Consider the following 57,671-nt stretch of genomic DNA (forward strand, 5'->3'; position numbering starts at 1 on the left):
GGGTCGCATTATAGGGAGAACAGATTTTTACGCAAGTACTTTTTCAAAGAAAAACTAAAATAAAACACTGTTCGGTCAGTATATGAGCGAAAGCCCTTAAAACTGATAGTTTTATAAACAATATAGGCTTTACTGGCACTGAAATAAGCACTACTGCTACACTAATTCACTTAATATGTTTAATTTAAAGGTGCATATATGGCAATACGTTCTTATAAAGGAATTACCCCTGCGTTTAATAAGTCTGTTTATATAGACGAGTCGTCTGTATTAGTCGGTGATATTACTATAGGCGATGATAGCAGTGTATGGCCTTTAGTTGCTGCTCGAGGCGATGTTAACCATATTCGTATTGGTGAGCGCTCTAATATTCAAGATGGCAGTGTATTACATTTATCGCGTGCAACTAAAAGCAATCCAGATGGTTACCCTCTTATAATAGGCGATGATGTAACGGTTGGTCACAAAGTGATGCTACATGGGTGCGTACTTGGTAACCGTATACTCGTGGGTATGGGTGCGATTGTCATGGATAATGTAATTGTAGAAGATGATGTTATTATTGGTGGGGGCTCGTTGGTACCACCAAATAAGCGCCTGGAATCAGGCTATTTGTATGTAGGAAGTCCAGCAAAGCAAGCCCGTCCATTGACTGAGCAGGAGCTCGCTTTCTTAAAGATATCGGCAGATAACTATGTCCAATTAAAAGATGAATATCTAGCTGAAGCTAACTAATTCCACTTCAATTTGACCTGCCGAGTTATAACTTTCTTCTTCTATTAGTTGCTCGGCACGTTCTTCGTATTCAAAACGGTATTTTTCAAAATAATCTGTAGCGTGACTTTCATCCGTGAGTTTAAGTTTACTTATCGCAATAACACACTCCACCAGCATGCCACTCACTTGAGCAAAAAACACTAATTGGTGGGAAGGCTCTCTAAACTCGAGTCTATCTATAAATTGTACAGCTTGGTTCATTTTAGTGAGCCTTGTTTAAGTGCTTTAACCACGGGGAGAATTTCTGGCATTTTGTTATGCCAAACATAATAAGCTTGTGCTGCCTGCCCTACCAACATGCCACTACCATCTAAAAGCTTAGTATTGTTATTATGCTCTGCAACCCAGTTCATAAAAATAGTGTTTGTCAGTGAATAAAACATATCGTATGCAACATCACAGCATGTTAAGTGCTTTTTACCTAAGGCTGGTAATTCGTTATTCATACTGCTAGATGTTGAGTTTACAATTAGTGAGTAATCGCTTACTGGTAAATCATCGAACCCATAGCCTGAAACTTTTCCGTATTCAGTAAATAGCTGAGCTAAGTCTTTTGCTTTTTGAGCGGTACGATTAACAATAATAATTTCTGCGGGTTTTTCTTCAAGCAATGGTAATATTACCCCCCTTGCAGCACCACCAGCACCAATTATTAAAATACGCTTATTTGTAATCACAACTTTATTAGCAAGGAGGTCATTTACAAAACCAACACCGTCGGTGTTATCTCCTAATAATGTTCCATCGTTTCTTTTTTTAAGTGTATTAACTGCACCAACTATTTTAGCGAGCGGTGTAAGTTCATCAGCCATTGCAAACGCCTGTTCTTTAAATGGCATGGTAACGTTCGCACCTTTTCCACCTTGCTCAAAAAATGTCGATACTGTTTTTTCAAAGCGGTCGATAGGTGCTAATATTGCCCGATAGTCGATTTGCTCACCTAGCGAGATAGCAAATTGTTTATGTATCGCGGGGGATTTTGAATGTTTAATTGGATTTCCAAAAACCGCATATTTGTCCATTTTAAAACAACCTCTTTGCAGCTAAGTGCTGCCTATAATCGATGATAAATAATATGATTAAACGACTTTTCTCTAAATCTAAGCCTAAGAAAGTAGATCAAACACCTACACCTGAAAAAACGCCTTACGAAATCATTGGCGGAGAGAAAGGTGCACGCGCTATTTCCGAACGATTCTACGACATTATGGCCTCAGATGAATACGCTAAACCGTTATATGATATGCATCCTCAACCATTAGATAGAATTCGCCAAGTCTTTTTCGAGTTTTTATCTGGTTGGTTAGGTGGGCCTTCACTATTTGAGCAAAATCATGGGCAGCCCATGTTACGTAAACGCCATATGCCATTTTTAATTGACCAGAACTTACGGGATCAATGGATGTATTGTATGAACAAAACCCTTGATATTGAAATTGACAACCCACTACTTCGAGAAGGGCTTAAAAATTCATTTGCTCAGCTAGCAAGCCACATGATTAACCAACATTAATCATAAACAATAAAAAAGACGCTTTCGCGTCTTTTTATTGTTTATATTTGCCACTCTCGGGCTATCAACTCTTCTGGTTTACTTGAAAGCCATGCTTGTGGTCTCAAGTAATACTGATATAAGTTTGCTTCAAGGCTGTTTTCAGCTGGTGTAAAGTTATACTCCCAGCGAGCCAGTGGTGGCATGGACATTAAAATAGATTCTGTTCGCCCGCCACTTTGCAATCCAAATAATGTGCCTCTATCCCACACTAAGTTAAACTCAACGTAACGACCACGGCGGTAGAGCTGAAAATCACGTTGCTGTTCAGAGTACTTATCGTTTTTGCGACGTTCAATAATTGGAATATAGGCATCTAAAAAGCCATTGCCGACTGACTGCATAAACGCAAAGCTTTGCTCAAAGCCTAGTTCATTTAAATCATCGAAAAATAACCCCCCCACCCCACGTGTTTCATCACGATGTTTAAGGTAAAAGTACTCATCGCACCATGTTTTGTATTTTGAATAAACATCACTACCAAACGGCACACATATATCGTGTGCCACTTGGTGCCAATGCTGGACATCTTCAAATACCGGGTAAAAAGGGGTTAAATCAAATCCGCCGCCAAACCACCAAATAGGCTCTTCGCCCTCTTTTTCGGCAATAAAAAAGCGTACGTTGGCATGACTTGTTGGTACGTGTGGGTTTTTGGGATGAATAACAAGTGAAACCCCACAAGCATGAAAACTACGCCCTGCAAGCTCTGGCCTATGGGCGGTTGCAGAACCTGGCATGGATGCGCCAAATACATGAGAGTAATTTACGCCCCCCTGCTCAATTACGTTACCATCAGTAGTTACTCGAGTACGGCCACCACCGCCTTCAGCTCTTTGCCAGCTATCTTCGACAAATTTAGCACTGCCATCTGCAGCTTCTAGCCCTTGGCAAATGGTATCTTGCAAAGCCATAAAGTAGGCTTTTACTTGTTCTAATAATTCGCTTTGCATATTACCCTCTAAATACTTTACCGGTCATGGCATCTTTTATTGTGCTGGGTTGTGTGTTTCCACCTAACGGCTCGTCAACATAGAAGCCAACTTGATCAGCAAATTGCTCCTTTGCTTGCTCAATGCTTATTACTGTTTCTTGGCCTGTTAAATTTGCGCTGGTTGATACCAGTGGCTTTCCAAATTCTTGGCATAAGCGCTTAACTGTTGGGTGATTTGTTACCCTAACCGCAATAGTATCAAACTGCCCTGTTAACCATTTTGGTGTGCTTTTTGCCGCTGGCATAACCCACGTAATAGCAGCTGGCCAACTAGAAAATATATCTGCACGTTTGTCCATAGGTACTTTTGCATCATCAACATACTTTAATAATTGCCCATAATTATCAGCAATTAAAATAAGGCCCTTTTCAACTGGTCGCTGCTTAATTGCCAATAACTTTTCAACAGCATGCTGATTATCGGGGTCACATCCTAAGCCGAACACAGCCTCTGTTGGATAAACAATAACTTCGCCTTCATTTAAGCATGTAAGTGCTGAAGGCGTATTTGAACGTTCTGACAAGGTGGTCTCCAAAAATATTAAACGTTATTGAGTAAGCTTATGCATGCAACTTTTTTGCGGGCATTGCAGTAGTGTACCATTTGCCATGTGTCTTTCTATGACGATGGGCCAATCACATTTAGGGCATGGCTGCTCTACAGGTTTATTATTAAGCGTGTATTTACAGCTTGGGTAGCTGTCGCATGAGTAAAATACTTTACCAAACTTATTACTGCGAGCAACTAAGTGGCCTTTTTTGCATTTTGGACATGCAGGTAACGTAGCCTCTTGTTCCTTTTGCTCGTTGTCGTTTGCAATATAATGGCAATTAGGGTACCCCGTACAACCAATAAACATACCATAACGGCCATTTTTAACCACCAGCGGTTTGCTGCATTGAGGGCAAGAGGAATCTTCAAGTACTTTTATTTCGTTACTTTCGTGGTGTACTAATGGCCTAATAAAGTCACATTGAGGGTAACTTGCACACCCCAAAAAAGGGCCTGACTTGCTGTTGCGGATCACTAACTCTGAACCACACTGTGGGCATACTTCGTATTCTTTTTCTAAGGCGTGCTTATTTGCCGAGAAAAGCGAATGGTCGATTTTACTCATGGTGTTCCTAAGAGGTAAGTGAATTTTCGCCTAATATACCCAAACCAATTAAAGATACAAGCTATGCTATGCGCTTCATCTCTAGTAATTTGGGTGATATAAATAAATTCATAAGGTATTAATGCAATAACTCGGTGGGCTCATCAAAAATTAAGTCTTCCATTTGCTCGTATGCCTCTTCAGAGCCGGGGACATTAAATAACACCATAAGCACTATCCACTTTAAATCATCTAAGCTAATCGCTGGCTTATCGAGTGCTGTAAGCTTATCCATAACCATTTCACGGGTAATAATGTTGATAACCCCAATTTGCTCAACAAACATTAAAAATCCACGACACTCAACGTTTAGCATATCGCATTCGCTTTCTGTAAATATTCGAATAGCGCGCCCTGGGTTAGCGATTAAATAAGGAGATTCATCGCTGTGTTGTAAATCGGCTAACTGTTCTAGCCAATTTAAGGCTTTAAATATTTCTGGTTTATTAAAGCCTGCGCGAACTAACTCGTCGGTTAATTCATTTTGCTCAGCAAAAATGTCAGCTTCGCTATGAATGTAATTTTCAAATAGATACATAAGAATATCGAACATGCTACCTTCCAACGCTAAGCCTAATATAACCATCTAAAATGCGTTCAATTTGATCGTCTAACTCTAAATCAAGCAACCTTGCCAGTACTTTATCTATTGGCCATTGAACACGGCGTACAATATCGTCAACAGTTGTTACCTCAAACCCAATACTGTTTAAAACTTCGCAATCACTACTTTGCTGAAGCGTCTCTTCTTTACTATATAGACCGCTTTGATAAGAAAAGCTCACTTCATCTAAAATATCTGTCACATTTTCAACAAGTTTAGCGCCCTGCTTAATTAAAAAGTGGCTGGCTTGTGCAAGCGGGTTTTTAATAGAGCCTGGTACTGCAAACACCTCTTTATTTTGTTCAAGCGCATAACGCACAGTAATTAATGAGCCGCTTTTAATTTCAGCTTCAACAATTAATACACCTAAAGATAAGCCCGAAATAATCCTATTTCGACGAGGAAAATTATGTGCGTTAGCGGCGGTTCCGGGTAAAAACTCACTAATTAATAAACCACTATTGAGTACTTGTTCTGTTAATAGTTTATGGCGTTTAGGGTAGTAAATATCAACACCCGTGCCTAAAACCGCGATAGTTTTACCATTCCCTGCTAAAGCACCTTTATGTGCTGCGCCATCTATTCCTCTAGCCATGCCCGATGTCACAGTAATACCAGCATTTGTTAATTCGTAGGCAAACTCGGAGGCTATTTCAAGCCCTGTTGGGGTGGCGTTACGGCTACCAACAATGGCTATTTGTGAGCTAGAAAGTAAAGACACATCACCCTTACAAAATAGTAATAAAGGTGCGCTAGCTATGTGTTTTAGTGAATCTGGGTAACGTGTATCAAAAAAACAAATAACTTCAATATTATGCTCTGCAACAAGCCGCTCATAATGCTGTACTTTTTGCCAATCTGTATTGAGTAAATTACTGGCCTGATTAGCCGTTAACCCTAACTCGTGTAATTTAGCGTGGGGTAAGTCAAACAATGACTCAAGTGGGTGGTGTTTAGATAGGGCTAATAAGGTTTTTGTGCCTAATCCCTTACACATATAAAAGGCAAGCCAGTGAGCTAACTTGCCTGATGACTGATCCATGCTCTCTCCTAGAGCACCGACTCGCTACTTCTTAATGAATAACTGCAATATCTCCAACGCGAATTGGGTGCTGGTTTTTTGTTATTAATGCATAACTTACTTTGTCATACACTTTGAATACAATTAACTCGCCTACTTTTTCTTTAGGCATTTTCCATGTTGTATTATCTTCGTCAGCTTTATTACTAAACAACTGACTTGCATCAGATAACAGTTTTTCAAATTTACTTGAATCCTCTGGGTAACGAGGACCACGAGGGCCATCAATAACCGTAGGTGACTCACGCTCTAAATCTAAAACATGACCTGGTTCAATATTTTGCTCGCTGCCTAAGTTTAGCACTACAACATCCATCGTGCTGAATTCTCTTACTTGGCGAGGAGACGCTATAACTTGCCCTTCTACTGGCTCTAGTGGGCGGTGAATATCAAAATAGGCTGGCAGCAACTGCCCCTCCATTGCTGGCATTAAAAAATCACCTTGTTTAATTTCTCGTTTTACTGACTCAACACGTAATGACGACGGCACACCATTACTTTCATCGCCACTTCTAAACGCTCGCGCCATGCCAACGTACGATGCACGCGTTGCTAATACTTCGCCTGTGTTTAAATCTCTGTAGGGTTCACCCTCGTTGTAAATCGCATAAGCACCATGTACTTTTAAGTCACCTTTAACGTATAAAATATGGCCTAACGTTTGTGTTTTTGTGTTTTCGTTAGCACCTAACACATACGGCATATTTTTTATATCGTCGCTGTTAATCGCTTGCTCGTAACTTAAATAAGGTTTAATCATTTGCAAAGGTAAGGTGGTAATTGCATTCAACCCTTTTGGGGTAATACGTCCTTGAGGTGACAGCTTTCGGTACGCTTTATTAATAACTAAACGTGGATTTCCGTCAGCATCGTATATAAGTGCCAATGCATCACCCGGATAAATTAGGTGAGGGTTATCGATTTGCGGGTTCATTTGCCATAGTTCTGGCCACAACCATGGCTCATCTAAATAAATGCCAGATATATCCCACAACGTATCACCTTTTTTTACAACATACTGTTTTGGTGCATCTTTTTTTATTTTTAACACATCAGCAATCGCCCCAAAAGAGGTGCTTAGTGCCAGTATAATTGCAACTAACGGAAATTTCATTGAGCTTCCTTGTATTGTTTTTTCATTATTATTGCCCAAAACCTGTTAAAGGTGAACGTGAATGGCTAAAATAAGAGCATACAATACCCTAAATTAAGCACAAGTGAAAAAGGTAACTAATGGCTAGGTTAGAAGTTTTAAGATTTCCAGATGAGCGTTTACGTACAATAGCAAAAGATGTTGCAGACGTTGACGACCAAGTTCGCCAAATTGTAAAAGACATGCTCGAAACCATGTACGACGAAAATGGCATTGGTTTAGCCGCAACACAAGTAAATATCCACCAGCGTATTGTGGTTATTGATGTCTCTGAAGAGCGTGACGAACCACTGGTATTAATTAACCCGCAAATCATTAAAAAAGAGGGTTCAACGATTAGCGAAGAAGGCTGTTTATCAGTGCCTAACTCGTATGCAAAAGTAGACCGAGCAGAAACAGTTACTGTGGCCGCACTAAACGAAAACGGTGAAGAATTTGTGTTAGACGCAGATGAGCTATTAGCTATTTGTATTCAACACGAACTAGACCACCTTCAAGGCAAGCTATTTATTGATTACTTATCTCCATTAAAGCGCCAACGTATTCGTAAAAAGCTTGAAAAAGAAGCTAAGTTTGCAGCACAGTAATCAGTACCTTAGGAAAACTCAGTGATCCAACCATTACGCATAATATTTGCCGGTACGCCGGATTTTGCCGCACGCCATTTGCAAGCGCTAATAAATAGCGAACATGAAATTGTGGGCGTATATAGCCAACCAGATCGCCCTGCAGGTCGTGGTAAAAAATTAAAAGCGAGCGAAGTCAAAGCGCTAGCACTAGAAAATGACTTGCCTGTTTTTCAGCCTCAGTCATTAAAAAATGATGAGGCACTTGCAGAGCTCACCGCCTTAAATGCCGACATAATGATTGTGGTGGCCTATGGCTTAATTTTACCCAAAGCTATTTTAAATGCGCCACGCTTAGGCTGCTTAAACGTGCATGGTTCTATACTACCTCGCTGGCGTGGTGCTGCGCCTATTCAACGTGCAATTTGGGCAGGTGACGAGGAAACGGGCGTAACCATAATGCAAATGGATGAAGGCTTAGATACCGGCGATATGCTGCATATTAGCCGCTGCCCTATTAGTGATACAGAAACCAGTGCCAGTTTATATAACAAACTAGCAGAGTTAGGTCCTAGTGCATTAATCGACACCGTTAATAAGCTAGCTAATGGTGACATTACCCCTGAGCCTCAAAATGATGAGCTAGCTAACTACGCTAAAAAGCTCTCTAAAGAAGAAGCAAATATAGATTGGTCTATGAGCGCCGTGCAAATAGAACGTAATATTCGCTCTTTTAATCCTTGGCCAGTGTGTTTTACCCAAATGGGCGAACAAACCGTAAAAATATACCAAGCGAAAGTAGTTGATCAATCAGGTAAGCCAGGCGAAATTTTAACAAGTGATAAAAACGGTGTTGTGGTTGCCTGTGGTGAACACGCTTTAAGTATTACTCAGTTACAACCGCAAGGTAAAAAACCAATGGCAATTAGCGACTTTTTAAATGGTCGCAGTGACTGGGTTAGCCCTGGCACACTATTAGGCGAAAATAATGAATAAAGTACAAAACGTACGAGCGCTAGCCGCTGAGACTTTATATAACGTGGTTGATAAAGGCGCTTCGCTTAATCAAGAACTACCATTTGCAAGCCAAGGTTTACCACCAAAAGACAAAGCACTGTTACAGCAAATTTGTTATGGCGTATTACGCTACTTACCTAGCCTTGAAAACTACTGCCAACATTTAGTAGAAAGCCCACTAAAAGGTAAACGCAGAATTTTTCAGTTTTTACTCTACGTAGGTATTTATCAATTGCAGCACATGCGCGTTCCACCGCATGCAGCAATAAGCGAGACCGTAAATGCACTGGGTCAAATGCGCGCACTAGGATTAAAAGGGTTAATAAATGCTATTTTACGTAGCTTTCAACGCCAGCAAGCAGAGCTTGAAGAAAAAGCAAAGCTTATTCCAGTGTGTTTATACAACCACCCCAATTGGTTTATTAAACAGGTAAAAGAAGCCTACCCAGAAAACTGGGAAGCCATACTTGAAGAAAACCAGCAACAAGCGCCAATGTGGTTACGTGTAAATCAATCACAATTTAGCACGCAAGAATACAGCGATATGCTAACGGCTAACGATATAGAACATACATTAAACCCAAACTTTATAGATGGGATTAAACTAGCCAAGCCGCGTGATGTTTTTTCACTTCCTGAGTTTGATACGGGTGCTTGCTCAGTGCAAGATGCAGCAGCGCAGTTAGCTGCTCGCTTTTTAGAGCCAAAAGATGATGATGTTATTTTAGATGCCTGTGCAGCACCTGGCGGTAAAACATGCCATATATTAGAGCTTGCCGACGCCGACGTACTTGCACTTGATAGCGATGCCACTCGCCTTGAACGCGTAAAGCAAAACTTAACCCGTATAGGTTTAGGTGCCGACCTACAATGTGGTGATGCATCGCAACCGCACACATGGTGGGACGATGAACAGTTCGATCGTATTTTATTAGACGTGCCTTGTTCAGCAACCGGCGTTATTCGTCGCCACCCTGATATAAAATGGCTACGTCGTGCATCCGACATTGAAGACTTAGCCGCACTACAAGGCGATATACTCAATAGCATTTGGCCTCTACTCAAGCCTGGTGGTACATTGGTATATGCAACATGTTCGGTTCTTCCAAAAGAAAACCAACAACAAGTTGCTAAATTTTTAGCTAATAACGATGACGTAGAGCATATTCCACTGCATGATAAAGACACCCTCACCACACCAGGTTTACAGCTACTTCCGGGTGAAAGTGATGGTTTTTATTACGCTAAAATGGTTAAAAAAGCCTAGTTAAATAGGGCTTAATAACGCGTACAACAAGCCATTTTTAAATTTAAAAATGGCTTTTTATTACTACTTAATACACTGGTAAATAATGAAAATAATCATACTCGGTGCTGGACAGGTTGGCGCCACGCTAGCTGAAAACTTAGTAGGCGAACAAAACGAAATTACCGTTGTAGATATTGACGGTAACCGTATACGCGAACTGCAAGATAAATATGACCTCCAAGGTGTAATGGGGCACAGTGCCCACCCTGATGTATTGCGTCGCGCTGGTGCAGAGGATGCAGATATGATTATTGCGGTAACCAGCTCAGATGAAGTAAACATGGTGGCGTGCCAAGTGGCGTATAGTATTTTTAATACACCCACTAAAATTGCCCGAATTCGCTCTGAGCAGTATTTAAAATACCGTGAAAAACTTTTCCAAAACGATGATTTACCAATCGATCATTACATTGCCCCAGAAGCGTTAGTCACTAAGTATATTCGCCGCTTAATTGACTACCCTGGCGCATTGCAAGTATTGCAGTTTGCCGATGGTATGCTCTCGCTAGTTGCAGTAAAAGCCTATTACGGTGGTTTATTAGTAGGCTATGCCTTATCTGCATTAAAAGAGCATATACCCAATGTAGAAACTCGCGTTGCAGCTATTTACCGTCAAGGCAAAGCCATTAAACCGCTCGGTACAACCGTTATTGAAGCCGACGATGAAGTATTCTTCATCGCAGCAACCAAACATATACGCGCCGTAATGAACGAACTGCAGAAGCTTGAGCGTTCATACAAAAAAATAATGATTGCCGGTGGTGGTAACATTGGTGCAGGCCTTGCTCGCTCTCTTGAAAAAAATCACACCGTTAAGCTAATAGAGCGCAGTAAAGAACGTGCTGAACAGCTTTCAGAAATGCTCGACAATACGGTAGTATTTTGTGGCGACGCCTCCGATCAAGAACTTCTTTCTGAAGAACATATCGAACAAGTGGATGTGTTTATTGCCGTTACCAACGACGATGAAGCCAATATTATGTCGGCCATGCTTGCCAAACGCATGGGCGCGCAAAAAACCATGGTGCTTATTCAACGTGGTGCGTATGTAGACCTAGTTCAAGGTGGCGAAATAGACATTGCTATATCACCGCAACAGGCAACAATTTCTGCATTGTTAACCCATGTACGTCGAGGTGATATTGTTAACGTGTATTCATTGCGTAAAGGGGCTGCAGAGGCTATTGAAGCAGTTGCTCATGGTGATGAAAATACCTCCAAAGTAGTTGGCCGTGCAATTGCCGATATAAAACTACCAGCCGGAACAACTATTGGGGCCATTGTGCGTAACGACGATGTACTCATTGCCCACGACGACACCATTATTATGTCGGGCGATCACGTGATTATGTTTTTAATTGATAAAAAACATATCAACGTAGTAGAAAAGCTCTTCCAAGTAAGTGCTATATTTTTATAACGCATTAAACACAAAAAAGCCGCTGAATATGGCGGCTTTAGTGGAGTATGATTGGGGTATATTGATATTACTGTACTTTGGCAAACTCTTCTTTAGAAAGCTCACCATTTCCATCTGTGTCTAAATCTTTAAAAATTTTCACTAGTTGTGAGTTTACTTTTGCCTCTTCCATGCTGATAACACCGTCACTGTTGCTATCAAACGATGCAAAGTCTACCGCTGCATAAGCTGCTGAAGAAGACGCTAAAACTAAAACCGCAAGTGTTGTATTTAATGTTTTCATAGTGATGTTCCTAGTAAAATGAGAAATCCTTTTCTAAGATCCCTGTCTGTGAAAAATAGCTAAACCAATACCGGTTAACTTTAAAATTTTGCAAACTCTTCTTTAGAAAGTTCACCATTGCCATCTGTATCTAGCTCTGTAAACTCAGCCATTAAATCAGTGTCTATTGCCGCTTCACTTGGGCTAATTGCACCACTGCCGTCGGTATCTAAACTGTCAAAATCTGATGCAGCAAACGCAGCTGAAGAAGACGCTAATGCAATAAGTGCTAATGCTTTGTTTAAATGTTTCATGACTTAATCCTTCAAAATTCTATTTAAAAAATGATTTAATTAACTCGTAAAATAGCTTCACTTCCTTGTTATCCTTTTTCGAAGGCTCCCTTGCCTACTTAGGTTGTCTTTGGCAACTCAGGATGCTTGTTATTTAATTAAGCTTTTGAAAACTCTTCTTTTGATAACTCACCGTTTTGGTCAGTATCGAGCTCTGAAAACATGCTCATTAATTTTGCATCAACCGATGCCTCAGCTTGGCTAATAGCGCCATTGCCGTCTACATCGAGTGTATTAAAGTCAGAGCCTGCAAAAGCGGCTGACGAAGAAGCGAGAGCGATAAGTGCTAATGTTTTATTAATGCGTTTCATAGTATGTATCCTTCAAGTTGTATGTGAGTGATTGGTACTTACTGTTAATCACGTTTTTCGATTAGTAAAACCAGACTATTACAACTTAAATGCCAATATTTATTAGTTAATATTTTTCAGTACCTTACGTGTTAAATACTGAAAAAAGTGCAAATTTAAGCATTATTTTTGTAGCTATTTAGCAACGCAGGTTTAGTTAAAATTGGTAAGTTAATAAAAATCAGTTAGTTAGGTTTCATATAAAAAACCACAAAGCCAGGCAACTTGAATAGTTAAGGATGTGTTAGGTATTGATCAGGTAAGTTTTAAACTGAACAAGGTGTAAAAATAAAATATAAAAATTTTGAATGCTATATCTCTGTTTTTATTTAATAAAAAATAATAATTTAAAGGCTGATAATTTATTTTCGTTCATAAAGTAAAAAGTCGCTATTTTGTTGCAAAATAGCGACATTAAAACCTAATCGGCATCGAGTTCTATCATAGCGGGGTCAATAAAGTGCTCTTTCATAAAAGCTTTCATCTCTTCTTTACTGGCTAATAACTTAATACCGCAACGCACGCCTGCATTATAATCTTTCACGCTGCACACTTCGCCTTCAAAGCCTTTGCTATTACTACCTAATACCACAGTGCATTGTGAGTCTTTGATGCTTTCTAGATCAGCGTCAGTTTTTACATCAAACATAGCCCCTGTTAGCGAAATATCTTTTATAACACCATCGAGTACCTTGTCATCGCTGAGTTTAAGTTTTGCAGGTAATAGAGTTGGAATGCGTGTTTGCGAACGTAAACTAAATAGCTGAACTTGCTTGGGGTAGTTTATAAAAATCAGCCTAACGGGGTGAGATGCAATAGATTTAATTTGCTGTCTAAACGCAATTATTTGTCCATCGTCACCTTCTATTAATGCCCTTACAACCACGGTGACGCCATCTCGTAAGTAATCATTTGCGCCCGGTAAACGTTTAGCTGTAGGAAAGTTTAAAATAATAAACTTTTCATCAAGCAAGCCTACCATTTCTGTTTTCACGCGCTTACTGCTAGTGGGTGTTAATATTTCTAAGTCAACTAAACTACCAACCGGTATATTATTTAATTTGTCTGCATGCGTTGCTGGCATATCCATTCCATAAACATAGTAGTAAAACGTTGTGTTTTATCCGCGCCAAAACGTAGGCGTAAATAACACAAGCAAAGTAAAAATTTCTAGTCGGCCAAATACCATTGCAATAGTCAGCAACCATTTAGCGCCGTCGGTTATTGCACCATAATGCGAGGCAACATCACCCAACCCTGGGCCTAAGTTATTTAAACACGCCGCCGTAGCCGAAAACGCCGTTATATTATCCATTCCCGTACCCATAAGCGCCAGCATAATAATAATAAATACTAAGGCATAGGCAGAGAAGAACCCCCACACAGCCTCTACAACCTTATCAGGCAATGCTTTACGGCCAAGTTTGATTGAATAAATAGCACGAGGATGTACTAAGCGGTTTAGCTCACGTACGCCTTGCAGGTAAAGTAAAAACACGCGTACCACTTTCATACCGCCCCCGGTAGACCCTGCACAGCCACCAATAAAGCTCGAAAATATTAATAAAATAGGTAAAAACAGCGGCCATGTTGAAAAGTTATCGGTAGCAAAACCCGCCGTTGTACTCATAGACACCGCTTGAAATAGTGCTTGGTCAAGGGTTTCATCACCATTGGCGTATATCTCGTTCGACGACAACACAGTGAAACAAATAACCACCAGCGCTAATTGAATGCATAAAAATACTTTAAACTCGGGGTCGCGAATGTAGACCTGCACATTCCGGCTTGCCACCGCAGCATAGTGTAAGGAGAAGTTAATAGCGGCAATGATTAAAAAGAATACACAAATGAAGTTAATAACCGGGCTATCGAAATGGCCCATAGAAGCATCATAAGTCGAAAACCCACCAATGGCGACGGTAGAAAATGCATGACAAATGGCATCAAACCAGTCCATTCCTGCCGCCCAATACGCCAACATACAGGCAATGGTTAACGACACATAAATATACCAAAGATGCTTTGCGGTATCGGCTATGCGAGGGGTCATTTTTGAGTCTTTTACTGGGCCGGGGATTTCAGCACGATACAACTGCATTCCACCAACACCTAGCATGGGCAATATTGCAACAGCTAATACAATGATCCCCATACCGCCAAACCACTGTAATTGCTGGCGATAAAACAGCACTGACTTGGGTAAATATTCAATCCCCGTCAGCACCGTAGCTCCTGTCGTTGTTAAACCCGAAAAGGCTTCAAACACCGCATCAGCAAGGGATAAATTAGGTTCTTGTAAAAAGATAAGAGGCAAGGATGCGAATGCCCCCAGTACCAACCAAAACAAAACCACAATTAAAAAGCCTTCGCGGGCTTTCAAATCCCCGTTTTCATGTCGGTTTGGGTAATACGCTATTAAGCCAATAATAATACTGAAAATAAACGCTAAAACAAAAGGAACACCACCACCATCTTTATAAATTAAAGACACCACAGCAGGTGGCACCATGGTAATACTAAACAGCGCAACAAGTTGCCCAAGAATTTTTATGATGGTACGAAATTGCATTTAGCTAATCGCTTTTATTATTAGTAAATTCAGGCTCAACTGCATTAGCCTGGTTAAATAGAATGAATATGCATTACATGCAACTTGTGTAGGTTATTACTCTTTAATGGTTAACTCAACTGCGCCGTGACTTAAATCAAAAATATCTTTAATTGCTTGCTGTGCTTGGCGGCTATCAATGGTGATCACCCAATCAATATTAGCAGTAAATTGCTTTTCAATGTTTAGCACTTGGTAGTGCGTTTTAAGTAGCTGCTCAATTGCGCCTTGCATGCTGTATTCACTGCTGCCAAGTAGCTCAACACTTGGAACTTTAAGTACGGTGTCTAATTTGGCTAATGCATTATTTAACGATCCACCATAAGCACGCACTAACCCGCCAGTTCCAAGTTTAATCCCTCCAAAATACCGGGTCACCACGGCAGTAACTTCACCTAGCCCTGATCCCACCAGCACATTTAACATTGGTTTACCGGCCGTACCATTTGGCTCACCATCATCTGAAAAACCATAGACGTGGCTGCCACCCGGGTTACCTGCCACATGGGCCCAACAATTATGCCGAGCATCGCTGTATTTATCTTCAATACTTTTAATAAAAGCTTTAGCTGCGGCTAAATCGGGAGTGTGTGCAATATGCACAATAAACGTGCTTTTTTTAATTTCTTCTTGGTGAAACACAGCACCGGCTGGGTATTTATATTCTGACATATTTTACTTAACCAAAAAAATGGGGCCATTAGGCCCCTTCTCTCGCTAACTTCTCACTTAATCTAAGTGTAAGTCGCGCGTCATATTCTCTAAACTATCGTCGTGCACAATAATGTTATCTTCAATACGAATACCGCCATAAGGTTTAAACGCTTCAACCTTATCCCAGTTGATGTATTGCTTGTTGTCAGTTTGCGCTAAATCACCTAACAACGAATCAATAAAGTACAAACCAGGTTCAATAGTAAACACCTGATTTTTCTCTATCATACGTGTACAACGTAAAAATGGGTGACCTTCTGGAGATGCTTGGTGTGTACCTTTGTCGTCACTCATAAAGCCACCCACATCGTGTACTTGTAAACCAAGGTGATGCCCTAAACCATGCGGAAAGAAAGTAGAGGTAATTTTACGCTCAACAATATCTGCAGCCGGTAAGTTAACTATATTAAAGTCGCTAAGAATTTGCGCTATGCGGTTATGGCACTCAACATGTAAGTCGCCGTAAAGCATTCCTGGCTTTAATCCTTTGCCTAATTCGATTTGCGTAGCCGTCATTGTATTAACTAGCTCAGCAAATTCACCCTGCTTTTTGAAGTCATAAGTACGCGTTATATCTGCGGCGTAACCGTTAAAGTTTGCGCCAGCATCAATTAAAAATGAGTTATGTGTTTGCGGTGCGTTTGGCTCAAAATGAGTGTAATGCAAAATGGCGCAGTTTTCGTTAAGCGCCACTATATTACCATACGGCATTTCGTTTTCGCTTTGTCGTGTAGCCATAAGGTACGCTTGTTGAATATCAAACTCACTGCCACCATTAAAAAAAGTGTCGCGTGCAGCTTTATGGCCATCAACCGCTATACGGTTAGCATTACGTAAACACTCAAGTTCATACTGCGTTTTGTATGCTCTATTAAAATGTAAATAGTTAAGCACCGGCTCTGGGTTCATTATGCTAAAGCCAAGTGCTTGAGCTACTTCTATGTATTCGCCCATGTAAGCGTACTTTGCTTTGTCATAAGGAAGTAGCTTTTCAACCTGATCGGGTTGTAACAATAGTTCTATATCAAAATACTCAGCCCAAAAATCACGTGGTTCGTCAGGTACTTTATGCCAAAAATCAACAGGACGATAAAAAATAAGCTTAGGTTTGTCGCTACCATTAACAACAATCCAGCAATGTGGATTATCAATAACAGGTAACCAGGCTTTAAAGTGAGGATTAACTTTAAACGGGTAATACATGTCGTCTAAAAATTGGCGCTTTGCTTGGCCAGAGTGAATAACTAATCCTTCTAACCCTTCGCTTTCGCAAATTGTACGAGTACGCTGCTGCAGTGTTGCAATATGTTCGGCGTATAAAACGGCTAATTTATCCATTGTTAATCCATCTGTTAAATTTAACTTGCTTTGAGTCTACCACTTATAGCTATTACGCTCAAAAAAGGGGGATGGCCCACTGTGAGCCCCCCCCTTATTTAAACTTATGTTTACTAACCGCCTATTTTCATTTCCAGTATGGGAGCCAGTAAATTACCCTCTCGGCCCATACGAGTATGATATACCTGCCTGTAAGCAAATACATTTTTGACATAATCGCGTGTTTCTCGATACGGAATAAGCTCTATCCATAACTCTGCTGGCATTGCATCATCAGGCACCCAACGTTTTATACGATGGTAGCCTGCGTTATAAGATGCTGTAGCAAGTATTTCGTTACCATGGTTTTTCTTTTTCAAGTAACGTAAATAACTGGTACCTAGCCTAATATTTGTTTTAGGTTGATATAATCGACTATTAGACACACTGCCTTTATTTACATACTTAGCGGTACTTGGCAGCAATTGCATTAAACCTCGTGCATTAGCACTTGATCGCGCGTCAGGAGCAAATGAGCTTTCACGCCTTGCAATAGCAATACTCCAAGCTACATCTATTTTATTACGCTTGCTGTAGCGCTCAAATATGTCTTGAAAAGCAAATGGAAAACGTTGTTCAACATTATCCCAAGCTTTTATTTTTGCGAGTGTGAATATCGTGCTGTCGTGCCACCCCAAATCAGATGATAAAACAGAAGCCGCAAGCTTTTCTTCTTCATTTGAAGTGTTTGTTAAGTAATTCCATTCACGTCTCGCTGAGGTAACACGATCTAACTCATATAATGCTTTTGAACGTTTAAAACCAGGGGCATTACTCACCTTTGCGATTAATTGCTCACTAACCACTTTTGGTTGATTATTTAGATCAACCGGCAAGCCTAGACGCGCAGCGGCTAAAAAACCGTAGTAGTCTCGGTTAGTCGCAATACTTTGCCACATTTTTTTAGCTGTTTGATCGTCACCGCGTTCTGCATAACTATACGCAAGCCAATATTGCTGACCTAGACTAAGATTTTCTTTGCCTGTAAAAAACGCAGCAATACCTGCCCAATCTTGGGTTTTGAGCATGTTACCAAGCTGCCATTGCATTAATTTGTTGTCTTGGCGCTCTTTTGGCACTTTGTTTAACCAAAAACTGGCTTGCTTATGTCCGCTAGAAGCAAGTGATAAAGCAAAGGTGTAGTATAAATCTGCCTTTTCTTTATCGCTGTAGGTAAACATACGCTCTATTTTTTCCCATGCCCGAAGCGCTAGTTCTTTGTCGCGCCAAATTAGACGCTTAACACCATAAAGTGCAATTTCACCCTCTTTAGGCGATTTATTTTTATAGCGATATAACCCCGCCGCAGCGCTTGGGTCGCGGCGAACTTTTAAATATAAGTCAGCAAGGTAACGCTCATTTTTTGGTAAAAGTGTTTTTAAATAAGGTAATAGGCTTTGCGTTCCGCCTTGCGCGGCAAGTGTAATTCGTTGCCATACAGTATCGGCATTCATATAGCCTTTTTTGCGCCAGTACGAGAATAACGAATCGCACTCCTTAGGTTGTGACTTTCCCACCGTCCATAAATCAGTCACCTGGTTTAAAATGGCTTTTTCTGGGGCGCCTAAATCTAATTGATACCCCAAATATGTACAGGTGTATTCAGCATTGCTGGTGTCGCGGTAATTACGAATATACGCCGCTTTTCTATTATTTTTTTCAAGATACTCCAGCCATACTTTACGAACGGGCCATTCAAGTGGCGTATGTTGATATATATTTAAATAGCTTTCTATCTCTGCCTGATACTTTATGTTCGGGTTTCGTTCCCAATATGTTTTTTCTACATACGGTTTTAGTGGGTGATTTAGGTTATTAACTACGTTTTTAAACTCGCGGTAACTTGCGTTGCGTACTTTTTTTTCAGCATCTAAAAATGCGTCGTTATCGATGCTAGCCTCGGCAGAATAAAGAGGAAAAATAAAAGCAGCTGCCGCAAAACTAAATAATTGTTTTTTCATAATGTCCTTTAATAAAAAATTAAAGTAGTGAATAAAAGCTTTTTCACCACCTTAGCACCAAACCAGCTATATTTTAACCAGTCGTTTGTAACCGAGTTAAATTTTTCGTTGCATTTTCTACTCAAAGCAAGCACACTGATTGAAATGCAAACTCATCGTACCAGTCTTAGTTCGTCAACTAGGGAGAATAAAATGTTATATAAAAGCGATTCCTTTGAAGTTAGCTTCCTAAAGGAAAACATCGCCGAGTTTAAGTTTTGTGTTGCAGGTTCTGTAAACACACTATCTCAAAAAACTCTTTCAGAATGTGCAGCAGCATTAAAAGAATTAGCTGCTAATTCTGATATCAAAGGCATGGTTTTTACCAGTGATAAAGACCACTTTATTATTGGCGCCGACATCTTCGAATTTTTACCTACATTTACTAAACCTGAAGAAGATTTAGTAGTGTGGATCAAAAACGCAACTGACGTTTTTGATGCAATCGAAGATTTACCATTCCCAACTCTAAGCGTTGTAAACGGCTTAGCACTTGGCGGCGGATGTGAGTGGGCACTTGCTACCGATTATCGTGTTGCAAGCGAAAGCGCTAAAATGGGCCTACCAGAAGTTAAACTTGGCATAATGCCTGGTTTTGGTGGCACAGTGCGCTTACCACGTATCATTGGCGCAGATAACGCCATGATGTGGATCACTTCAGGCGCTGAAAACCGCGCAGCTGACGCCCTTAAAGTAGGTGCGTTTGACGCAGTAGTTAGTGCTGACAAACTTTTAGAGTCAAGTGTAGCAACACTTGAATTAGCGATTGCAGGCAAGCTAGATTGGCAAGCTAAACGTAACGTAAAACTACAACCACTTAAATTAAACCGTGTTGAGCAAGGCATGAGCTTTGCTATGGCAGAAGGTATGGTAATGGGTAAAACCAAAGGCCACTATCCTGCTCCGGTTATGGCAGTACGCACTATTAAAGCAGCTGCAAACTGTACTCGCGATGAAGCAATGGCAATCGAAAATGCTAACTTTGCAAAACTTGCGCGTACTAACGAAGCTGCAGCACAAACGGGCATTTTCTTAAATGACCAGTTCATTAAAGGTAAAGCACGTAAACTTGCTAAGCACAGCGATGTAGAAATTAAACAAGCTGCAGTACTAGGTGCGGGTATTATGGGCGGCGGTATTGCTTATCAGTCTGCTTATAAAGGCACACCAATCATAATGAAAGACATCCAACAGGATGCGCTTGATTTAGGTATGGGTGAAGCGTCTAAATTATTAGGTGCAAAAGTTAAGCGTGGCCACATGCCAATGGAAAAAATGTTGGCAACACTAAGCAAAATTAAGCCAACCCTTAACGATGCAGACCTACAATACGCTAACATTATTGTTGAAGCCGTTGTAGAAAACCCTAAAGTTAAGCAAGCAGTATTAGCAGACCTTGAGAAGAACATGCCAGAAGGCACTGTACTTACATCAAATACGTCGACTATCTGTATTGACCTACTTGCTGAAGCACTTGATAAACCAGAAAACTTCTGTGGTATGCACTTTTTCAACCCAGTGCCAAAAATGCCATTAGTAGAAATTATCCGTGGTGCAAAAACGTCAGACAAAACCATTAACGCAGTTGTTGATTATGCCCTTAAACTTGGCAAGTCTCCTATCGTTGTTAATGATTGCCCAGGCTTTTTTGTAAACCGTGTTTTATTCCCTTACTTTGCAGGCTTTAGCAAGCTAGTTGTTGAAGGCGCTAACTTTGCAAAAGTAGATAAAGTAATGGAAAACGTATTTGGTTGGCCTATGGGTCCGGCTTACCTATTAGATGTTGTAGGTATTGATACGGCTTATCATTGTACTGGCGTAATGGCTGACGGATTCCCTGAGCGCATGGCGCGTGCAGAAAAAGATCCGGTAACTGTTTTTGCTAACGAAAAACGTTTTGGTCAAAAGAACAAAGCAGGTTTTTACAAGTACGAAACAGACCGTCGTGGTCGTCTTAAAAAATCAAGCGATGCAACAGCAGTTGAGCTATTAGCGCCAATTACTGATGCACCGAAAGAATTCGATAAGCAAGAAATCATTGACCGTTGTATGATTCCAATGATCAACGAAGTTCTTCTTTGTTTACAAGAAGGTATTGTTGCTTCTCCACAAGAAGCTGATATGGCCCTTGTATACGGTGTTGGTTTCCCTCCATTTAGAGGCGGCGCGTTCCGTTACTTAGATCAAACAGGTTTAGCTAACTTTGTTGCAGCAGCAGACAAATACGCTCACCTAGGTGCGATTTACCAAGTATCAGAGCAAACTCGCAAATGGGCTGAAGAAGGCCGTGTTTTCTATAAGGTGGAAGGTTAATATCATGAATAATCCAGTAATTGTAGATTGTATCCGCACACCAATGGGTCGCTCAAAAGGTGGCGTATTTAAAAACAAGCGTGCGGAAGACTTAAGCGCTCATTTAATGAAGGGCTTACTAGAACGCAACCCAGCGGTTGATCCAGCATCAATCGACGACATTTATTGGGGTTGTGTACAGCAAACATTAGAGCAAGGCTTTAACGTTGCACGTAACGCATCACTACTTGCGGGTATTCCACACTCAGTACCAGCAACCACAGTTAACCGTTTATGTGGTTCGTCAATGCAAGCATTACACGACGCAGCACGCGCCATTATGACTGGCGCTGGCGACACTTACCTAATTGGTGGTGTTGAGCACATGGGCCATGTTCCTATGACTCACGGTAACGACTTTCACCCAGGCTTAGCAACGTCAATTGCACAAGCGTCTGGCTCTATGGGTTTAACAGCAGAATACCTTGCTACTATTCACGGTATTAGCCGTCAGCAGCAAGATGAATTTGCATACCGTTCGCACCAACGTGCACATGCTGCAACAGTTGAAGGCCGTTTCCGCCGCGAAATTTTAGCAATGGAAGGTCACGCAGCAGATGGTTCTTTAATTTTAGTTGAAGATGACGAAGTAATTCGCCCTGAAACGACGGTTGAAGGTTTATCTCAGCTTCGCCCAGTATTTAACCCAGCTTCGGGTTCTGTTACAGCCGGTACGTCTTCAGCACTTTCTGATGGCGCATCAGCCATGTTAGTAATGAGCGAAGAAAAAGCTAAAGAGCTTGGTTTACCAATTCGTGCACGCATTAAAGCAATGGCAGTTGCCGGTTGCGATCCATCAATCATGGGTTACGGCCCAGTACCAGCAAGTAAAAAAGCACTTGCCCAAGCGGGTATTACTATTGATGACATCGATGTTGCTGAGCTTAACGAAGCCTTCGCAGCGCAATCATTACCAGTACTTAAAGACTTAGGTTTAGCTGATGTGGTTGACGAAAAAGTTAACTTGAATGGCGGCGCTATCGCACTGGGTCACCCTCTGGGTTGTTCTGGTTCGCGTATTAGCACCTCGCTAATTCACTTAATGGAAGATAAAAATGCTAAGTACGGTTTAGCGACTATGTGTATTGGTTTAGGCCAAGGTATCGCAACTGTATTTGAGCGTGTTCAAGACTAATACTCTTAACACGTAAACCATCTTGGTGAGTAAAAAGGCGCACTGACGAAAGTTAGTTCGCCTTTTTTATTTGCCAAATTTTAAGGCGCTATACTAACGCAATTTAGATTTGTGTTGTTGTGATCGGGTTTATAATTTAATGTTTATGTATATAAACTTAAATGAAAACTGATCCAGATCTAAGTAAATTAGTTAATTTATACTTAAAATTACGCTAAACTTTGGCGCAACAAAAAATCTGACTACTCGTAAAGTCACGGATTTGAAAACTATTTACAGGCATACGCACTATGAATTTTGATAACCCCGATCACCAATTAGATGCCATTGGCCTTCGCTGCCCCGAGCCTGTAATGATGGTACGTGCTGCTATTCGTAAAATGAACGACGGTGAAACACTGTTAATAACCGCTGATGACCCATCAACCACTCGCGACATCCCCAGCTTTTGTGTATTTATGGATCACACGCTGGTGGCTAAAGATGCAGAGGAAGCACCGTATAGGTATGTGGTGAAGAAAGGGTTGTAAAGTTCTCAGTTCTCAGTTCTCAGTTCTCAGTTCTCAGTTCTCAGTTCTCAGTTCTCAGTTTCAAAATAGAAACCGTGCTCGTTAAATCAAGTACGGTTTTTTACTTCTCTTTACGCTAAAAACTGACAACTATAAACATTCTGCTATTTCTTAGTAATAGTCACTTTTGGCTCATCATAGTCACTAAAATCAATGCTTACTATGTATGTGCCTTTTATCGCAGGTGTGTAACTAAAGTAATTATAAATAGTATTACAGTCTGCCGTTGCTGCTTGCCCAAGTGTTAAACTTTGACCTTGTGGGAATGAGTCGCTGTAACCACAGTTAAAGCCTTCACTAAAATCGGCATCGGCAATTTTGAATTCGTACACTTTACCTGGCGTGCTAAATTTTACCTGTGCTTGATACAGTGCTGGGCCAACTAAGTTAAATTGGTACTGGGGCTCTGCGTCCCATAAAGTAAAATCGCCTCGCAGGTACATGGTGCGGTCGAGTTCTTTTTGTGGCAATACATCGTTAATTGATATTTGGCTTGAACATGCACTGAGTAACCCAGCAATAGCGAGTGGTATTATTTTTTTTATTGAAATCATCAATTTTTATCCTATTCATTATACCTATTAGCTTAATTAAGTTAGGTAGGTATTAAAACTAAAAAGCCAGCGTTATGCTGGCTTTTTAAATTGCTAATGGTTGTTATTTTTGTAAAACAGAAATATCTGCAATATCTAAAAATAAACTACTTAACTGACTTAATAGCGCAAGGCGATTTTGCTTAACAGCTTCATCGTCGGCCATAACCATTACGTTGTCAAAAAAGTTATCAACACTTTCACGAATGCCTGCCAATTGGCTAAGCGCTTCTTGGTAGTTTCCATCGGCATAAAGTGGTGCAAGCTCAGTTGCAAATTTTGCCACTTGTGATGCCAATACTTTTTCAGCGTCGTCGCTTAATAAGCTCTCATCAACATTACCTTGGCTTGTGATGTCGTTTTTAGCAAGAATGTTACTTACACGCTTATTAGCGGCTGCAAGGGCTTCTGCTGCGTCTAAAGTACGGAAGTGGCTTACGGCTTTAACACGACGGTCAAAATCAACTGGTTTAGTTGGACGACGTGCTAGCACAGCTTGAATAACGTCTACTTCAATACCTTCGTCTTGATACCATGCACGGAAACGTCCTAGCATAAATTCAAATACGTCGGTTGATACATTCAGGTTAGTAAGCTTTTCGCCAAACAGTGTTTGTGCTTTTGCTACTAGGTCTAAAATATCAAGAGGTAACTCTTTTTCTACCATAATACGCAGTGCACCAATAGCAGCACGACGAAGTGCAAATGGGTCTTTATCACCTTTTGGTGCTTGGCCTATACCAAAAATACCCACCAGCGTATCAAACTTATCTGCAATGGCTACTGCACAACTAATTAGGTTTGTAGGTAAGTTGTCGCCTGCAAAGCGTGGCATGTATTGCTCGTTTTGTGCAAGCGCTACATCTTCTGCTTCACCGTCAAAGCGAGCGTAATGCATTCCCATTACACCTTGTACATCGGTAAATTCCATTACCATTTCGGTCATTAAGTCTGTTTTACTTAATAGGCCTGCACGTTTTGCTAAGTCTTTATCTGCGCCTAATTGCTCAGCAATATACCCTGCAAGTTCGCTAATACGCTCAGACTTATCTTTAAGCGTACCTAACTGCTTTTGGAATAAAACGGTATCAAGCGATTCTAAACGGCTTTCTAATGTTTTCTTTTTGTCGGTCTCAAAGAAGAACTGTGCATCAGCCAAACGTGGGCGTACAACTTTTTCGTTACCAGAAATTACTACGCTTGGATCTTTACTCTCGATGTTAGATACAAACAAAAACTTATTTAAAAGCTTGCCGTTTTGATCTAATAGCGGGAAGTATTTTTGATCGTCCTTCATGGTGTAAATTAGCGCTTCGGCTGGTACATCTAAAAATGCTTCTTCAAATGTTGCCGTTAAAGTAACTGGCCACTCTACCAGTGATGTTACTTCTTCTAGTAAATCTTCATCCATTGCAACAACAGCGTTAACTGCGCTTGCAGCTTCTTCTATTTGTGCACGTATTTGCGCTTTACGTTGTTCGTAATCAGCAATAACGTAAGCAGATTTAAGTACATCAAAAACCTCATCAGCATGGTTAATGCTAATTTTTTCTGGGTGATGAAAACGGTGACCTTGAAGTTGGTTACTTACTTGCTTACCAAGAATTTCACCTTCTAGCAATTCGCTACCAAATAAAATAGTGACGGTATGAACTGGGCGAATAAATTGTGTTTTATTCGCACCCCAGCGCATTGGCTTTGGTATTGGTAATTTACTTAACGCTTTTGCGATAGCATCTGCCATTAGCGTTTTAGTGTCTTGCCCTGCTACTTTAGCAATGTGCAATAACCATGCGCCTTTATCCGTTTCAAGTGTTTGTGCTTCACTTACCTCAATACCACAACCGCGTGCCCAACCCATTGCTGCTTTTGTAGGGTTACCTTCGCTATCGAACGCGGCTTTTGTTGCTGGTCCGCGCTTTTCTACTTCTTTGTCCTGTTGTTTAGCTTCAAGTGCTTTTACTTGCAAACCTAAACGTCGAGGCGATGCATACCAGCTTACGCCTTGATGTGCTAATTCTAGCGATTCTAACTCTTGAGTTAAATTTGCAGCAAATGCCTCGGCAAGTTTACGCAACGACTTTGGTGGCAACTCTTCAGTGCCAATTTCTACTAATAAATTTTGTGCTGTCATGCTTACTTATCCTTACACAGCGGGAAACCAAGCGCTTCGCGTGCATCGTAATAACTTTGTGCACACGCTTTTGATAACGCACGAACACGTAAAATATAACGCTGACGTTCTGTTACCGATATAGCATGGCGCGCATCTAATAGGTTAAATGCATGCGATGCTTTCATCACTTGCTCGTAGGCAGGAAGTGGTAAATTTGCTTCAATTAACTTTTGGCTCTCAGCTTCACACTTATCAAACTGCGCAAACAAGTCTTCTACGTTTGCATGTTCAAAGTTGTATGTAGATTGCTCTACTTCATTTTGATGAAATACATCACCGTATGTTACACGCCCTAGTGGACCGTCTGCCCATACTAGGTCGTAAATACTGTCTACGCCTTGAATATACATCGCTAAACGCTCTAAGCCGTAAGTAATTTCACCTGTTACTGGTGAGCACTCCAATCCGCCTACTTGTTGGAAGTAGGTAAACTGCGTTACCTCCATACCGTTTAACCAAATTTCCCACCCTAAGCCCCATGCGCCAAGCGTTGGTGATTCCCAGTTATCTTCAACAAAGCGTACTTCGTGAGTTAGGGTATCAATACCCATTGCTTCTAGTGAGCCTAAGTAAAGCTCTTGAATGTTATCTGGTGATGGCTTTAAGACTACCTGAAATTGGTAGTAATGTTGTAAGCGGTTTGGGTTTTCACCATAGCGGCCATCCGTAGGACGGCGACACGGTTGTACGTATGCGCTAGACATTGGCTCAGGGCCAATCGATTTCAAAAATGTTTGCGGGTGAAATGTCCCTGCGCCCACTTCCATATCAAGTGGTTGAATAATGACACAGCCTTGCTGCGCCCAATAATCCTGTAAAGCCAGGATCAAACCTTGGAAGGTTTTTACGTCGTATTTTTGCATATTTGGCTTTTTACTATCTAAGAAGTAGCGTGAAAATTATCCTTAGTATACCGTGTGTACACTCAGGTTTTAAGCAGTTTGTGTATTTGTAGAAAATAAAAAAGGAGCCGTTAGGCTCCCTTTTAATTATTTAAATATGTTTTTACACATCGAGGTTAACTACGCGTAGCGCGTTAGTTTCAATAAACTCACGACGTGGCTCTACCTGATCACCCATAAGCGTTGCAAATAACTGATCCGCGCCTACAGCGTCTTCAATGGTTACTTGTAACATACGGCGCGCGCCTGGATCCATAGTTGTTTCCCACAGTTGATCAGGGTTCATCTCACCCAATCCTTTGTAGCGTTGAATATAGATCCCACGCTTAGATTCAGTGATCAACCATTCCAAAGCTTCCACAAAGTTATCAACAGGTTTTGTTTTCTCACCGCGTTGAATATAAGCACCTTCTGTAATGATATTTGCAATGTTAACACCAGTCACAGCAATACGTTGGTAGTCACGTGATGTAATGAAGTCGTAGCTTAATACATGAGACTTATCTACACCGTGTTGACGAATATTCACAACAGGATAGTACAAGTTGCGCTCTGCATCATACTGAGTTGCAGCGTTGAAAATAGTGGCATCTTCATCACGGTCAACTAAATCGTCAACAAGCTCTTTTGTCCACGCAATTACTTTAGCTTCGTCTTCAAGGTCTTCTTTTGTTAATTCGCTTTGGTAAATTAAACGTTCCATTACCGTGTTAGGGTATTTACGTTTTAAGCGCTCGATTACTTTAACTGTATTTTGGTAATCGTGAACTATTTTCTCTAATGCTTCACCTTCAAGCGCTGATGCATCGGCACTTGTGTATAAAGCTGCATTATTAAGTGCAAGCGATGTTAAGTACTCAACAAGTGCTGGGTCATCTTTAATATAGCGCTCTTGCTTACCTTTTTTCACTTTATAAAGTGGTGGTTGAGCAATATAAATATATCCGCGCTCTACAATTTCCGGCATTTGACGATAGAAGAACGTTAGCAATAAAGTACGAATGTGAGAACCATCCACGTCCGCATCGGTCATGATGATAATACGGTGATAACGTAGTTTTTCAGGGTTATATTCGTCACGACCAATACCACAACCTAATGCAGTAATTAGTGTTGCAACTTCTTGTGAAGACAGCATTTTATCAAAACGTGCTTTTTCTACGTTTAGAATTTTACCTTTAAGCGGAAGAATCGCCTGATTCTTACGGTTACGACCCTGCTTGGCTGAACCGCCAGCAGAGTCCCCTTCCACTATGTAAAGTTCTGATTGTGCAGGATCTTTTTCCTGACAATCGGCTAATTTACCCGGCAAACCGGCAAGATCCATAGCGCCTTTACGACGTGTCATTTCACGGGCTTTACGTGCAGCTTCACGCGCACGTGATGCATCTATAATTTTCCCAACAACAATTTTAGCATCTACAGGGTTTTCTAATAAAAACTCAGTGAACTTTTCAGCCATTGCTTGTTCTACTGCAGACTTAACTTCGCTAGATACTAGCTTGTCTTTTGTTTGAGAAGAGAACTTAGGATCAGGAACTTTAACACTAATAACTGCAGTCAAACCTTCACGCGCATCGTCACCGGTTGCGTTACTGGTTGTTTTTGCTTTCTTGTTAAAGCCTTCTTTCTCCATAAAATTATTAAGTGTACGTGTTAGCGCAGACCTAAAACCTGCTAAGTGAGTACCACCATCACGTTGTGGAATGTTATTTGTAAAACAGTAAATGTTTTCTTGATATGCGTCATTCCATTGCATCGATACTTCAACACTAATTCCGTCTTCTACACGCTCATGTGTAAAGTGGAAAATGCCTTTATGAATAGGTGTTTTGTTTCGGTTAATGTATTCAACAAATGCCTGAATACCACCTTCGTATTTAAAGTGGTCACTTTTATTTTCTTCACGCTCATCATTTAAAATGATGCTAACGCCCGAGTTAAGGAACGACAGTTCACGTAGGCGTTTTGCTAAAATATCGTAATGAAAATCTAAATTAGTGAATGTTTCTGCACTTGGCCAAAAACGTAGTTCCGTACCCGTTGTTTCAGACTCTCCAATAACAGCGAGTGGCGCATCTGGCACACCCATAGTGTAAAACTGCTCATGAAGTTTACCTTCTCGACGCACGGTTAGTTTTAACTTTTCTGAAAGTGCGTTTACAACCGAAACACCCACACCATGTAAGCCGCCTGATACCTTATAAGAGTTATCATCAAACTTACCACCAGCGTGAAGTACCGTCATGATTACTTCGGCAGCCGAAACGCCTTCTTCTTCATGGATAGATACTGGGATACCACGGCCGTTATCTCTAACCGAAACAGAGCCATCTAAGTGAATCGTTACAAAAATATCATCACAATGACCAGCAAGGGCTTCGTCTATTGAGTTATCAACGACCTCAAACACCATGTGGTGTAAGCCTGTGCCATCATCGGTGTCCCCTATATACATCCCAGGACGCTTTCTTACTGCGTCTAATCCTTTAAGTACTTTAATACTCGACGAGTCATAATTCTCAGACATGGTTAATCCCACTTATCTTGTTATTAGGTTGCCATGTTTCACGTGGAACATTTTTAGTTCTCGTTGCATGGGTTCCACCACAGCAGAAATACTCTCAGATAAAATTGAAGAGATAAATATTTGAGAACTGCAGTGAGACAATAGTTGCCCAACTTTCTCTTTTGTATCTTCGCCTAACTCTGAGGGTAAATCATCTATTAGCAATATAGATTGCTTATCGGTCTCTGACTCAATTAAGCTATTTTGCGTTACTTTTAACGCATACAATAATAACTTTAACTGCCCGCGTGAGAACGTATTCTCTACACTATTGCCAGCGACACTGAAACTAAAGTCGGCCTTATGTGGGCCTTTACTTGTAAATCCTTGGCGAGCATCTCGCTCAAAGTTTTGCTCTAACGCATCTGCAAGAGATTCATTCTCTTTCCAGCCTGCATTAAACGTCATCTCTAAATCGCGTATAAGCGTTAATTCTGAACACATTTTATCAAAAAATTGCTGCTTAAACCTACTTATATACGCCAATCTTAATTTATTTATTTCTTCAGCCAGTCTAACAAATTCTTTGTCCCAAAACTTAATTTGGTCAAAATAATTCTTAGGCTTAGATTTTAGTAAAGCATTACGCTGTTTTAATACTTTATTAAACGATTGCCACAGGTAAAAAAACTCATGTTCCACGTGGAACAATCCTAAATCTAAAAACTTTCTGCGCTCTTTTGGCCCACCAAAAAACAATGAGTAGCTTTCAGGCGTTATTATTTGAACAGGCATAAGCTGTGCGAGTTCAGATATTTTCCGGCTCGCTTTACCTTGAATCTTTAAATTAGTTTCACCTAACCGCGTCTTACTGATACCAATAGGAATTGATAAATCATGCACCGTTTTTCGGCCATGAATTACAAATTGCTCTTGCTGGTGTGCAATTATGCTTTTATGTTTTGGTGTTCGAAAAGACTTGCCGTGAGAAAGGTAATAAATAGCTTCTAAAAGACTGGTTTTCCCGCTGCCATTTTCACCATATATAATGTTAACGCCATTAACAGGTTCTAGCGTCAGGGCCTCAATATTACGAAAATATTTGAGGCTCAAATGACTTAAGCTCATTATATGTTTATGATCTTATAAACGCATAGGCATAACAACATACATAGCTTCATCATCACCAGCGCCTTCTATTAAAGCACTGCTGTTTGAATCTGCTAACGTAAACTGTACATCTTCGGTTTTTAATGTGTTTAATACATCTAAAACATACGAAACATTAAAACCAATTTCTAATTCATCACCTTGGTAATTTACTTCAACAACCTCTTCAGCTTGTTCTTGCTCTGGATTGTTAGCAGTTATTTTTAATAAACCATTTGATAAATTTAAGCGTACACCACGAAACTTCTCGTTCGATAAAATCGACACTCGCTGAAACGCATTTCGCAACCATTCACGGTTCGCAATAATTGTTTTATCACCGCCTCGTGGAAGTACACGACGGTAATCAGGAAAACGCCCATCAACAAGTTTACTTGTAAATGTAAACTCAATATCAATAATACGAATGTGGTTAGCACCAAATTGAATAGTGACTAGCTCATCGTCGGCAACCATAAGGCGCATGATTTCTTGCACACCTTTACGTGGAATAATTAATTGGCGTTGAGTATTAAGTGATTGAGTAAGTTTTTTCTGTGCAATCGCCAGGCGGTGCCCGTCGGTAGCCACAGTTTTAATATCGCTGTTATCAACTTCAAACGACATACCGTTTAAGTAATAACGCACATCTTGGTTTGCCATTGAAAAGTGCGTGCTTTCAAGTAATTTACGAAGCTCTAAACGCGTTAGTTGAAATTCAACTTCACCATCCCATTCTTCTAAATTGGGGAAGTCAGCCGCTGATAACGTTGTGAGTGAAAAACGACTTTTACCACTGGTTAATAACAACTGGTGGTCTTGTAAGCTTAACGTAATGTCTGAACCTTCGGGTAGACTTTTACAAATATCGAGTAACTTTTTAGCTGGTAAAGTTAATTTTGTATCGGCAATATCATCACCAACAAAAACACCAGACACTAATTCAATTTCAAGGTCGGTCCCTGTCATCGAAAGCTGTCCGTTTTCTACTACTAACAAAACGTTAGATAAAATTGGTAACGTATGCTTACGCTCAATTGCGCCCGACACTTGAACCAATGGCTTTAAAAATTGTTGTCTTGATATTGTTATTTGCATAAAAAAGTCAGCCCTAAGATGACAATGTTCTTATTAAATTTTGATAATCTTCTTTAATTTCGTGACTTTCATCACGTAACGATTTTATTTTACGACACGCATGTAAAACCGTTGTATGGTCACGACCACCAAACGCGTCACCAATCTCAGGTAAGCTGTGATTGGTTAATTCTTTAGACAGCGCCATAGCAACCTGACGCGGCCTTGCTATAGAGCGGCTTCGGCGTTTAGAAAGTAAATCCGAGACACGAATTCGATAATACTCAGCCACTGTACGCTGTATATTATCGATTGTGACAAGCTTATCTTGCAGTGCCAATAAGTCACGCAATGCTTCTTTTACAAAGTCGATAGAAATAGGACGCCCAGTGAAGTTTGCATTTGCAATTACACGGTTAAGTGCGCCTTCAAGTTCACGTACATTTGAACGTAATTTTTTTGCAATGAAAAAAGCCACTTCATGAGGTAAATTTATTTTACTCTGCTGCGCCTTTTTCATCAAAATAGCTACACGTGTTTCAAGCTCTGGTGGCTCAATAGCAATTGTTAATCCCCAACCAAAACGAGACTTAAGCCTGTCTTCTACCCCTTCAATTTCTTTAGGGTAACGGTCAGAAGTTAAAATAATTTGTTGATTACCTTCAAGCAACGCATTAAAGGTATGAAAAAACTCTTCTTGAGAACGTTCTTTATTGGCAAAAAATTGAATGTCATCAATCATTAATGCATCAACACTACGGTAATAACGTTTAAATTCTTCTATTGCATTATTTTGTAGTGCTTTAACCATATCTTGTACAAAACGCTCTGAATGCATATACACAATTTTAGCATCAGGCTTATTTGCCATAATGCCATTACCTACAGCATGGAGTAAGTGCGTTTTACCTAAGCCCGTACCACCGTATATAAATACAGGGTTAAATGCAGAGCCAGGGTTATCGGCCACTTGAGTTGCAGCCGCTTTTGCTAATTGGTTAGATTTACCCTCAACAAAACTATCAAAGGTGTAGTTTTCTTTAATATTTGATTTATAGCCCGATTTAGGTGCGGGTTCAACAACCGGTTTTTGCTCACGCGGCTGTTGCTTTGCTGATGCTTGAATACTGGGCGCAGGCTGTGTTTCTGTAGCAGGTGCAACCTGTGTATTTAAAAGTGGTTTGCTACCTACATCAAAACGAAGTTCCGGTGCTTCGTCACCACAAATCTCGACGAGTAGCTCGTTAATGCGGTTAAGGTATTTTTCTCTCACCCAATCAAGCACAAAGCGATTAGGTGCATAAATAGTCAGAGTATCTTCGGTACTTTCTGCTTGAAGTGGTCTTACCCACATACTGAACTGCTGCGAAGGCAATTCATCTTGCAATACATATAAACAACTTTGCCAAACCGACAGATACACAGTTAAACTCCCAGAGATATAATTTTTATTCCCGCACATCAAAAATGGTTAAAAACCATGCATTTATTGCGTTTAAATAGCCAAATAAGCGGCCCAAGACCAAGTATTATGAAGGCACTTTATCCACAAGTAAAAGGCTGATTTTTATAAAATTATGTATAACGACATGAAAAAAAGCTAACAACCTGATTTAATTGAATTTTTAATTATTAGCCTGAGAACAGATCATAACAAAATAACACCAAGATCGCGAACCAATTTTACGATCCAATTTACTTTTCCCCCGCTTTTATTCACTTTTTATACAAGGGCTGTGGAAAACTTCTTATTTATGATGATCCTACTAGATCGCGCTTTACGATCACTAACTGCCTGCTTAATAAACACGGTGCTTAACGCGTAATTATGATTGACTTTAGGTCGTTTCATCTATAATATCTCGCGCTCGCAATGGCACCTGTGCCAGGATCGCGACCTGCATAGGATGTTTTAACTTTAACCGATCGGATGAGATTGTTATGAAAAGAACTTTTCAACCTAGCGTTTTAAAACGCAAACGTGCACACGGTTTCCGTGCTCGCATGGCAACTGTAAATGGCCGTAAAGTATTAGCACGTCGCCGCGCTAAAGGCCGCAAAGTTCTTTCTGCTTAATTTATAAGTGGAAGACTTTAGCTTTGGCAGGGAGTTACGTCTGTTAACTCCCTCGCATTACTCTCGTATATTTAACGAACCCGCTCGGGCTGCAACTCCTTACTTTACTCTATTAGCTAAACCCAATGACCAAGAAAAACCTAGGTTAGGACTTACTGTTGCTAAAAAACGTGTAAAAAAGGCATGCCAACGAAACCGTATTAAACGTCTTGCTCGCGAAAGTTTTCGTTTAAATCAACACAACATCGATAACATTGATATTGTGCTTATGGTTAAAAATGGCATTGACGAGCAGTCTAATGAAGAATTAACCAAGCAACTGACCAAGTTATGGCGAAAAATCAACGAACGCTGTAAACCAGGTGCGCCTAAGCCTCCACCCTTTAAGAAACGCCCAAACAAATCAGCTAAATCTAATAAACAAACCCAATAGCAATAGAATTACAGGGTTAATTAATGTATCTTTAGCTCACCTTTTAATCATGCATTTAAAATTTCCAATAGAGCCTTTAAATACATGATATCTATCTCACTAAATTTAACTAGGGGCATAAACATCATGAGGTTACTCAAACCACTTGTTGCTTTACCGACATTATGTTTAGTGTTATTGATCCGCGGTTATCAAAAGTGGATTAGCCCGCTATTAGGTCCGCATTGTCGTTTTAATCCAAGCTGCTCACATTACGCAATTCAAGCAATAAAATTGCATGGATTGATAAAAGGAAGTTGGTTAGCATTAAAACGCATATTAAAATGCCATCCTTTACATTCAGGTGGTGATGACCCAGTACCTGAAAAAATAACCCATATTAACCACCAACACGAGAAATAAGAGCTGTTATGGAATCGCAACGCACGTTTTTATTCATTGGCCTAATGCTAGTGTCGTTTTTATTGTTCCAAGAATGGAATAATGATTATAACCAGCCAAAAGTCGATCCAAGTGCCACAACACAAACGCAACAAGCAAATTCAACTGAATCGGATGATTTTATACCTTCATCGTCAGACTCTGGCTTACCGGCTTCAACAACATTAGCTAAACGTTCTGTTATAGAAATAACAACAGACGTGTTTAAAGTTAAAATCGACACCAAAGGTGGCGATATCGTTGAATCGGACTTACTTCAATACAAAGAAGTGAAAGGCGAAGAAACACCTTTCATGCTGCTGGGTGAATTTGAGGGTAATCAATACTTTTCACAAAGTGGTTTAATTGGTTTAAATGGCCCAGACGCATCTGCAAACGGTCGCCCTACTTACCACAGCGAACAAACGTCTTATACCTTAACAGGTGATGAGTTACGCGTACCGTTACAGTTTACTGATAGCAACGGTGTTAGCTTTACTAAAACGTATGTATTTAAAAAAGGTCAATATGATGTTGGCTTAGAATACACAGTAAACAATACAACCAGTGCCCCTATTCAAGTACAGCTTTACACACAGGTTAAACGCACAGTACAAGAAAAAGGCAGCTTAGTTGATCAAAACTATTTAGGTGCAGCTTACGGTACAGACGAAGAACCGTACGAAAAATACAGCTTTTCTGACATGGCCGACAAAAACCTAAATGAAAGCACGCAAGGTGGTTACATTGCATTTATTCAACATTACTTTGTAAGTGCGTGGGTACCAAAGCAAGACCAAACCAACACCCTTTATAGCTTAATTACAAGCAGTAACGCCGCTATCATTGGTACAAAAGCAGAACCTGTTAATGTTCAAGCCGGTTCAGAGCAAACCATTACTTCTATTTACTACATGGGCCCTAAAGAGTCTGATGTATTAGAAGCGCTTCACCCTGACTTAGACCTAACTGTAGACTACGGCTGGTTATGGTTTATTTCACAGCCACTATTTGTATTACTAAAATGGCTTTACAGTATTCTTGGTAACTGGGGTTTAGCAATTATTGCTATCACTATTATTGTTAAATCATTGATGTACCCGCTAACTAAAGCGCAATACACGTCAATGGCTAAAATGCGTGCCCTTCAACCAAAAATGGCAGCTCTTAAAGAAAAGTATGGTGATGACCGTCAAAAATTCGGTCAAGCTACTATGGAGATGTACAAAAAAGAGAAAGTAAACCCAATGGGTGGTTGTTTCCCTATTTTGCTACAAATGCCTATTTTCTTAGCGTTGTTTTATGTATTTTTAGAATCAACAGAACTTCGCCATGCTGAGTTTATGCTTTGGTTAACTGATTTATCAGCACAAGACCCATACTACGTATTACCAATTTTATTTGGTGCTAGTATGTTTATAACTCAAAAGCTTCAACCTATGACGGTTACCGATCCAATGCAGCAAAAAATGATGACCTTTATGCCGGTTATCTTCTCTGTATTCTTCTTATGGTTCCCATCAGGCTTAGTACTTTACTGGTTAGTATCTAACCTTATTTCAATCGCGCAAATGCTTTATATTTATCGCGGTATGGAAAAGAAAGGAATAAAAGTAAGAGGCTAACTTAGCCCTACTTATTACAAAGGCGACTTAGGTCGCCTTTTTTATTGCCCATTTTTTATCAGAGCATTCGCGAGTGGTAATTTCATAGGTTACAATAGCGCCATAACGTACACATTGTTGGTAAATTAAATAGCATGATCAATCAAGACACAATTGCAGCACAAGCAACCGCACCTGGGCGTGGTGGTGTTGGTATTATTCGGGTTTCTGGCAGCCTTGCCAAAAGCGTTGCTGAACAAGTTATTGGTAAAATACCAAAAGTGAGGTACGCCGATTATGTACCATTTAAAAACTTAAATGGCGATCAACTTGACCAAGGTATTGCCATTTATTTTGCCGGACCTAACTCATTTACTGGTGAAGATGTACTTGAGTTGCAAGGTCATGGTGGCCCAGTTGTGCTTGATATGCTACTTAAAGAAATTAGCAAAATAGAAGGTGTACGTTTAGCAAAACCAGGTGAGTTTTCAGAGCGTGCATTTATGAACGACAAGCTGGATTTAACCCAAGCAGAAGCAATTAGTGACCTAATTAATGCCACCAGTGAACAAGCAGCTAAAAGCGCCTTACAATCACTTCAAGGTGAGTTTTCTAAACACATTGAAACACTGGTTGAAAAAGTAATTCATCTTCGTATGTACGTAGAAGCAGCAATCGACTTTCCAGATGAAGAAATAGACTTTTTGTCAGATGGCAAAGTATCGGGCGATTTAGACGCAATTATAAACCAATTAAACATCGTAACTGACCAAGCTAAACAGGGAAGCATAATGCGCGAAGGTATGCGTGTTGTGATTGCAGGTCGTCCTAACGCGGGTAAATCAAGCTTGCTTAATGCTCTGGCAGGCCGAGAGGCAGCAATCGTAACCGAAATAGCAGGTACCACCCGCGACGTACTGCGCGAACACATTCATATTGATGGAATGCCACTGCATATTATCGATACCGCAGGTCTTCGTGAAAGCCCTGACCGCGTCGAGCAAATAGGTATTGAGCGCGCATGGGATGAAATAAACCAAGCCGACCGCGTTTTATTTATGCTTGATGGCACCGATACTGTAGACACCGATCCACATAAAATTTGGCCAGAATTTATGGCAAAATTACCAAAAGGTATGGGTGTTACAGTGATCAGAAACAAAGCCGATTTGTCGGGTGATGTTGTAGGCTTGGATGAAAACCAACAATACCCGGTCATAAGTTTAAGTGCTAAAAACGCTGAAGGTATAGAGCTTGTACGAGAGCATTTAAAAGCCTGTATAGGTTTTGACGGCGCAACAGAAGGTGGCTTTATGGCTCGTCGCCGTCATTTAGACGCTTTAGAGAGCGCAGCTTATCATTTAGATACGGGTAAAACGCAGCTTGAAATGCATGTTGCGGGTGAAATTTTGGCCGAAGAGCTACGCCTAACGCAGCAATTTTTAAACGAAATAACCGGTGAGTTTACTTCAGACGATCTACTTGGAAAAATATTTAGCTCGTTCTGTATTGGTAAATAAAAGACCTAACAATTAAATAATTAAAAATTAAGGGCGTAAAAACGCCCTTTTTTACTGCCTTAATTAAGCCTTCCTATATCAACATATGGGTATTTTTTAGATAAGCAGAGTGCTATTTTAGGCTCTCATTTTCACTAAATTAGTATCTTTAAATGCTTATTAATGGCCTGCTTTACAAGATATAACCGCCTATTTAGGGTGATATATGTCCTACATACTAATAAGTTAAGCCACTATAATTAACCTTAAAACAAGCTGAAATCACTGTTTTTAATATTTTATTAGCTAAAATTGCAGCCTTAATTGGCTTTATATCAAAAAATAAGGCGATCACTAATCTGTATTGATCGCGCTATCCACCAGCTCAAACATGTAAATGCATGATCGAATATCACAAAAACTTTAAATTTAGTCAGATCAGTTATCCACAATTTCCATTTATTGGACAAAAATCCAAAATTTTTTAACTGAAATACACGTTATTAGTTCTATTTTTAGTAAAAAACGGCCGTTAGAAAAGTATTTTGATATTTATTTAATAAGATCATATTTAATTGATCATTATTTAAAATTATTTTTGATCTAAATAGTCGGTTATCAACACCCTTTATATCCACACAATGATCAACATTACTTTTATATTAAACATTCATCACATTTGGACTTACAGAAGCTTAAAATCAATAACTTACAAAGTTTTAGCGACATAGAGTATAAAGTTAAACAGAACTTCCCCCAATCTTATTAACAGCTTGATCAGAAGATTACATTTAAATATTTTATGTTACAGCCATATAAATCAATAACTTAAAATTATTTTAAACAATGATCTAAAAATTAGCCTAAAAATAGTTATCCAAACCCACACTCTTCTCTTTACTGCAGTTTGTACTCGGCTATCATAGGCAGCAATTAAAACTATTGCGATCATAACTAATCATGAGTTCAGTAAATATTATTGTAGGCAGCCAAATGGGATCGGCCGAGTATGTTGCAGAGCAATTAAGCGATGAGCTAAATAACCAAGGTATTACAACCCAACTCCATGATCAGCCAAAATTTAATGATATAGATCAACACAATACGCTCTGGTTAATATGTACATCTACTTATGGCGCAGGTGATTATCCCGATAATCTTTTAAGCTTTGTAGAACAAGTAGCGCAATCAACTGATTTAAAGCATTTAAAGTTTTCGGTTATTGCATTAGGTGATACCAGCTACGACACATATAACTTAGCAGGGCGCAATATAGAAGCACTACTAAGCGAAAAAGGCGCTATAAAAGTGGCTGAACGGTTAGAGTTAAATATATTAGACGAGTCACTCCCTGAAGACACAGCCCTCGCTTGGTTAGACACTTGGATTACCCAAACAGGTTTAAAATAAAGAGATCAAGTAAAATCTCATATAAAAGTTACTCACAATTTACTAATAATTTAATTAATAATGTGGATAAAGATTGAATAAACTGCATTTTAGAGCATGCTTATCCATGGGATAAGATCTAACTAATCCCCCCCTGTGTATAAAGTGGCTTTTTGATCAGTGCTTATTTGTGGGATGATCCGATCATATTAACACCTTTAGATCTGATCTAATTTAATGTTTTTAAACAAGATCTAAAGCTTATCAACAGAAAACCCGATCAGTAGTAGTAATAGTATTAAAAGATCTCTTTAAAAGATCCTTTATATTATTAGAGATCACTTACTTAGATCTGAGCACAGTTTAATCATTTATCTTCTGCTCATTTCTAGGTAGAATACGCTCCCTTTTGAAGTTTACCGGTTTGATTTAAGTAGGATCCCATTAATGATTTTTCATGAAAATTTTGACGTTATCGTAGTAGGTGGTGGACATGCAGGCACTGAAGCCGCATTGGCAGCTGCCCGTATGGGGATGAATACCCTGCTACTGACTCACAATATGGATACCCTTGGTCAAATGTCTTGTAACCCAGCAATTGGTGGGATAGGCAAAGGTCATTTGGTAAAAGAAATCGACGCGCTTGGCGGTGCAATGGCACAAGCTATTGATAAAGGCGGGATCCAATTTCGTACTTTAAATTCTTCAAAAGGACCTGCGGTTCGTGCAACCCGAGCACAAGCTGATCGCGCTTTGTATAAAGCGGCTATTCAAACCACATTACAAAACCAAGAGAACTTAAAAATATTTCAGCAGTCTTGTGATGATCTTATTGTTGAAAACGATCGTGTAACTGGCGTAGTAACTCAAATGGGATTACGTTTTAGCGCACCCAGTGTAGTACTTACGGTAGGTACCTTTTTAGGTGGCCAAATACACATAGGTTTAGAAAACTACAAAGGCGGACGTGCAGGCGATCCACCATCAATTGCTTTAGCACAACGATTACGTGAACAACCTTTCAGAGTAGATCGTTTAAAAACAGGTACTCCACCACGTATTGATGCGCGTACGGTTGATTTTAGCAAAATGCAGGAGCAACCAGGCGATGCCCCTACACCTGTATTTTCATTTTTAGGTAAACAAAGTGACCACCCGCAACAAATACCGTGTTACATCACTTACACAAATGAAAAAACACATGATGTTATACGCAAAAACTTACATCGTTCACCTATGTACTCAGGTGTTATTGAAGGCATTGGCCCACGTTACTGCCCATCTATTGAAGATAAAATTGTTCGCTTTGCAGATAAAGACAAACACCAAATATTTGTAGAGCCAGAGGGTTTAACATCTTACGAGCTTTACCCTAATGGTATTTCGACAAGTCTACCGTTTGATGTGCAATTAGAAATAGTCCAATCGATCACCGGTTTTGAAAATGCACATATTTGCCGACCAGGTTATGCCATTGAATACGATTACTTTGATCCTCGTGATTTAAAACAATCACTAGAAACTAAATTTATTGAAGGCTTATTCTTTGCAGGCCAAATAAACGGAACTACTGGCTACGAAGAAGCGGGTGCACAAGGCTTAATTGCAGGCATGAATGCGGCACTTAAAGTGCAAGGTAAAGAGTCGTGGACGCCACGTCGTGATGAAGCCTATGTTGGCGTATTAATTGACGACTTAGCGACACTTGGTACAAAAGAACCTTACCGTATGTTTACTAGCCGTGCTGAATACCGCTTATTGTTGCGTGAAGATAATGCCGATATTCGTCTAACTGAAAAAGGCCGTGAGCTAGGTTTAGTTAACGATGAACGCTGGCAGGCATTTAACGAAAAAATGGAAGTCATCGAAAAAGAAAAACAACGCATTAAAGACACGTGGATTCATAAAGATCATGTAGCGGTTGATCAAGTAAACGCTTTATTAAAAGCACCATTAACACGTGAAGCAAGTTTAGAAGAATTACTACGCCGCCCAGAGATCCGTTATGATGATCTAATGGCCATTGAAGGCTTAGGATCTGAATTTACAAATAAAGCGGCTTTAGAGCAGGTCGAGATCCATACAAAATACGCAGGTTACATTGCGCGTCAGCAAGATGAGATCAATAAACAGCTTCGCCATGAAGAAACAATTTTACCAAAAGAGTTTGATTATAAAACCGTATCAGGTTTGTCAAACGAGGTAGTGGCAAAACTAGAAGAGTCTCGTCCGGACACTATTGGTCAGGCTTCGCGTATTTCTGGTATCACACCAGCGGCTATTTCGTTATTATTAGTGTATCTGAAGAAGCAAGGCTTATTACGCAAATCAGCGTAACGGTAAGGGCACCTAGTGTTACAACAACAATTAACTACATTGTTAGCGCAAACTGATATTGCGCTAACAGAAAAACAACAGCAACAGCTTGTTCGTTACGTTGAACTATTGGATAAGTGGAACAAAGCGTATAACTTAACCTCAGTGCGTTTACCTCAAGAAATGATGGTAAAGCATATTATGGACAGTCTTGTTGTTGCACCTCATTTACCCGGTCATCATTATATTGATGTGGGTACAGGCCCAGGGCTTCCAGGTATTGTATTAGCTATTGCACTTCCTAATACCCAATTTGTATTACTCGACAGTTTAGGTAAACGTGTACGCTTTTTAATGCATGTAAAGCATGAACTTGGGCTTGATAATGTTACCCCGGTACAGTCAAGAGTTGAAGAATATCAGCCAAGTGTTAAATTAGATGGCGTACTCAGTCGTGCATTTGCATCATTACAAGATATGGTTGATTGGTGTTCACACCTAATTGATCAATCTGGCCATTTTATTGCGCTTAAAGGCGTTTACCCTAGCGAAGAGTTAGAGTTATTACCCGCTGGTGTAAAGTTTAAGAAAAAAATTGCATTAGAAGTACCCGAGTTAGATGCACAACGACATTTAATTATTCTTTCTAAAGACTAGGGATCAGAGACACTGTGGCAAAAGTCATCGCATTAGCAAATCAAAAAGGGGGTGTAGGTAAAACTACGACCGCTGTTAATCTCGCTGCGTCTATGGCCGCAACGAAGCGTAAAGTGCTGTTAATTGATCTCGACCCGCAAGGTAATGCCACTATGGGCAGTGGTGTAGATAAATATGGCGACGTGCCAACTATTTACGACCTACTTATTGAAGACAAGCCCATTGAAGACGTGATCATTAAAGAAACATCTGGCGAATACCATATGATTGCAGCAAACGGAGACGTAACTGCTGCCGAAGTTAAACTAATGGAATTATTTGCCCGTGAAGTGCGTCTTCGTAATGCACTTGAAAAAATTCAGGACCAATACGAGTTTATATTTATAGACTGCCCGCCTTCATTAAACATGCTAACTGTTAATGCTATGGCCGCTGCAGATTCTATTTTAGTACCAATGCAATGTGAATATTATGCACTGGAAGGCCTAACAGCATTAATGGATACCATTACGCAATTGGCTAAATTAGTAAACCCTGAATTAAAAATTGAAGGCATATTACGCACTATGTACGATCCGCGTAACCGCCTAGCAAACGACGTTTCAGAACAATTAAAACAACATTTTGGTGATAAAGTGTATCGCACTGTGATCCCACGAAATGTTCGTCTAGCTGAGGCGCCAAGTTTTGGTGCACCTGCTATGTACTACGACAGAGCATCAAGTGGCGCGAAAGCGTATTTGGCACTTGCCGGTGAAATGCTGCGCAGAAAAGAAAAAACAGCGTCCGTTGTCGCCTAACTTTGAGGTAAAAAAATAACATGTCTGCTAAAAAACGAGGTTTAGGCCGAGGACTCGATGCACTTTTAAGTTCGTCTAAGCCTGCACCGAGCGCCAGCAAGGAACAAGACACACAAAACCTAACAGAGGTTGTCCAAAGTACAGTTAGTGCTACAGATAACCCGTTACAAACATTGCCTATTGAGTTTTTGCATTCAGGCAAGTACCAACCTCGTAAAGACATGTCTGAAGAGGCACTCGAAGAACTTGCCAGCTCTATTCGCTCACAAGGAATTATTCAACCTATCGTTGTGCGCCCTATTGCCCACAATAGTTATGAAATTATTGCCGGTGAACGTCGTTGGCGCGCAGCGCAAATTGCAAAACTAGACGCTGTTCCGTGTATTATTAAAGATGTACCCGATGAAGCCGCCGTTGCTATAGCACTGATTGAAAATATTCAGCGTGAAGATTTAAATGCAATGGAAGAGGCGGTTGCGCTTAATCGTTTATTAAATGAGTTTGAATTAACACATCAGCAAGTGGCTGATGCCGTTGGTAAATCAAGAACCACCGTAACAAACTTATTACGTTTAAATAATTTAAATAGTGATGTAAAAATTCTGTTAGAACATGGTGACATAGAAATGGGCCATGCGCGTTGCTTACTGGCACTTGAAGGCGAAGCACAGTCTGACGCAGCACGAACCGCCGTTGCAAAGGCACTAACAGTAAGAGAAACTGAAAAGCTCGTGCGTGCAATTTTAGAGCCAGCACCCGCCAAGCAAGAACACCAAAAAGACCCAGATGTTAAACAGTTAGAACAACAATTAGCTGAAAACCTAGGTGCTAAAGTAGAGATAAACTACAACAAAAAAGGCAAAGGTAAATTGGTGATTTCATATACTAATTTAGACGAGCTTGACGGCATTTTGAATCGTATTAATCACGACAATACCCACCATTGATCTATTACATGTCTAAAAAGAGACATTTGTAGCAAATTTGTGTTACAAACACTCTACTCAAGTTGCAAAACTGGCAGGATACAGTATAATTTCGCCAGTTTTCACACCCTAACGATTTGAACGCCATTAAGGTTAACAAAAAGTGAATAATAAGTTAGCAAGTCCGTATAGGCTTGCCGCATTTAAACTAATTTGTCTTCAGGGTGTTGTAGCATTATTTGCTGCCGTAATTATTTTTATTGGTTTGGGAGTTGAAGCCAGTCTGTCAGCGTTAGCTGGTGGTGCAGTTGCGATACTTCCTCACTGTGTTTTTGCACTTTACGCATTCCGATTTATGGGGGCGAGTCGTGCAGAACAAGCGTATAACGCGTTAAAACGCGGTAACGCACTAAAGTTTATGCTTACAATCATATTGTTTGCGCTAGTACTAAAGCATTTTCCGGTAGTTCTACTGCCCTTTTTTAGTACCTATGTACTGGCTTTATTCACTGGATTGTTTGCACCCGTTTTTTTTAAACATTAACTTTTGGGATATAACATGGCTGCAGAAGAAGTTACTCTATCTAGCCATATCCAGCACCACTTAACCAATGCTAAGATGTGCTCGACCGATGCCGGTCTAGCCTTCAATAAAGCATGTACGGACAGTGGTTTTTGGACATGGCATGTAGATACCCTCGCATGGTCAATCGGACTAGGTCTTATCTTTTTATGGATCTTCCGTAGTGCCGCTAAAAAATCAACAGTGGGCGTACCAGGTAAATTTCAGTGTTTCATTGAAATGATAGTTGAGTTCGTTGGCGACAACGTACGTGATACTTTCCATGGTAAAAGCAAGCTGATTGCACCATTAGCATTAACGATATTCGTTTGGATATTTTTAATGAACTTAATGGATTTAATCCCAGTTGACTTCTTACCTGCATTTGCTGGTTTAGTAGGTGAGCAAGCCTTTGGCATGGACTCACACGACGTATACATGAAAATTGTACCAACAACAGATATAAACTTAACAGCAGCGCTGGCGCTAGGTGTGTTTATATTAATGATTGGTTACTCAATTAAAATTAAAGGTATCGGCGGTTTTATTAAAGAGCTAACACTTCACCCGTTTAGTTCAAACAATACAGCTATGCAGATTCTTTTAATCCCATTCAATCTATTACTAGAGCTTATCGCATTGGTTTCTAAGCCGTTTTCACTGGCGCTGCGTTTGTTCGGTAACTTATATGCAGGTGAACTAATCTTCATCCTTATAGGTGCGATTGGCTTAATGCAACTTCCGTTGCACTTTGTTTGGGCTGTATTCCATATCTTAGTAATCGTATTGCAAGCATTCGTATTCATGATGCTAACAATCGTATACCTAAGCATGGCAAGTTCAGATAATCACTAATTTATAACTTTTAATTTTTACTTTTAATTACAATTGAAACTTTGGAGAAAAAAATGGAACTAGTATTAGGTCTTAAGTACATCGCAGTAGCTTTACTTATCGGCTTCGGTGCAATCGGTACAGCAATCGGTTTTGGTAACATGGGCGGTAAATTCCTTGAAGCATGTGCGCGTCAACCTGAGCTTGCACCATCGCTACAAGTTAAAATGTTTATCCTTGCTGGTCTAATCGATGCTGTAGCAATGATTGGTGTTGGTATCGCGATGGTATTGTTGTTCGTACTTTAATTTTATTTTTTGAACAGCTTACTATTTAAGGAGGAGCGGTTGTGAACTTAAACGCCACTCTTATCGGTGAATTAATTGCGTTTACGGTGTTCGTACTTTTCTGTATGAAGTTCGTATGGCCACCACTAAACGGTGCAATTGAAGCTCGCCAGAAGAAAATCGAAGATGGTTTAGCTGCCTCTGATAGAGCCGAAAAAGACTTAGAACTTGCGCAACAAAAAGCTGCAGAACAGCTTAAAGATGCAAAAGCTCAAGCGGCTGATATCATTGAACAAGCTAAAAAGCGTGCCGTGCTAATTGTTGACGAAGAAACAGTTCGTGGACAAGAAGAGCGTGAAAAAATTATTGCTCAAGGGCACTCTGAAATTGAATCAGAGCGTAACCGTGTGACAGAAGAGCTACGTAAGCAAGTAGCAACACTGGCTGTGGTTGGCGCAGAGAGAATTTTAGAGCGTGAAATCAATCAAGCCGCACATAGTGACATCGTTGAAAAACTTGTCGCTGAGCTGTAATTAGGAGGGTATGAGCATGTCTGAATTGACTACTATCGCTCGCCCATACGCTAAAGCGGCTTTTGAACTTGCCGTTGAAAAAGGCGCTATTGAAAGCTGGAATGACATGTTGTTTTTCGCTGGCCACGTTGCCAGCGACGAGCAAGCATCAGCCATTTTAGCTGGATTGCCTACTGCTTCTGCACAAGCTGAGTTATTTATTAACTTATGCGCAGAGCAGCTCAACGAACAAGGTCAGAACCTAGTGAAGGTGATGGCTGAAAATGGACGTTTGATTGCACTGCCTGAGGTTGCACAGTTATTCGCTGCGTTTAAAGCAGAGTATGACAAAGAAATCGATGTAGACGTGATTTCGGCAACCCCTCTTACTGCAGCGCAGCAAGAGTCATTGGTAGCGACACTTGAAAAACGTTTCGCACGCAAAGTTAAGCTGAATTGTAGTGAAGACGCGTCAGTAGTTGGCGGCCTTATTATTAAGGCAGGCGACACTGTAATCGACGGCTCTGTACGCGGAAAATTAAACCGCTTAGCCACAACACTACAATCGTAATTGGGAAAAAGAGCATGCAACTTAATTCCACTGAAATTTCAGAACTAATCAAACAACGTATTGAGAAGTTCGAAGTTGTAAGTGAAGCTCGTAACGAAGGTACAATTGTATCTGTTACTGACGGTATCATCCGCATCCACGGTCTAGCTGACTGTATGCAAGGTGAGATGATTGAGCTTCCTGGCAACCGTTATGCTATCGCACTAAACCTTGAGCGTGACTCAATTGGTGCAGTAGTAATGGGTCCGTACGCTGACCTTACTGAAGGCGTAAAAGTATATACAACTGGTCGTATCTTAGAAGTTCCTGTTGGTGCTGGCTTACTTGGTCGTGTTGTTAACACACTAGGTGCTCCTATCGATGGTAAAGGCGCTTTAGATAACGACGGGTTTGAACCTGTAGAAAAAATTGCACCAGGTGTAATCGAGCGTCAATCTGTAGATGAGCCAGTTCAAACTGGTTACAAATCTATTGATGCTATGATTCCAGTTGGTCGTGGTCAGCGTGAGCTTGTAATCGGTGACCGCCAAACAGGTAAAACTGCACTAGCAATCGATGCAATCATCAACCAAAAAGACACAGGCGTTAAGTGTGTGTACGTAGCGGTTGGTCAAAAAGCATCTACTATTGCTAACGTAGTACGTAAATTAGAAGAGCACGGTGCACTTGCAAATACTATCGTAGTTGTAGCATCTGCTTCTGAGTCTGCGGCACTTCAGTACTTAGCACCGTTCTCGGGCTGTACTATGGGTGAATACTTCCGTGACCGTGGTGAAAACGCATTAATCGTATATGATGATTTATCTAAGCAAGCAGTTGCTTACCGTCAAATCTCATTACTACTTAAGCGTCCACCAGGTCGTGAAGCATACCCAGGTGACGTATTCTACCTTCACTCGCGTCTTTTAGAGCGTGCATCGCGTGTAAACGCTGATTACGTTGAAAAGTTCACTAACGGTGAAGTGAAAGGACAAACTGGTTCATTGACGGCATTGCCAATCATTGAAACTCAAGGCGGCGACGTTTCTGCGTTCGTACCGACTAACGTTATCTCTATCACCGATGGTCAGATCTTCTTAGAAACTGACTTATTTAACTCAGGTATCCGCCCGGCAGTAAATGCTGGTATCTCGGTATCGCGTGTTGGTGGTGCTGCACAAACTAAAATCGTTAAGAAACTAGGTGGCGGTATCCGTCTAGCCCTAGCTCAGTACCGTGAATTAGCTGCGTTCTCGCAGTTCGCGTCTGACCTTGACGATGCTACACGTGCTCAACTTGAGCATGGTGAGCGTGTAACAGAGCTAATGAAGCAGAAACAGTACGCGCCAATGTCTGTTGCTGAAATGTCTTTGTCGTTATTTGCAGCTGAGAAAGGTTATCTTAAAGATATCGAAATCGCTAAAATTATGGATTTCGAAGCAGCTTTACTTTCTTACGCGAATAGCACATACGCAGAGCTTGTGGCTCAAATCAATGAAACTGGTAACTACAACGCCGAGATCGAAGCGCAACTTAAAGAACTTCTAGAGAAGTTCAAGTCTACGCAAACTTGGTAATTTAGTTATTAATGGTGCGCTTTAGTTTAATAAAGCACACCTTGATTCGGAGAGAGAGTCATGGCCAGCGGAAAAGAGATTAAAAGCAAGATCGGGAGTATTAAAAATACTCAAAAGATCACTAGCGCAATGGAAATGGTTGCTGCGTCTAAAATGAAAAAGGCGCAAGAACGAGTGGCTTCAAGCCGTCCATACGCTGACAAATTACGCAAAGTGATTGGTCGTGTTGCTCAAGCAAATCTTGATTTTACTCACCCGTTCTTAGAAGAACGTGAAGTAAAACGAGTTGGTTATATTGTTATCTCTACTGACCGTGGTCTATGTGGCGGCCTAAACTCAAACGAGTTTAAGAAAGTTGCATTAGACATAAAAGCATGGAAAGAAAAAGGTGTAGACGCAGAGTTTGCAACTTTAGGCAGCAAAGCTGCTGGTTTCTTTCAACGCTTTGGTGGTCAAGTGCTTGCTAAAAAAGCAGGCCTAGGAGATAAACCTTCGGTACAAGACGTTATTGGTCCTGTAAAAGTAATGCTTGATGCATTCTCTGAAGGTAAAATTGACCGTTTATTCCTGGTATATAACAACTTCGTTAATACCATGAAGCAAGAGCCAACAATAGATCAGTTACTCCCTTTGCCAAAAGCTGAAGAAGAAGTATCTGCCCACACATGGGACTACTTATACGAACCAAGCCCAGACGCTATTTTAGAGTCTTTGTTAGTTCGCTTTGTAGAGTCTCAGGTATACCAAGGTGTGGTTGAGAACGCTGCCTCTGAACAGGCTGCCCGTATGGTTGCGATGAAAGCCGCAACTGATAACGCTGGCGACCTTATGGATGAGTTACAGCTTGTTTACAACAAGGCCCGCCAAGCGGCAATCACACAAGAAATTAGTGAGATTGTTTCTGGTTCAGCCGCAGTTTAATGCTTCAGGCAAAGATTAACGAGAGGAATAGACATGAGTTTAGGTAAGGTCGTCCAAATTATCGGTGCCGTTGTGGATATTGAATTTTCACAAGACAACGTGCCAGCCGTATATGACGCGCTAAAAGTAACAGATGGCGATTTAGCTGGTTTGACTCTAGAAGTTCAACAGCAGCTAGGTGGCGGTGTGGTACGTACTATCGCACTAGGTACTACAGACGGTTTACGTCGTGGTGCAGCAGTATCAAACACAGGTGAAGCGATTCAAGTTCCAGTTGGTAAAGCAACACTTGGTCGTATCATGAACGTACTTGGTGAGCCAATCGATGAAGCTGGCCCAATCGGCGAAGAAGACCGTATGTCTATTCACCGTGCAGCGCCTTCATACGAAGAGCAATCAAGTTCAGTAGAACTTTTAGAAACAGGTATCAAGGTAATCGACCTTGTATGTCCGTTTGCTAAAGGTGGTAAAGTTGGTTTATTCGGTGGTGCCGGTGTTGGTAAAACCGTAAACATGATGGAACTTATCCGTAACATCGCAATCGAGCACAGCGGCTACTCAGTATTCGCAGGTGTTGGTGAGCGTACTCGTGAGGGTAACGATTTCTACCATGAGATGAACGATTCAAACGTACTTGATAAAGTATCGCTTGTATACGGTCAGATGAACGAGCCTCCAGGTAACCGTTTACGCGTAGCGTTAACAGGTCTTACTATGGCTGAAAAGTTCCGTGACGAAGGTCGCGATGTACTTTTCTTCGTAGATAACATCTACCGTTACACACTTGCGGGTACAGAAGTATCAGCACTACTTGGTCGTATGCCATCAGCGGTAGGTTACCAGCCTACACTAGCTGAAGAAATGGGTGTACTTCAAGAGCGTATCGCATCTACTAAGACGGGTTCAATCACATCAATCCAAGCGGTATACGTACCTGCGGATGACTTAACGGATCCATCTCCAGCAACAACGTTTGCTCACTTAGATGCAACAGTAGTACTTTCACGTGATATCGCATCACTTGGTATTTACCCAGCGGTAGATCCACTTGATTCATCTTCACGTCAACTTGACCCATTAGTAATTGGTCAAGAGCACTACGATACAGCGCGTGGCGTTCAAACAGTTCTTCAGCGTTACAAAGAACTTAAAGACATCATCGCAATCCTAGGTATGGACGAGCTTTCTGACGAAGATAAGCAACTTGTATCTCGTGCACGTAAAATTCAACGTTTCCTATCTCAGCCGTTCTTCGTGGCAGAGGTATTTACAGGTGCGTCAGGTAAATACGTTTCACTTAAAGACACAATTGCTGGCTTCAAGGGTATTTTAAACGGTGAGTTTGATGACCTTCCAGAGCAAGCGTTCTACATGGTTGGCTCTATCGAAGAAGCTCAAGAAAAAGCCAAAAGCATGTAATTAGGAGGGTAGTATGGCAGCTATGACTGTACATCTTGACGTAGTAAGCGCAGAGCAGAACTTGTTTTCTGGTTTGGTTGAATCGATTCAAGTATCTGGTAGTGAAGGTGAGCTTGGTGTTAATGCCGGTCACGCGCCACTACTAACTGCCCTTAAACCTGGTATGGTGCGTTTAGTTAAGCAATTTGGTGAAGAAGAACTCATCTACATTGCTGGCGGTACACTAGAAGTTCAACCGAACATAGTGACCGTACTTGCAGACACAGCCGTTCGTGGTGAAGACCTAGACGAACAAGCTGCAGAGCAAGCTAAACGTGACGCTGAAGCGCAAATGGCAAAAGGTGCATCGTCAGAGCTTGATTACAATCAAGCGGCAATGCAACTAGCTGAAGCGGTAGCACAATTACGTGTTATTCAGCAATTACGTAAAAAGTAAGCCTATCTGGTTTATAAAAAGCCCACTTTAAAGTGGGCTTTTTTGTGCTTGTAGGATGACATTTTAGTACTTAAGTGTTAATGTTCATTTCATTTTATTTTATTAACATTTTCTAATTGCGACATTTGCGATTATCAAACTTTGATATGGACGTTGAGTTGTATTTATGAAAGAAGCTAACTTTTCACGTAGTGTTAAAGAAGTCAAGTTTGGAGCATGGTCCTTAAACCCTAAGCTACAAACAATTTTTGACGGCGAAGTAGAAAGAGAATTAGAGCCTCTTCTTTTTAAAATTTTATGTTATTTAATTATAAATAAAGACGAGATTATTACGCGTCAAGATCTTGTTGATGATGTTTGGTGCCAACACTATGTTGACGATAACGCAATTAACCGCGCAATGTCAGAACTTAGAAAAGTACTAAAATCTGAAATACAACGTGGTTTAGTAGTAAAAACACATTACAGAAAGGGTTATAGCTTTTTTCTAGAGCCGGAAGTTATTTATTATGAAGAAGAGCCCTCATCTTTAGGGAAAGTTGCTTCAATAAAAGAAATACCTAATAAAAAACAAAAAAAGTTAATAGCATTAATAACTATATTAATTTTAGGCGCTTTTATTGGTGTTTACATGTTTCAAAGTATATCTCATCAGGATAGCTTAAATGAAAAAGATACATTACTAAAGGTTGAAACAAAAAAACCAAACATTGTAAATAGAAATTTTAACGAAGAAACGCTCTCTTGGCTACAGGGGGTGTATAGTCGAATGATACTTTCCCCAAATAACTCAACCGTTGCACTTTCATTCCTTGAAGAAGATCAATCATATTCAGCGCTTATACTAAAAAACCTACATACAGGGCAAGAAAGAAAAATATCAGAAGCTAACGCTAATATTTTTCCTGCAGGTTGGTCTATGGATAGCGAACGCGCAATTTATAGCTTAGAAAGCGAAGGTAAATGTGAGTTGTGGGAAGTTAGTTTAAAAAGTAATGCTGATAGTAAATTCTTATTTGAGTGTGAGCCATCACATCCAATGAACGTTATAAGCTTAGGTAATAACTCTTATATATTTTCAAAATACGGTTATAGAAAGCGCTCTGAGTTGTCGGCCCTTGTTAATAGAAACCTAAGTACAGGTGACGAGTTCCAAATAAGTTCTCCAAACTTAAATTCATATGGTGACAAATTTCTCTACTATATAAAAGATAAAAACAAAATTATATTTGAAAGGCAGCAGTTCAACTCTAGTCAATTATACATGACCGATTTGGAGGGTGGCGCACAGGTTAAGCTACACGAGGCTGACAGCAGAATATGGTCAATTAACTACCAAAAAGAAACAGATTCATTGTTATGGTATGACAATACAGAAGAAATTTTTTATCAATATTCTTTAATAAATAAACAAATTAAAAGTAAAATAAAAGTAGATAGTGACAGTAGCTACTCATTAACCTACCCAATTAATAATAATAATATTTTAGGGCTTACATACCCTTTTTCTCATAATATTTACAGGTTAGATTTAACTTCGAAAAATCTTAAACGTATATCAAAAACAAGAAGTAGGCTTGTAAACACTATTGGAGCAAATATTATATTTTTTAGTAAGGATAAGGGAACAATTAAACTAAATACGGCATTTAAAGATGGGAAAGTCACATCTAAAAGAGTCAGTTTTAGATATCGAAACTTTCAAGTATCACCTGATACTCAAGAAGCTTTCGGGGTTAATGAGAACGAGATAGAAATATTTAAATATGAAGATTTATCCGTTAAAAATGTTATCACCCCCAAAGGTAATTTGATCTCTACAGGTTATTTGTTAGATAAAAACATTGGTTACATTGTTCAAGAAGGTTCTGGTGCGAATACTCGCTCTTATATTTTTAATAGAAGTAACTCTAAGAGTATATTGTTACCAGTAAAAAATGCAGTATGGTTTGGCCAGTTACAAAATAACAAGCTCGTTTTTTTGAACAATTTAGGTGTGTTGACATTTTTTGATTTATCTACAGGGGAGCAGACAAAGGGTTTGAAAGTAACACAATCAGCCTATAAACATTCTTTATCAACAAACCAAAATAAAGTTTATCATTCAACGGGGAAAGCTATTTATGAATATGATTTTTCTAAAAGTGCTGATACTTTGCCTAATAAAGTATTTGAGGTAAGCAAAGCTGAAGATATTATTCGTGATATAGAGTTTTCGAGTTCCGAGAAGATTCTATCATTAGAAATTGTAGAGTTAGTTAACAATGAACTTGTGAGACTATCACTAGAAAAAGCGATTAATTAAAATTTTGTGAAATGATTAATATATTTATCAAAACAAATATGGCCTTGATCTAATTGATTGAAACGGGGGCTTCATCTATTCGTTTTTAAGTGCGCTTTTTATTTTAAAATACTAAAACATAGCTAACTAGTTTTTTTAATTTCATTTAGTATCCATTACTAAATGCGACTAAATTTGTTGTACATAAAAATAACCTTATTTCATACCTTTGAACTTCCCAACTAATCCAATTTCTTGCTATTACCCAAAGTTATAATAATTTTTGAGGGAAAATAACGCCTTATAAATGTTTTTCAAGTCTAGGGCTGAGTTTTTACTATCTAACCTGAGATTCTTATGTAAGGAAGTGTCACAATAATCAGTGATTGTTACTCTACTGGGTTCCTATAAGAAATATTAGTTTCAGATATTACTTATGTGGTTTTGAAAGAATATGCCCAAAGTATGGCGGTACTTTGGGCTACATATGCGAGAAATGCAAATGCAATAAGGAAATTTAATCTTACAGCTCATCCAAAAATAAAACAAGTTTTTATTATACTAACCTTTTTACTTTCTAATGTTTTTAAATTGTTTTATTTCAGTGGTTTAAGGCTTAACATTATGTGTTTAAATAATAATTGATAATTACATTTTTTTATATTTTTAGAGTAAATTAATTCGTGTTCACTAAAAAATATAACAAACACTACTTATAGGATTAAGACCCATGAAATTTTCATTGAAGAAAAAAAAATTAAAAGTACTTAAATCAGCAGACGTAAACACCAATAATATTCTAGCACTAGGACAAACTAAAATGGTAAACGGAGCATCTACTTTATCAGGGGACTTTACAAGTGTTAACATTCCGAAAGACCCTGACGTTCAAATTCCAGGTGCAACATTGACTAACGTTTTAAAATAAGGAGGCTTTTTGTTAGTAATTAATTTATATACTGCAATTTCATTTTCTGCCGTTTTGAATATAAATACTCCTGAGCTTCAGGAGTATTTATATTCCAGAGAGTCAGGAAAGATTAGTGAAGTTTTTGTTAAGAACGGCGATTTCGTTAATAAAAACGACCTATTAATGGCGTATGATAATTATGAGTCAAAAAGGTATGTTTACTCTACTTTGAAGGGAAATATCATATATGGGTCAAGGTTAGAAAAAGGTGATTTTTTTTATAAGGGAGAGCTTCTTTTTAAAATTAAAAATGAAGAATTCTATGGTGTGCTTTCGTTTAATGATATAGAGCTAGATAGCATTGCCTCTATAAAAATAGGGAGTTACATATGTTCAAGCGCATATGATTTTCGTTTTAAGGTGGTCAAGGTAGAGAGGTTATCTGTTTTAGTGTCAATAAAGAATTTAGATGAGAATTTGAGCATGAAAAGCAAGGGGGGCAATGAGACTTTTTATAGTTGTAATTAGTTTTTTAGTACTATTTGCTTAGCAAGTATATGAACTTGTTACGAAGCTTCTTTTAGACTTATTAAGTGATTACAGTCCCCATTTACCTCATTGAGGTCGATTAAATAGGGCATCATTTGTTAATGAGATTTCCAATTTTATCACTGGTAAACTCTAACACCTACCATACTTAATTTGATGGTATAGCTAACTAGCAATTTACCATATTGTAAGCTGGTATATTTCGATCCCGATACGCTATGGAATACGAGTCTACTCGGCGGATGTCGTTAATTATGGGCTTTGATTAACGCCTTACTTATTAAACCTGTCCCCGCACGTTTATCGATATGCCAACCTGTGTGCGGCGTGAATACAAAGCCATTCAGCCTCTATCCACTTTTAAATAAGTATATCACCAGCCCAAGTCTGATTAGTACCCGTTGGATTAAAGCTCTAATTAAGTAAGTTAATTGCAACAGAGTCTAAGTGTTTACGCTTAGTTGTTAATTTGTGAGCTAAACGCTGTGTGACTTTTAAACACAAACGGTGGATAACTTTGCCAACAAAGTATCGGCCAACTTGTTAGCCATCTTTACGAAACTTTTCATTATTTCTCGGTTACCTTAGCTTTCTCTGTTTTCTAAAAGTTGGCGAATACTTCTGTACAACTTCAACGTATCAATACTAATTATTGCTGTTGGGCGTTTTAGCCAGTTTGTAGTGGTACAGTTATTATAACCTGATTCACTTATTTGCATCATGCTACAAAGCAACGTTACTGGGAACTTAATAGACAGTTTTTTAATTGGATAAAGCTAAATTTTATTTCTTTTTCAAAGAAGGTGCTGACCTATTTTTTATATTTATTTTTTCATACTTAATTTTGTGTGTTCTTAACGTAATCGCTTTAGCTCACCCCAATCAGATTCATCAAAGTAATCACTTCCTGCCTAGCGACTCCTTTAATTTTCCTATTGCTAAGTAAACTACTAGCAACACTAAGAGGCTCCTGCAACTGTATCTCTGCTCAGTGAATATTAAAACAATTTCATCCTTTAAATTTGAGTATTACTTTTAAGTAGTTTATTTGAACTCAAATTTTTTCCTTAATTGATTGACGAAAATATCTTGAAATTAAGCCTTCAACTAATTTAGCCCAAAGAACCACAGGTATGAGTCTTCTTCATATATTACCTTCGCAAATTTTATGTCCATAAATATGTTTACCATATTAGCAAAGCAAACCTAGTCACTATTACTAGCTTATTTACAAATAACTTTTCAACTTAAGTAACTGAAAAAAAATAGTTTTATTAATTATCCTTACATTTGCTAAATGAATAATTATCTGTGAATATAAATTCCATCAAATCAGAGGGCACATGAAGAGCTTTCTTTTAAAAGTTAAATAATTTGGAGTTTACTATGACGCTTAATGAATATTTTAGTAGTTACTATGCATTAATCTGCGATGGTAGCTTAGATGATTTAGAGGGTTATTTTTGTTCTGGCTCCCCTTTATTTAATGCAACCAAGCAACAGTTTGAAACACTAAGAAAGCAATTTGATTTTAAATTTACTTTGCATAATGTTGCACTAATTGCGAAGCAAGATGATTTATTAGTTGTAAGAGATGTAATTAATTTTAAAGCCGAGATAGACGGCAAGGATATAGATAAAGTGTCAAGTAATCTACATTCGCTGGTAAAAGAAGCCGGTGAGTGGAAATTACATTGTAGTACACCACTACCTGAACAAATGGTGTAAACATGTCAGATTTATTTCGTAAAGAAGCAATTGATCACCAAGGGCAAAAACTTGATGGGGAAGTAACCATAGCAACCCATATGTCTTTTACATGGATACTTGGTTTAATTTTAGGGATTGTGATTATTGGTTGTACATATCTTATTTTAGGTGAGTATCACCGAAAAGAGGTGGTATCTGGATATTTAAGGCCAACGACGGGTTTATCAAAAATTTACCCTCTAACAACGGGTGTTATTGATGAGGTATTTGTTGAAGAAGGCCAAATTGTTGAAAAAGGCCAGTTGCTAGCACGAATAAGAATGGAGCGGCTTCTTACATCGGGAAGCGATGTGAACGACGTCATTGTTAGCCAGCTTATAAAGCAAAGGCAGTTTATTAATGAGAACTTAGAAACACAACAGTCATTAGCTGGTGTCAGTGTTGAAAAGCTAGAGTCTCAAATTGCGAGTACGACCTTTCAAGTTGAGCAAGCGCAAAAACAATTAGCATTGCTAAGTAAAAGGGTGGTTTTAAGTAAAAAAAGAGTTGCAGATACTGAGTTACTAATAAAAAAACAATTCGCCTCTAATGCTGATCTAGAAACGGTCAAAGATAACTACTTTGCAATACAACAACAAGCTGAAGATCTTGAGGCTCGTTTACTTTCTCAGCAAGAGTTACTAAGTCAGTATCGATTTGAATTAATACAAATGCCAATGAACCAACAAGAAGTTGAATCGCAGTTACGTTCACAGCTAGCAAACATAAATCAGCAAATTAGCCAGGCTGAATCGCAAGGTAGTTATGATGTTAGAAGTCAGCGTAGTGGCCGAATTAGTAACTTATTAGTTAAGCCAGGGATGATGGCACAATCAAATTACCCATTGATGGCAGTGTTACCAGAAGATACAAAATTAGAAGCCGTTCTTTTTGTACCCACAAGAGCATATGGATTTGTACAAAAAGGACAAGGCACACGTATTCGTTATCAGGCATTTCCGTACCAACGCTTTGGTATTTATGACGGGGTAATAAAAAGTGTATCTAAATCAATACTTTTACCTAACGAGACGGCTTTACCAGTGTCGCTTCAAGAGCCAATGTATCAAGTAGTTGTAGAGTTAACAAAACAAAACGCACAAGCTTATGGAGCGTCTGTTCCTCTACAAGCTGGCATGTTACTCGAGGCTGACATTATGGTTGATAGTCGTTCACTCTTTGAGTGGTTATTTGAACCAATA

General features: G+C 39.7%; 56 protein-coding genes (1 of these 56 running past the window's edge). 33 read left to right on the forward strand and 23 right to left on the reverse strand.

The window, feature by feature from the left end; all coding sequences use genetic code 11:
* Positions 1–198: 198 nt before the first annotated feature.
* Positions 199–735: a gamma carbonic anhydrase family protein gene (locus ACFI34_RS17065; protein WP_006794012.1), complete on the forward strand. Its 537-nt coding sequence runs from the start codon at positions 199–201 to the stop codon at positions 733–735.
* Here ACFI34_RS17065 and ACFI34_RS17070 read toward each other — a convergent pair.
* Entirely contained in the window at positions 718–978 is a 261-nt protein-coding gene (locus ACFI34_RS17070) for a DUF1488 family protein (RefSeq protein WP_410900393.1), read from the reverse strand. The genes ACFI34_RS17065 and ACFI34_RS17070 overlap by 18 nt on opposite strands.
* Complete coding sequence (aroE, locus tag ACFI34_RS17075; protein ID WP_462674355.1) at positions 975–1,799, reverse strand: shikimate dehydrogenase; 825 nt, start codon at positions 1,797–1,799, stop codon at positions 975–977. The genes ACFI34_RS17070 and aroE overlap by 4 nt, the downstream gene beginning before the upstream one ends.
* 53 nt (positions 1,800–1,852) lie before the next feature.
* Between aroE and ACFI34_RS17080 the strand changes: the two genes are divergently transcribed.
* Positions 1,853–2,290 carry a group II truncated hemoglobin gene (locus tag ACFI34_RS17080; protein ID WP_021032469.1) on the forward strand — a complete coding sequence of 146 codons (438 nt, stop codon included), beginning with the start codon at positions 1,853–1,855 and terminating at the stop codon, positions 2,288–2,290.
* Positions 2,291–2,331: 41 nt separating this feature from the next.
* On the opposite strand, the gene hemF is transcribed toward ACFI34_RS17080, so the two are convergent.
* The 6 genes from hemF to ACFI34_RS17110 all read right to left on the reverse strand — a co-directional run bounded on the left by hemF (position 2,332) and on the right by ACFI34_RS17110 (position 7,279).
* On the reverse strand, positions 2,332–3,282 hold the full coding sequence (hemF, locus tag ACFI34_RS17085) for an oxygen-dependent coproporphyrinogen oxidase (RefSeq protein WP_462674356.1): 951 nt from the start codon (positions 3,280–3,282) through the stop codon (positions 2,332–2,334).
* Between the two features lies 1 nt (position 3,283).
* Entirely contained in the window at positions 3,284–3,847 is a 564-nt protein-coding gene (gene tsaC / locus ACFI34_RS17090; protein ID WP_410900389.1) for an L-threonylcarbamoyladenylate synthase type 1 TsaC, read from the reverse strand.
* Between the two features lie 24 nt (positions 3,848–3,871).
* Positions 3,872–4,441 carry a DNA topoisomerase family protein gene (locus tag ACFI34_RS17095; RefSeq protein WP_462674357.1) on the reverse strand — a complete coding sequence of 190 codons (570 nt, stop codon included), beginning with the start codon at positions 4,439–4,441 and terminating at the stop codon, positions 3,872–3,874.
* 118 nt (positions 4,442–4,559) lie between these two features.
* Positions 4,560–5,033: a DUF494 family protein gene (locus ACFI34_RS17100; RefSeq protein WP_462674358.1), complete on the reverse strand. Its 474-nt coding sequence runs from the start codon at positions 5,031–5,033 to the stop codon at positions 4,560–4,562.
* A 1-nt stretch (position 5,034) separates the two neighbouring features.
* Entirely contained in the window at positions 5,035–6,126 is a 1,092-nt protein-coding gene (dprA, locus tag ACFI34_RS17105) for a DNA-processing protein DprA (RefSeq protein WP_462674359.1), read from the reverse strand.
* 31 nt (positions 6,127–6,157) lie between these two features.
* Positions 6,158–7,279 (reverse strand): LysM peptidoglycan-binding domain-containing protein, encoded by a 1,122-nt coding sequence (locus ACFI34_RS17110; RefSeq protein ID WP_006794003.1) that lies wholly within the window; start codon positions 7,277–7,279, stop codon positions 6,158–6,160.
* Positions 7,280–7,398: 119 nt separating this feature from the next.
* Here ACFI34_RS17110 and def point away from each other — a divergent pair, with 119 nt between their 5' ends.
* The 4 genes from def (at position 7,399) to trkA (ending at position 11,630) form a co-directional block, all read left to right on the forward strand.
* Positions 7,399–7,905, forward strand: coding sequence for a peptide deformylase (gene def, locus ACFI34_RS17115; protein ID WP_462674360.1), 507 nt, complete (start codon positions 7,399–7,401; stop codon positions 7,903–7,905).
* A gap of 21 nt (positions 7,906–7,926) precedes the next feature.
* Entirely contained in the window at positions 7,927–8,880 is a 954-nt protein-coding gene (gene fmt, locus ACFI34_RS17120; protein WP_375277904.1) for a methionyl-tRNA formyltransferase, read from the forward strand.
* Positions 8,873–10,168, forward strand: coding sequence for a 16S rRNA (cytosine(967)-C(5))-methyltransferase RsmB (rsmB, locus tag ACFI34_RS17125; protein WP_010558121.1), 1,296 nt, complete (start codon positions 8,873–8,875; stop codon positions 10,166–10,168). Before fmt ends, rsmB begins: the two co-directional genes overlap by 8 nt.
* Positions 10,169–10,253: 85 nt before the next feature.
* The gene (gene trkA, locus ACFI34_RS17130) at positions 10,254–11,630 is read left to right on the forward strand and encodes a Trk system potassium transporter TrkA (RefSeq protein WP_410900384.1); all 1,377 of its coding nucleotides are present in this window, start codon (positions 10,254–10,256) and stop codon (positions 11,628–11,630) included.
* A gap of 67 nt (positions 11,631–11,697) precedes the next feature.
* Here the strand turns inward: trkA and ACFI34_RS17135 are convergent, their stop codons facing one another.
* The 8 genes from ACFI34_RS17135 to ACFI34_RS17170 all read right to left on the reverse strand — a co-directional run bounded on the left by ACFI34_RS17135 (position 11,698) and on the right by ACFI34_RS17170 (position 19,258).
* On the reverse strand, positions 11,698–11,913 hold the full coding sequence (locus ACFI34_RS17135) for an EF-hand domain-containing protein (RefSeq protein WP_462674361.1): 216 nt from the start codon (positions 11,911–11,913) through the stop codon (positions 11,698–11,700).
* Positions 11,914–11,993: 80 nt separating this feature from the next.
* Complete coding sequence (locus tag ACFI34_RS17140) at positions 11,994–12,206, reverse strand: EF-hand domain-containing protein (RefSeq protein ID WP_462674362.1); 213 nt, start codon at positions 12,204–12,206, stop codon at positions 11,994–11,996.
* Between the two features lie 137 nt (positions 12,207–12,343).
* Entirely contained in the window at positions 12,344–12,556 is a 213-nt protein-coding gene (locus ACFI34_RS17145) for an EF-hand domain-containing protein (protein ID WP_006793996.1), read from the reverse strand.
* 460 nt (positions 12,557–13,016) lie between these two features.
* Complete coding sequence (locus tag ACFI34_RS17150) at positions 13,017–13,679, reverse strand: flagellar brake domain-containing protein (protein ID WP_462674363.1); 663 nt, start codon at positions 13,677–13,679, stop codon at positions 13,017–13,019.
* A 36-nt stretch (positions 13,680–13,715) separates the two neighbouring features.
* Complete coding sequence (locus ACFI34_RS17155; RefSeq protein ID WP_008130797.1) at positions 13,716–15,167, reverse strand: TrkH family potassium uptake protein; 1,452 nt, start codon at positions 15,165–15,167, stop codon at positions 13,716–13,718.
* Between the two features lie 96 nt (positions 15,168–15,263).
* Complete coding sequence (locus ACFI34_RS17160) at positions 15,264–15,878, reverse strand: YigZ family protein (RefSeq protein WP_410900380.1); 615 nt, start codon at positions 15,876–15,878, stop codon at positions 15,264–15,266.
* Positions 15,879–15,935: 57 nt separating this feature from the next.
* On the reverse strand, positions 15,936–17,258 hold the full coding sequence (pepQ, locus tag ACFI34_RS17165) for a Xaa-Pro dipeptidase (protein ID WP_277053845.1): 1,323 nt from the start codon (positions 17,256–17,258) through the stop codon (positions 15,936–15,938).
* 113 nt (positions 17,259–17,371) lie between these two features.
* Positions 17,372–19,258: a transglycosylase SLT domain-containing protein gene (locus tag ACFI34_RS17170; protein ID WP_462674364.1), complete on the reverse strand. Its 1,887-nt coding sequence runs from the start codon at positions 19,256–19,258 to the stop codon at positions 17,372–17,374.
* Between the two features lie 192 nt (positions 19,259–19,450).
* On the opposite strand from ACFI34_RS17170, the gene fadB reads away from it, so the two are divergent.
* The 3 genes from fadB to tusA all read left to right on the forward strand — a co-directional run bounded on the left by fadB (position 19,451) and on the right by tusA (position 23,314).
* Positions 19,451–21,610, forward strand: a complete 2,160-nt coding sequence (gene fadB, locus ACFI34_RS17175) for a fatty acid oxidation complex subunit alpha FadB (RefSeq protein WP_462674365.1) — start codon at positions 19,451–19,453, stop codon at positions 21,608–21,610.
* A 4-nt stretch (positions 21,611–21,614) separates the two neighbouring features.
* Positions 21,615–22,784: an acetyl-CoA C-acyltransferase FadA gene (fadA, locus tag ACFI34_RS17180; RefSeq protein ID WP_008130791.1), complete on the forward strand. Its 1,170-nt coding sequence runs from the start codon at positions 21,615–21,617 to the stop codon at positions 22,782–22,784.
* A 290-nt stretch (positions 22,785–23,074) separates the two neighbouring features.
* Positions 23,075–23,314, forward strand: coding sequence for a sulfurtransferase TusA (gene tusA, locus ACFI34_RS17185; protein WP_039038507.1), 240 nt, complete (start codon positions 23,075–23,077; stop codon positions 23,312–23,314).
* Positions 23,315–23,457: 143 nt separating this feature from the next.
* Here the strand turns inward: tusA and ACFI34_RS17190 are convergent, their stop codons facing one another.
* The 7 genes from ACFI34_RS17190 to dnaA all read right to left on the reverse strand — a co-directional run bounded on the left by ACFI34_RS17190 (position 23,458) and on the right by dnaA (position 33,182).
* Positions 23,458–23,907 carry an early set domain-containing protein gene (locus ACFI34_RS17190; protein WP_006793985.1) on the reverse strand — a complete coding sequence of 150 codons (450 nt, stop codon included), beginning with the start codon at positions 23,905–23,907 and terminating at the stop codon, positions 23,458–23,460.
* A 103-nt stretch (positions 23,908–24,010) separates the two neighbouring features.
* Positions 24,011–26,080, reverse strand: coding sequence for a glycine--tRNA ligase subunit beta (gene glyS, locus ACFI34_RS17195; protein ID WP_462674366.1), 2,070 nt, complete (start codon positions 26,078–26,080; stop codon positions 24,011–24,013).
* 2 nt (positions 26,081–26,082) lie between these two features.
* Positions 26,083–26,985: a glycine--tRNA ligase subunit alpha gene (glyQ, locus tag ACFI34_RS17200; RefSeq protein ID WP_008130780.1), complete on the reverse strand. Its 903-nt coding sequence runs from the start codon at positions 26,983–26,985 to the stop codon at positions 26,083–26,085.
* Between the two features lie 142 nt (positions 26,986–27,127).
* A complete protein-coding gene (gyrB, locus tag ACFI34_RS17205; RefSeq protein ID WP_462674367.1) occupies positions 27,128–29,554 on the reverse strand; it encodes a DNA topoisomerase (ATP-hydrolyzing) subunit B in 2,427 nt (808 codons plus the stop codon).
* A gap of 12 nt (positions 29,555–29,566) precedes the next feature.
* Positions 29,567–30,661 carry a DNA replication/repair protein RecF gene (recF, locus tag ACFI34_RS17210; protein ID WP_008130777.1) on the reverse strand — a complete coding sequence of 365 codons (1,095 nt, stop codon included), beginning with the start codon at positions 30,659–30,661 and terminating at the stop codon, positions 29,567–29,569.
* A 15-nt stretch (positions 30,662–30,676) separates the two neighbouring features.
* The gene (dnaN, locus tag ACFI34_RS17215; protein WP_006793980.1) at positions 30,677–31,780 is read right to left on the reverse strand and encodes a DNA polymerase III subunit beta; all 1,104 of its coding nucleotides are present in this window, start codon (positions 31,778–31,780) and stop codon (positions 30,677–30,679) included.
* 13 nt (positions 31,781–31,793) lie between these two features.
* On the reverse strand, positions 31,794–33,182 hold the full coding sequence (dnaA, locus tag ACFI34_RS17220) for a chromosomal replication initiator protein DnaA (protein WP_010558115.1): 1,389 nt from the start codon (positions 33,180–33,182) through the stop codon (positions 31,794–31,796).
* Positions 33,183–33,700: 518 nt separating this feature from the next.
* On the opposite strand from dnaA, the gene rpmH reads away from it, so the two are divergent.
* The 24 genes from rpmH to ACFI34_RS17340 all read left to right on the forward strand — a co-directional run.
* Entirely contained in the window at positions 33,701–33,835 is a 135-nt protein-coding gene (rpmH, locus tag ACFI34_RS17225) for a 50S ribosomal protein L34 (protein ID WP_004335215.1), read from the forward strand.
* A gap of 7 nt (positions 33,836–33,842) precedes the next feature.
* Positions 33,843–34,268, forward strand: coding sequence for a ribonuclease P protein component (gene rnpA, locus ACFI34_RS17230; RefSeq protein WP_006793978.1), 426 nt, complete (start codon positions 33,843–33,845; stop codon positions 34,266–34,268).
* A gap of 126 nt (positions 34,269–34,394) precedes the next feature.
* Positions 34,395–34,670: a membrane protein insertion efficiency factor YidD gene (gene yidD, locus ACFI34_RS17235; protein ID WP_006793977.1), complete on the forward strand. Its 276-nt coding sequence runs from the start codon at positions 34,395–34,397 to the stop codon at positions 34,668–34,670.
* An 8-nt stretch (positions 34,671–34,678) separates the two neighbouring features.
* On the forward strand, positions 34,679–36,313 hold the full coding sequence (gene yidC / locus ACFI34_RS17240; protein WP_462674368.1) for a membrane protein insertase YidC: 1,635 nt from the start codon (positions 34,679–34,681) through the stop codon (positions 36,311–36,313).
* Positions 36,314–36,447: 134 nt separating this feature from the next.
* On the forward strand, positions 36,448–37,812 hold the full coding sequence (gene mnmE, locus ACFI34_RS17245) for a tRNA uridine-5-carboxymethylaminomethyl(34) synthesis GTPase MnmE (RefSeq protein WP_462674369.1): 1,365 nt from the start codon (positions 36,448–36,450) through the stop codon (positions 37,810–37,812).
* A gap of 939 nt (positions 37,813–38,751) precedes the next feature.
* Positions 38,752–39,201: an FMN-binding protein MioC gene (gene mioC, locus ACFI34_RS17250; protein ID WP_462674370.1), complete on the forward strand. Its 450-nt coding sequence runs from the start codon at positions 38,752–38,754 to the stop codon at positions 39,199–39,201.
* Positions 39,202–39,627: 426 nt separating this feature from the next.
* Positions 39,628–41,517, forward strand: a complete 1,890-nt coding sequence (mnmG, locus tag ACFI34_RS17255) for a tRNA uridine-5-carboxymethylaminomethyl(34) synthesis enzyme MnmG (RefSeq protein WP_271480920.1) — start codon at positions 39,628–39,630, stop codon at positions 41,515–41,517.
* Between the two features lie 15 nt (positions 41,518–41,532).
* Positions 41,533–42,153 carry a 16S rRNA (guanine(527)-N(7))-methyltransferase RsmG gene (gene rsmG / locus ACFI34_RS17260; RefSeq protein WP_462674371.1) on the forward strand — a complete coding sequence of 207 codons (621 nt, stop codon included), beginning with the start codon at positions 41,533–41,535 and terminating at the stop codon, positions 42,151–42,153.
* 14 nt (positions 42,154–42,167) lie between these two features.
* Complete coding sequence (locus ACFI34_RS17265) at positions 42,168–42,953, forward strand: ParA family protein (protein WP_006793958.1); 786 nt, start codon at positions 42,168–42,170, stop codon at positions 42,951–42,953.
* Between the two features lie 20 nt (positions 42,954–42,973).
* On the forward strand, positions 42,974–43,900 hold the full coding sequence (locus tag ACFI34_RS17270; RefSeq protein ID WP_462674372.1) for a ParB/RepB/Spo0J family partition protein: 927 nt from the start codon (positions 42,974–42,976) through the stop codon (positions 43,898–43,900).
* 142 nt (positions 43,901–44,042) lie between these two features.
* The gene (locus ACFI34_RS17275; RefSeq protein ID WP_462674373.1) at positions 44,043–44,423 is read left to right on the forward strand and encodes an ATP synthase subunit I; all 381 of its coding nucleotides are present in this window, start codon (positions 44,043–44,045) and stop codon (positions 44,421–44,423) included.
* A gap of 15 nt (positions 44,424–44,438) precedes the next feature.
* Entirely contained in the window at positions 44,439–45,296 is an 858-nt protein-coding gene (gene atpB, locus ACFI34_RS17280; protein WP_271480927.1) for a F0F1 ATP synthase subunit A, read from the forward strand.
* 53 nt (positions 45,297–45,349) lie between these two features.
* Positions 45,350–45,583, forward strand: coding sequence for a F0F1 ATP synthase subunit C (gene atpE / locus ACFI34_RS17285; RefSeq protein WP_004335261.1), 234 nt, complete (start codon positions 45,350–45,352; stop codon positions 45,581–45,583).
* 41 nt (positions 45,584–45,624) lie between these two features.
* Positions 45,625–46,095, forward strand: coding sequence for a F0F1 ATP synthase subunit B (atpF, locus tag ACFI34_RS17290; protein ID WP_271480937.1), 471 nt, complete (start codon positions 45,625–45,627; stop codon positions 46,093–46,095).
* Positions 46,096–46,111: 16 nt separating this feature from the next.
* A complete protein-coding gene (atpH, locus tag ACFI34_RS17295) occupies positions 46,112–46,645 on the forward strand; it encodes a F0F1 ATP synthase subunit delta (protein WP_006793952.1) in 534 nt (177 codons plus the stop codon).
* A gap of 14 nt (positions 46,646–46,659) precedes the next feature.
* The gene (gene atpA, locus ACFI34_RS17300; RefSeq protein WP_271480940.1) at positions 46,660–48,201 is read left to right on the forward strand and encodes a F0F1 ATP synthase subunit alpha; all 1,542 of its coding nucleotides are present in this window, start codon (positions 46,660–46,662) and stop codon (positions 48,199–48,201) included.
* A 60-nt stretch (positions 48,202–48,261) separates the two neighbouring features.
* Positions 48,262–49,122, forward strand: a complete 861-nt coding sequence (gene atpG, locus ACFI34_RS17305; RefSeq protein WP_008130741.1) for a F0F1 ATP synthase subunit gamma — start codon at positions 48,262–48,264, stop codon at positions 49,120–49,122.
* A 33-nt stretch (positions 49,123–49,155) separates the two neighbouring features.
* Positions 49,156–50,541, forward strand: coding sequence for a F0F1 ATP synthase subunit beta (gene atpD, locus ACFI34_RS17310; protein ID WP_006793949.1), 1,386 nt, complete (start codon positions 49,156–49,158; stop codon positions 50,539–50,541).
* Positions 50,542–50,554: 13 nt separating this feature from the next.
* Positions 50,555–50,977: a F0F1 ATP synthase subunit epsilon gene (locus ACFI34_RS17315; protein ID WP_006793948.1), complete on the forward strand. Its 423-nt coding sequence runs from the start codon at positions 50,555–50,557 to the stop codon at positions 50,975–50,977.
* 166 nt (positions 50,978–51,143) lie between these two features.
* Entirely contained in the window at positions 51,144–53,282 is a 2,139-nt protein-coding gene (locus ACFI34_RS17320) for a winged helix-turn-helix domain-containing protein (protein ID WP_462674374.1), read from the forward strand.
* A 709-nt stretch (positions 53,283–53,991) separates the two neighbouring features.
* On the forward strand, positions 53,992–54,189 hold the full coding sequence (locus ACFI34_RS17325; protein WP_462674375.1) for a hypothetical protein: 198 nt from the start codon (positions 53,992–53,994) through the stop codon (positions 54,187–54,189).
* A gap of 9 nt (positions 54,190–54,198) precedes the next feature.
* A complete protein-coding gene (locus ACFI34_RS17330; protein ID WP_462674376.1) occupies positions 54,199–54,699 on the forward strand; it encodes a biotin/lipoyl attachment domain-containing protein in 501 nt (166 codons plus the stop codon).
* Between the two features lie 1,407 nt (positions 54,700–56,106).
* Positions 56,107–56,448, forward strand: a complete 342-nt coding sequence (locus tag ACFI34_RS17335; protein WP_462674377.1) for a hypothetical protein — start codon at positions 56,107–56,109, stop codon at positions 56,446–56,448.
* Between the two features lie 2 nt (positions 56,449–56,450).
* Positions 56,451–57,671: the 5' portion of an HlyD family secretion protein gene (locus ACFI34_RS17340; protein WP_462674378.1), read on the forward strand. The gene runs 24 nt beyond the window's last position; the window shows 1,221 of its 1,245 coding nt (coding positions 1–1,221); it begins with the start codon at positions 56,451–56,453; the stop codon falls past the right edge of the window.

The sequence above is a fragment of the Pseudoalteromonas sp. PSi26 genome, assembly GCF_054960575.1.

Bases quoted from the DNA above. Each gene is read 5' to 3' on its own strand.
- ACFI34_RS17065 (WP_006794012.1), top strand. From the start codon at position 199: ATGGCAATACGTTCTTATAAAGGAATTACCCCTGCGTTTAATAAGTCT.
- ACFI34_RS17070 (WP_410900393.1), bottom strand. From the start codon at position 978: ATGAACCAAGCTGTACAATTTATAGATAGACTCGAGTTTAGAGAGCCT.
- aroE (WP_462674355.1), bottom strand. From the start codon at position 1,799: ATGGACAAATATGCGGTTTTTGGAAATCCAATTAAACATTCAAAATCC.
- ACFI34_RS17080 (WP_021032469.1), top strand. From the start codon at position 1,853: ATGATTAAACGACTTTTCTCTAAATCTAAGCCTAAGAAAGTAGATCAA.
- hemF (WP_462674356.1), bottom strand. From the start codon at position 3,282: ATGCAAAGCGAATTATTAGAACAAGTAAAAGCCTACTTTATGGCTTTG.
- ACFI34_RS17095 (WP_462674357.1), bottom strand. From the start codon at position 4,441: ATGAGTAAAATCGACCATTCGCTTTTCTCGGCAAATAAGCACGCCTTA.
- ACFI34_RS17100 (WP_462674358.1), bottom strand. From the start codon at position 5,033: ATGTTCGATATTCTTATGTATCTATTTGAAAATTACATTCATAGCGAA.
- dprA (WP_462674359.1), bottom strand. From the start codon at position 6,126: ATGGATCAGTCATCAGGCAAGTTAGCTCACTGGCTTGCCTTTTATATG.
- ACFI34_RS17110 (WP_006794003.1), bottom strand. From the start codon at position 7,279: ATGAAATTTCCGTTAGTTGCAATTATACTGGCACTAAGCACCTCTTTT.
- def (WP_462674360.1), top strand. From the start codon at position 7,399: ATGGCTAGGTTAGAAGTTTTAAGATTTCCAGATGAGCGTTTACGTACA.
- rsmB (WP_010558121.1), top strand. From the start codon at position 8,873: ATGAATAAAGTACAAAACGTACGAGCGCTAGCCGCTGAGACTTTATAT.
- trkA (WP_410900384.1), top strand. From the start codon at position 10,254: ATGAAAATAATCATACTCGGTGCTGGACAGGTTGGCGCCACGCTAGCT.
- ACFI34_RS17135 (WP_462674361.1), bottom strand. From the start codon at position 11,913: ATGAAAACATTAAATACAACACTTGCGGTTTTAGTTTTAGCGTCTTCT.
- ACFI34_RS17140 (WP_462674362.1), bottom strand. From the start codon at position 12,206: ATGAAACATTTAAACAAAGCATTAGCACTTATTGCATTAGCGTCTTCT.
- ACFI34_RS17145 (WP_006793996.1), bottom strand. From the start codon at position 12,556: ATGAAACGCATTAATAAAACATTAGCACTTATCGCTCTCGCTTCTTCG.
- ACFI34_RS17150 (WP_462674363.1), bottom strand. From the start codon at position 13,679: ATGCCAGCAACGCATGCAGACAAATTAAATAATATACCGGTTGGTAGT.
- ACFI34_RS17155 (WP_008130797.1), bottom strand. From the start codon at position 15,167: ATGCAATTTCGTACCATCATAAAAATTCTTGGGCAACTTGTTGCGCTG.
- ACFI34_RS17160 (WP_410900380.1), bottom strand. From the start codon at position 15,878: ATGTCAGAATATAAATACCCAGCCGGTGCTGTGTTTCACCAAGAAGAA.
- pepQ (WP_277053845.1), bottom strand. From the start codon at position 17,258: ATGGATAAATTAGCCGTTTTATACGCCGAACATATTGCAACACTGCAG.
- ACFI34_RS17170 (WP_462674364.1), bottom strand. From the start codon at position 19,258: ATGAAAAAACAATTATTTAGTTTTGCGGCAGCTGCTTTTATTTTTCCT.
- fadB (WP_462674365.1), top strand. From the start codon at position 19,451: ATGTTATATAAAAGCGATTCCTTTGAAGTTAGCTTCCTAAAGGAAAAC.
- fadA (WP_008130791.1), top strand. From the start codon at position 21,615: ATGAATAATCCAGTAATTGTAGATTGTATCCGCACACCAATGGGTCGC.
- tusA (WP_039038507.1), top strand. From the start codon at position 23,075: ATGAATTTTGATAACCCCGATCACCAATTAGATGCCATTGGCCTTCGC.
- ACFI34_RS17190 (WP_006793985.1), bottom strand. From the start codon at position 23,907: ATGATTTCAATAAAAAAAATAATACCACTCGCTATTGCTGGGTTACTC.
- glyS (WP_462674366.1), bottom strand. From the start codon at position 26,080: ATGACAGCACAAAATTTATTAGTAGAAATTGGCACTGAAGAGTTGCCA.
- glyQ (WP_008130780.1), bottom strand. From the start codon at position 26,985: ATGCAAAAATACGACGTAAAAACCTTCCAAGGTTTGATCCTGGCTTTA.
- gyrB (WP_462674367.1), bottom strand. From the start codon at position 29,554: ATGTCTGAGAATTATGACTCGTCGAGTATTAAAGTACTTAAAGGATTA.
- recF (WP_008130777.1), bottom strand. From the start codon at position 30,661: ATGAGCTTAAGTCATTTGAGCCTCAAATATTTTCGTAATATTGAGGCC.
- dnaN (WP_006793980.1), bottom strand. From the start codon at position 31,780: ATGCAAATAACAATATCAAGACAACAATTTTTAAAGCCATTGGTTCAA.
- rpmH (WP_004335215.1), top strand. From the start codon at position 33,701: ATGAAAAGAACTTTTCAACCTAGCGTTTTAAAACGCAAACGTGCACAC.
- yidD (WP_006793977.1), top strand. From the start codon at position 34,395: ATGAGGTTACTCAAACCACTTGTTGCTTTACCGACATTATGTTTAGTG.
- yidC (WP_462674368.1), top strand. From the start codon at position 34,679: ATGGAATCGCAACGCACGTTTTTATTCATTGGCCTAATGCTAGTGTCG.
- mnmE (WP_462674369.1), top strand. From the start codon at position 36,448: ATGATCAATCAAGACACAATTGCAGCACAAGCAACCGCACCTGGGCGT.
- mioC (WP_462674370.1), top strand. From the start codon at position 38,752: ATGAGTTCAGTAAATATTATTGTAGGCAGCCAAATGGGATCGGCCGAG.
- mnmG (WP_271480920.1), top strand. From the start codon at position 39,628: ATGATTTTTCATGAAAATTTTGACGTTATCGTAGTAGGTGGTGGACAT.
- ACFI34_RS17270 (WP_462674372.1), top strand. From the start codon at position 42,974: ATGTCTGCTAAAAAACGAGGTTTAGGCCGAGGACTCGATGCACTTTTA.
- atpB (WP_271480927.1), top strand. From the start codon at position 44,439: ATGGCTGCAGAAGAAGTTACTCTATCTAGCCATATCCAGCACCACTTA.
- atpE (WP_004335261.1), top strand. From the start codon at position 45,350: ATGGAACTAGTATTAGGTCTTAAGTACATCGCAGTAGCTTTACTTATC.
- atpH (WP_006793952.1), top strand. From the start codon at position 46,112: ATGTCTGAATTGACTACTATCGCTCGCCCATACGCTAAAGCGGCTTTT.
- atpA (WP_271480940.1), top strand. From the start codon at position 46,660: ATGCAACTTAATTCCACTGAAATTTCAGAACTAATCAAACAACGTATT.
- atpG (WP_008130741.1), top strand. From the start codon at position 48,262: ATGGCCAGCGGAAAAGAGATTAAAAGCAAGATCGGGAGTATTAAAAAT.
- atpD (WP_006793949.1), top strand. From the start codon at position 49,156: ATGAGTTTAGGTAAGGTCGTCCAAATTATCGGTGCCGTTGTGGATATT.
- ACFI34_RS17315 (WP_006793948.1), top strand. From the start codon at position 50,555: ATGGCAGCTATGACTGTACATCTTGACGTAGTAAGCGCAGAGCAGAAC.
- ACFI34_RS17320 (WP_462674374.1), top strand. From the start codon at position 51,144: ATGAAAGAAGCTAACTTTTCACGTAGTGTTAAAGAAGTCAAGTTTGGA.
- ACFI34_RS17325 (WP_462674375.1), top strand. From the start codon at position 53,992: ATGAAATTTTCATTGAAGAAAAAAAAATTAAAAGTACTTAAATCAGCA.
- ACFI34_RS17335 (WP_462674377.1), top strand. From the start codon at position 56,107: ATGACGCTTAATGAATATTTTAGTAGTTACTATGCATTAATCTGCGAT.